Consider the following 57,671-nt stretch of genomic DNA (forward strand, 5'->3'; position numbering starts at 1 on the left):
TTCTGAAAAGAAAACCATTAGGAGATATTATTATTATTGAAAGTCATAATGACTTTGATTCAAACGGTGGAGCATTTTATGACTATTTAATTAAGAATGGGTATAATAAAAAGTATAAAATAGTTTGGCTGGTTAAAAATTGTTTACCAAAGGAACTTCCTGAAAATGTGAAGGCCTATAGTCTGTTTACACCTAGTTTAAAAAAGAATTATTATATTTGTCGTGCAAAATATTTAACTGCAGATTGTGAAGTGACTGGAAAAGTAAGAAATGAACAAGTGTCTCTTTACCTTACACACGGTGCATTTTCGTTGAAAAATTCCCATGGTAGAATTAATATCCCAGAAAGTGTTGATTACATTTTGATTCCATCGGAATACACAAGGGGTTTCCAGGAAAAACAGTATAATCCATTCTCGAGCACGAAGATGGTAGTGTTAGGGTTTCCTGTACATGATATGTTGTTTTCTGAACTGGCTAACGAGATACAAAAAATCACAAGTAAAGAGCATCGGAAGGTTATAATATGGATGCCGACTTTTAGAAAAGGCGGCGGATATAATAGAAATGACAGCAATATAGAATTACCGCTAGGTATACCTGTTTTAGAGAATGAGAAACAATACGATGAATTGAACAAATATTTGAAACAATTAGATATATTGCTCATCATAAAAATGCATCCAATGCAGGAGAAGTCTAGTATAAAAATATCTGACAAATCAAATATATTGGTTCTCAGAGGTGAGGATGTGAAAAGGTTGGGAATCAATACGTATCAACTATTAAAAGAAACAGATGCACTAATAAGTGACTATTCTTCTATTTCCTTTGACTACTTATTATTAAACAAACCAATTGCGTATGTTTTTTCAGATTTAGCTGAATATAAAAATGGATTAATAAGTGATGCCCCAGAAGAACTTATGGCAGGATTTATAATTAATAATTTTATGGAATTGTTAGATTTTATTGATGGAATTTCGAGTTCAACCGATGAATACAATGAAAAGCGTGCTGAATTACGAAATCGTATTTTTGAATTTTGTGATGGTAACAGTGCAAAAAGGCTGGTAGACTTTTTGGACTTATGATAGTGAAAATAAGAAATAGATATAAAACTTTATCAGAACCTGTTAAAGCATCTTTGTGGTTCGCAATAAGTAACATATTGCAAAAAGGAATTGTGCTATTTTCAACTCCAATTTTTACAAGACTGCTTACTACTGAAGAATATGGAAGTTTTTCCGTATTTCAGTCATGGTATGGAGTGCTCACAATTCTAGCTACTTTGAATTTATTTTTAGGTGGTTATGGAAGAGGTTTAATAGAGCATGAAAAGGATAAAAATCGCCTAACTTCATCATTATTGGAACTATCTACTTTATTAACAACGATAGTTTTAGCTATTTATTTATCTGACATTAAGTTATGGACTACTACTCTGAACCTATCTCCAATGTTAATGGTAGCCATGTTTATTCAATTATACACGTTGCCTGCTTACGAATTCTGGGCGACAAGTCAAAGATATGAATTTAGATATCGTAAACTTGTTTGTATTAGCATATTGATGTCCGTTGGAAGTATAGTATTAGGGATAATAGCGGTAATTATTTTTCCACATAAATTAGAGGCAAGGATTTATTCAGATGCGATTTGTAAAGTGTTAGTTGGGTTAAGTTTGTATATCCATATAATAAAAAAAGGAAACTATAAAATAGAAAAAAAATATTGGATATATGGGCTCAGGTTTAATATACCTCTGGTTCCACATTATTTATCATCAATGATTTTAAATCTATCAGATAGAATAATGATAAATAATATGGTTAGTAGTTCCGCTGCAGCAAAATATAGTGTTTCTTATACAATCGGTATGATGATGCAATTAATTACGAATGCAATTAATAATTCTTTTACCCCATATACATTTATTGCAATTCGTGATAAGTCTTATGAAAAGCTACGGAAAAATGCAACAGTATTATATATTTTTGTTGGTATTATTTCAATTCTTTCTATGGCTTTTGCTCCAGAACTTATAATGGTTTTTGCAGGCAAGCAATATTATGAAGCAGTTTGGGTGATCCCACCAATTGCTACTTCGGTTTATTTTATTTTTCTATATTCTTTGTTTAGTAATGTTGAATATTATTTCAAAAAAACAAAGTTTATAGCAATTGCATCAACTTTTTGCGCTATAATAAACTTGGTTTTAAATTATATATTTATACCGTATTATGGATATTTTACGGCTGGATATACAACGTTAGTATGCTATATTCTATATACGGTTATGCATTATATCTTTATGAAGAAAATATGTGTTAAAGAAAACATAAATGTCAACTTGCTATATGATTTTAAAGGAATGATAGTAAGTTCGACAATTGTCTTAGGGATTATGGTTCTAATGATTTTTACATACAGAGTGATTATCGTGAGATATTCTATCATTGTTAGTATATTTGCTTTGGTAGTAATAAGTAGGAAAAAGTTGATTATGATATTTATAACATTTAAAAAGTAGGTTAGTAAAAAACATGGCTTTACTTTAGGTCCTAGGGATTCGTTGTGGATCAGAATATTATTCCGATCACTGTTTAAGCACAATTCGTTATTGAAATAAGACGTTTATGGTGGGATCGTTCTATTAGAAGCGACCACTATCGTTTCTCCAGAACCCCTCTGCTCCTTCGTTTAGGCCCTCTTTGAGTCAGTACTGATTTCGGTGTTGAGCCAAAAAGTATGAAAAACTATAGATACTCGAAGACTGAAATAAAGTTTAAAGCACTAAGATATTTTCAATTTCATTGATCAACTTGGAGGTAGATATGGCAAATATTGCGCTTTTAATAGCTGGCGGGTCTGGCACACGTATGCATCAGGATATTCCAAAACAATTTATTACTGTAAATGAGCGTCCGGTGATAGTGTATACTCTAGAGGCATTTCAAAATCATGGAGATATAGATGCAATTGCAGTGGTCTGCATAGAGGGCTGGGAACAAGTTTTATGGGCGTATGCTAATCAATTTAAGATTACAAAACTTAAGTATGTAATCACTGGTGGGAAAAATGGTCAAGATTCTATTCGTAATGGTGTTTATGAATTAGAAAAACATTATTCACCCGATGATATTGTTTTAATACACGATGCTATTAGGCCATTGGTTTCTACTGAAATTATTTCAGATTGTATCGTTAAATCAATGCAGTACGGTTCTGGTATTGCTACAATACCATGTGCTGAAGCAATGTTGCAGACGGAAGATAGTATTATATCTGCCGGTAGTTACCCACGTGACAACTTAAAACGAACACAGACTCCACAGGGGTTCCGAATTGGGAAAATATGTTACTTACATAGAAAGGCTTTAGAGGCTGGAATTACTAATTCGATTGCTTCTTGTACTTTAATGATTGAAATGGGAGAGCAAGTACATTTTTCGGCTGGATCTGAAAAGAATATTAAATTAACCACGGTTGAGGATATTGATATATTTAAAGCACTCTTGATGGCAAAGCGTTCTGACTGGCTTAAATAGGGAGAAAAGCTATGGATCTATATAATAGTATTACATATATGCAAGATTTGGATAATACGATAGATCAATTGACATTGATAAAGAAGATGGAAGCTAAATCTGTGTTAGTTACAGGGGCTACAGGATTAATTTGTTCGGCTGTAGTTGATTTGTTATTGTACTACATAAAAAGAAACGGTAGTAATATAAAAGTATATGCTGCTGGTAGAAGTGAAGAGAAGTTTAATAAAAGGTTTTCAAAATATATTGGGGAAAAATATTTAGAGTTTGTGCCTTATGATGCAAGTAAGAAGAATAATTTCAATTTTTCCTGTGATTATGTGATTCATGGAGCAAGTAATGCGTATCCATCTGCGATTCAATCAAAGCCAGTAGAAACAATGATAGATAATTTTGTTGGGATGAAAGAACTTTTGGATTATGCAGAACAGGAAAAAGTTATTAATACAGTCTTTATTTCGTCGAGTGAAATATATGGAAAAAAGGAGAATTCTGATCCATTTATAGAAGAGGAATACGGTTATATTGATATATTAAATCCCCGTTCATCATATTCCATTAGCAAACTTGCAGCGGAAACATTATGTACAAGCTATTATTATGAAAAAAAAGTACCAGTTAGCATTATTCGTCCAGGACATATTTATGGTCCTACAGCGTCTAGAAGTGATAATCGTATATCATCTGTTTTTGCATTTGATGTTGTGGATGGTAAAGATTTAGTGATGAAAAGTGATGGTTCTCAAATTCGGTCTTATTGCTATATGATCGACTGTGCAACAGCCATTTTAACTACATTGATATTAGGAAAACCAGGTGAAGCATATAATGTTTCAAATCCGGATTCCATTATGACTATTAAAGAAATTGCTGAGTGTTTTGCAAAGTATGGTGGTACAAAATTACTATTTGAATTACCGAACACAACTGAAAAAGCAGCTTTTAATCCAATGAGTAATTCATCTCTTAACAGTGATAAGCTACAGATGTTAGGATGGAAAGCGATGTTCGATTCGCAATTGGGAACAGAACATACTATAAGAGTACTTATGGAAGCGCAGAAAAAAAAGGTTGTGGAGAATGATCATGTTAGAAGGATAGAAGAATGAAGTTAATGAAGCAAATTTGAATTTGGTAGCAAAGGGTATTGTTATATATACTTGGGGAAATATCTTTTGTAGTTGAACTTGCTAATGTTGTGGAAGGCAAATGGGAACCGTTTTCTGATACGGAAACACATCAGGAGTTGTATAGGAGATATCCAGGGATTGGTGGCATTGTTCATACTCATTCTTAAAATGCCGTGGCATTTGCACAGGCGGGAATGAATATACAAGCATTAGAGGCTACCTATGCTGACAATTTTCAACGGGGATCTTCCATGAACTAGAGAACGAAATAGAAGTCATGGATTTCTACGAAGTGAATATAGGAAAATCATTATAGAAATTATAGAGAAACTTGGATATAATCCGATAGATATTCCAGTATAGGATTTAACAGCGACGGAAGCCGTATGGTTAACAGCGCTTGTAGTTCTTTCGTATTTATAATGACATCGATAGTCCCGTAATCTAACCGAAGGAGATTCACGCCAGCGGGAGACTCGATCAGTTGCTCTGCTGTGACCAAACTTTGCGAGCGAAGCTTGTTAAATCGCCTCATTCCACTTGAAGTCACCTGCAGTGTCACTAAACCCAAAAGATCAAAATAGCATTGTGGTATATTGAGAGGCTGTCGAATCTTGACTAGGCCAAAATTGCTTGGGGATCCCGCTTGTCAGTTGATGCTGGTAGTGGTAGCCGACAGCTGAAGCTGCATATGTCGTGATCTAGTCAACATTTTCTTGCTAGCCTGTTTCTTCCTTGTCGAGCATGCGTGTGAACATGATGATGCCCTCTGCCCATACATGACCGCTTGATCCGATCAACAGCAGGGCCGAGAGCAAGATGAACATCATTTTTTCACAAAATGAAATCTATCAATAAAATTTGTTCTACTTCGCCGCTTCCGTCAAGGCTTTGATTTCGGCGCTGTTGAAGCGGGAGAGGATCTCGGCTTTCATCTTCTGTTTCTCTTCCTTGGTCATGCTGGATTTGTTCTTATAGGCGGACATGTAATGGACGATCTCGCTCGCGCTGAATTTCTTCATGGCATAGTTGGCTGCGTCGTTGCGGCTGTCAAAGGCAAGCCCCTCCGAGGGCTTGTTGTCTTTTGCGGGGGTTTTGTCCGGTTGGGTCGATGGCTTGGGTGTGGAGCTTCCGGGCTTGGTCGTGCTCTTGGAGCTATCAGATGGTGCTGCTGTATTCGAAGAACTCTTGCCGTCAGGGCTGGAAGAAGGAGCGGCCGAACTACCGTTTGCTTCGGCGATGAGCTTGTCTGTATCGATGGTCTTCAGTTCTTCCTGGAGCTTGTCCGTGTCGAGCTCGGCGATTTGCTTTTGGATTTCCGGGTCCTTCAGGGCGACCTCGACCTGGTCGAAGATTTTATCGGTCAGGACCTTCTTGGCGTACCAACCGCCTCCTCCGAGGACGATGATGAGGGCTGCGAGGGTGATGAGAAGCTTCTTTTTCATAGGAACCTCCAGAAAAGAGAGAATAACCGGAAACGGTTGATACCGGAACCGCGTCTTATTATTATAAACAATAAGCTAGAAGAGATAAAGACAATATGGGGATTTATGGATAGGAGTGTCGAAATGGGACGAACTGCTGTGGGAAAGACTTCTCGAATTCGCTGGTTTCGTTGGCTGCTGGTGTTCGCCTGGATGGGCTTAATCTTCTATTTCTCGAGTCAAACCTATCAACAGCAAAATCTGCAGCCGGAGCTTCGAGAGTGGATCCCGGCGCATTTCGTGCAGGAGCATTTCTCGGATGTTCGGTTTACGTATGCAGGCAAAGAGATCAGCGTTCGTTCGCTCGGGGTGTATGCGTTTGTGGAGTTTTTCATCCGCAAGGGAGCGCATTTCGGAATCTATCTCATGTTTGCCCTGCTGCTCAGTTGGGCGCTTACTCCGCTTGTCCGTTCGCGGTTGGCCGCATTGCTGATCCCGGTTATGCTCGGGCTCGCTTATGCGGCGACGGATGAGGTGCATCAGTGGTTTACTGGGGACCGGACGCCTCTCGTCCAGGATGTGCTGCTGGATGGGACGGGGGCGCTCTGCGGGGTGCTGGTATATGCGCTGTTCAGCGGAATATTCGGACTTGCAGCCAAGCGGCGGTCTTCTGCCACGCGGTAGAGGACGCTATCTGGCTGCGCGCCGGTTTAACAGACTCTAAGAGCGGATGGTCACCGGTGTCCCGACGGACACGAGGGTGGCCAGCTCCAAGACATCCGAGTTGTACATGCGGATGCAGCCATGCGAGACCATGTGCCCGATGGAGGAAGGATCGTTCGTGCCATGGATGCCGTAATGCGGTTTGGATAAGCCCATCCAGAAAGCGCCGAACGGACCGCCCGGGTTCGGCTGCTTGTTGATGATATGGAATTCGCCCTGTGGAGTCTCCGTCACCATTCGCCCGATGCCTACCGGGTATCCGCGGATGACGATGTTATTTTCCAGGAGATAGAGATGGCGGTTGGAGAGGTCGATGATGATTCGTCTGAGAGGCAAGGGGATACCGCTCCTTTCATGTGCTCCTCCAAAGATCTGAATAGATTCGAACGGATATGCTTGCAGGAGTAAAAGGGATTTTTTCTGTAGGATTGCAAGAAATCCGGTGATATACTTTATGCATGGGCGAATAATGGAGTGCGATGAAAGTTTTTGAATACTTTTCGCCGATTTTCACGTATATATCGTATGAGATTGATTCGACCGGAGGTGAATTCATGATGGGATGGATCATCTGGTTGGTGATTGCCGCTGTGCTGCTTGTCGCGGAAGTGTTTACCTTGACCTTTTATCTGCTGTGGCTCGGGATTGGCACCTTGGTCGGCGGGTTGGTCGCCTTGGTGCTGCCGGATGCGTATCTCGTACAGGTTGTCCTGGCCGGGGTTACGGCGCTTGCGCTTACGGTGTTTACGAAACCGCTCACAAAGAAGCTGCGGTCTTCGCGGGGATTTCGCGATGCGATTGACGATCTGATCGGCAAGCAGGGCGTGGTGATGGAAGGGACCGGGGAGAACGGTCTCGGGATCGTCCGGATCGGCAACGAGACGTGGAGTGCGCGTTCGGATGCGCCGCTCATTCCGGGGGAACAGGTCATTATCGTTCATCGCGGGAGCACGGTTGTGGAAGTTCAAAAATGGGGAGGCATGTAGCATGGAGAATGGAATGATTATTGCGATTATTGTTGCGGTTCTGGTCGTGGTGCTCGTGGCCATGACGGTCAAGGTCGTTCCGCAGCAGCGGGTTGGGGTCGTCGAACGACTCGGGAAGTTTCATCGTCTTCTGACTCCCGGTCTTAATATTCTCATACCGATCATCGAGCAAGTTCGCGTCTATCACGACCTGCGGATTCAGCAGGCGAATGTGCCGCCGCAGACGGTTATCACGAAGGATAACGTGCAGGTGCAGATCGACAACATCATCTTCTATCAAGTCGTTGGACCGGAACAAGCTACGTACGGTATTCTCGACTATGTGTCCGGGGTGCGGAACATCACGACGGCGACGCTTCGGCAGATCATCGGGAAGATGGAGCTGGACGAAACCCTCTCCGGACGGGAAAAGATCTCCTCCGAGATGCGTGTAGCTTTGGACGAAGCAACGGAAAAATGGGGCGTGCGCATCGAGCGCGTCGAGGTCGTGGACATCAAGCCACCGATGGATATTCAGGAAGCGATGGATAAGCAGATGAAGGCGGAACGGAGCAAGCGGGCGATCGTGCTGGAAGCGGAAGCGGCCAAGCAGGATATGATCCTCCGCGCGGAAGGCGACAAGCAGAGCAAGATCCTGAAGGCCGAGGGCGAGCGGGAAGCGCGCATCCGTCAGGCGGAAGGCTTGCGCCAAGCACAGGAGCTGGAAGCGCTCGGTCAAGCGAAGGCGATCCATTCTGTTGCGGAAGCCGAGAAAGCGCGGATCGAGCTTCTGAAGCAAGCCGGTCTGGACGAGAATGTGCTTGCGTACAAATCGTTCGAGTCGCTGAACGAAATCGCCAAGGGATCCGCCAACAAGGTGTTCATCCCGACCGGGGCGATGGAAGCGCTCGGCAGCTTGGGCGCGATCGGCGAAGTGTTCAAGGCCAAAGGCGGCAAGGACACGGTGAAATAAATCAGCATCGACGGGTGAACCCAAGCAGCATAGAACCACACATCACGCCAGGTCCTCTCTTCATGGATCTGGCGTTTTCTATCTTTAGGTAGAAGGCAAGAACGATATTTATTGGTAGGAGGGATTTAGGATGAGTCCTGGCAGATTTGGTGATAGCGGGGGAGGGTTCGGAGACTTTATGGTCACGGCCATACCTATCCTCATTGGGCTGGGTTTTGCTTTCTTTGTGGGGTTTATTGTGTTCGCTATAGTCAGAGGGGTTAAAGAATGGTCTAGAAATAACCGCATGCCCGTCCTCACGGTGCGCGCCCGCATTGTGAGCAAACGAAGCGATGTTCGCCACAGCAACGACTCTGACGGGAGCGGACCGATGTCTTCTTCGACAAGTACGGATTATTATGTGACCTATCAGTTGGACAGCGGCGAACGGATGGAATTCATGGTCCGCGACGGAGAATTCGGCCTTCTTGCGGAAGGGGATACCGGAGATCTGACGTACCAGGGGACCCGCTATCACGGCTTCAAGCGGTATTTGTAGGGAAGAACGAAAAGCATTCAGCTCAAAACCCATCATTCTCGAATCGATGCCCATCTTAGGTTGGCGCCGAACACACCCACATGATTAGGGGAGAAAGTGTTCGAGAAGGTGTTTGCCAATAACGGGGGGCGGATCTGAAAAAGACAGAAAAAGAGACCAAACAAGGCATCTTTCCCGCAGACTGCGGAGAAAGATGCCTTGTTTGCTTAAAAACTTGGGCAGATCGTGAATAACTTAGAATTCGAAGCTCAGCTGCTTACAAGTCTGAGAGATACCGTTCGATGCGGGCGGTGATAAAGGAGATGCCGATTTCATTCTCCCCGCCCTCGGGAATGATGAGGTCGGCGTATTTCTTCGAGGGCTCGACGAAGGCATCATGCATCGGCTTAACCGAGTGCATGTACTGCTCATGAACGGATTCGAGCGTGCGTGCGCGTTCGTTGATATCCCGCAGAATCCGCCGGAGAACACGCACATCGGATTCGGTGTCCACGAAGATCTTGATGTCGAGCATCTCGCGAAGCGTCTTGTCCACCAGCACATGCATGCCTTCCAGGATAACGACCGGACGGAGCTCGATTCGCTCGGTCTTCGGGGATCGGGTGTGGGTGGTAAAATCATAGGTCGGCATCTCGATCGCAGAGCCTTCCCTCAGCTGCATGAGCTGCCGAACCAAGAGAGCGTTGTCAAATGAATCCGGGTGGTCGTAATTGATATGCGTACGTTCTTCAAAAGAGAGAGCGGAGCCGTCCGCGTAGTAATTATCTTGAGAGATCAGGGCGACATTGCTTTCCCCAAGCTTCTCGATGATCGAACGGGCTACGGTCGTCTTCCCCGACCCCGTCCCGCCGGCAATTCCAATAATAAGCACGTGAATCCTCCTAACATGATCATGCATGTCTCAAATTGTAACATAGCGGAGGGAAGCGGGACAATATAAGGAAGACATTCGCAAACGGCGTTCCCGAGCGGTGTCGAAAAATGGACAAATCAAAAGCCCCCTGCGCTGGCAAGGGGCTTGGTTGTTGGATATCCATTTATGTAGCGGAAGGTCAAACTGATATTTTGACCTTGTTCATCTCCGTCTTCACGAGTTGGGTCAATTCCTCTTCGTATCCCTTGGTAATCCGGTACTTGCGCACGAAGTCGTTGACGAATTGGCGAGCGTCCTTGGGTTGATAAATGCGGGCGAGTTCAATCAGGCTTTCCTTCACTTCATCGGTTTTTTTTGCCACTACGGTTTCCTCCCCATGAGTCGCATTTGTGGTGCCTGTATCTCTAAGATATACAAACTGCCTTGAGCTTAGAAATAATTAAACCGAATCCGGCATTTTCAAACCGTTGCTTCATTGTACCACATTTGATTCGAGGATTGGGGGATTTGTGAGAAAATTAAGAAAATAGCCCTAATGGGTGTTCTCCCCATCGTGACAACCGAAATGGACCATGATCATCGCCTGAAAAGAAGAAAAACCACCCGATCATCGAGAGCATTAAGCCGATGATCGGGCGGTTTGAATTGAGGAAGGATCAGAACGCGGGAACGATCGCTTCGCCGTATTTCTCTTGAATGAACTTCTTGACGTCTTCGGAGTTCAGAGCCTTCGCCAGCTTCTGGATGGCGTCGGAATCCTTGTTGTCTTCACGGGAGACGAGGATGTTCACGTAAGGGGAATCCTTGTCTTCCAGGAAGAGGGCATCCTTCGACGGAGACAGCTTCGCTTCCAGCGCATAGTTGGTGTTGATCACAGCGGCATCGACTTCATCCAGGGTGCGGGGAATCATCGCAGCATCCAGCGGCTTAAAGACGAGCTTCTTGGCGTTCGAGGTGATGTCGGCTTCGGTAGCGGAGTAGCCTACGCCATCCTTCAGCTCGATCAAGCCGGCTTTCGCGACGAGAAGCAGCGCGCGGCTGAAGTTGCTGGGGTCGTTGGGAACCGCGATGGTTGCTCCATCTGCAAGTTCGTCAAGCTTCTTGATCTTGTTCGAGTAGATGCCAATCGGTTCGATGTGCACGCCGGTGACGTTTACGAGGGAAAGGCCGCGTTCTTTATTTTGCTGTTCGAGATACGGGACATGCTGGAAGAAGTTCGCGTCGAGCTGCTTTTCCGCCACTTGGGTGTTCGGAAGCACGTAGTCGTTGAATACCTTCACTTCTAGCTTGATGCCTTCTTTTTCGAGGGCAGGCTTGATGTGCTCGAGAATCTCCGCGTGGGGAACGGCGGTCGCTCCGACCTTGAGCGTCTTATCGGATTTGCCGCAGGCGGCAAGGCTTGTTGCGAGAACCAGGGTAACGCCGAGTGCTAACCATTTTTTCATGTAAAACCCCTCCGTTAATGAATAGATTATAATGAAGCTTTATCTTGAGCGTGTTGGTTAACACGCTGTTGAAACCGGGAGATGCGCTATTTGCGGATGTACCGCCGAACGAAAAAGTCTCCGAGCGTTTGCAAAACCTGAACGAGAATGACCAGTATGACGACGGTGACGAGCAGAATGCCAGGCTGGAAGCCGTAGTAGCCGAAGCGGATCGCCAGGTCGCCGAGCCCCCCTGCGCCGACGGCGCCGGCCATCGCCGTGTAGGAGACCAGGTTGACCGCCGTGATGGTGACGGCGGCGATCAGGCCGGAGCGTGATTCCGGCAGAAGCACGCGCAGGACGATCTGCGTGCGACTCGCTCCCATCGCCTGCGAGGCCTCGATGACGCCGCGATCGACCTCGCGCAGGCTGGTCTCGACGAGCCGTGCGAAGAACGGAGCCGCTGCGAAGACGAGTGGCGGAATCGCGCCTTGGACGTCGATGGTGGTGCCGACGATGAGCTTCGTCAGCGGGAAGGCGACGATCATCAGGATGATGAACGGGACGGAACGCAGGATGTTCACCACGAAGGAGAGCACCGCGTAGAGCGGCCGGTTCTGCAAGAGCTGCCCCGGAGAGCTCAGATAGAGCAGAATCCCGAGCGGCAGCCCGATGATCACGGTGAAGAGCACCGAGATGACGAGCATGAGCAGGGTGGAGATGAGACCTTGGCCGATCTGCGGCCAGCTGATTGCATCGATCCACTCTTGCAGCTTGGAATCCGACGCGAGCGAGGCCAACCGGGTCAAGAGAACCGATCCGGGGCTATTCTTGGAGAACAGGTCCGCCAGACTCGACAAGCCGAGTGATTCCAGCGAGGCAATGAGAGTTCCGCTCATAGAGTCTCCACCTCCACTCCCCGGCTGCGGAGCAGTCGGACGGTTTCGTCCACCTGCTCGGGCGTTCCGTTCAGATTGACGACAAGCTGCCCGTACGGCGTATCTTTCATGCGGGAGATGGTCCCCTGCAGAATGGCGAAGGAGGTGTCCGTCTCGCGCATCGTCTCATAGAGAACGGGCTCATACGTCTTATCGCCGATGAAGGTGATGCGGACGATGTTCCGGTTGCCGGCCGCCTTCTCTCGCTGGACGGCATCGCGCAGCTCTGCCGAGTCCTCGACCTGTTCGATGAATTCCTTGGTCGTCGGATGCTGGGGCCTCAGGAACACATCCAGCACCGGCCCGGATTCGACGATTTGCCCGTCTTGGATGACGGCCAGTCGGTCGCAGACGGAGCGGATGACTTGCATCTCGTGGGTGATGAGCACGATGGTGAGGCCGAAGCGGCGGTTGATGTCCCGGAGCAGAGCCAGGATGGAGGCGGTGGTCTGCGGATCAAGCGCCGATGTGGCTTCGTCGCAGAGCAGAACCTTCGGCTCCGCCGCGAGCGCTCGGGCGATGCCCACCCGCTGCTTTTGTCCTCCGGACAATTGAGCGGGATACTTGCTGCGATGCTCCTCGAGCCCGACCAGCTGGATCAGCTCGCTCACCCTGCGTTCGATCTCAGCCTTCGGCCGCTTCGCGAGGCGCAGCGGGAAGGCGATGTTATCCTGAACGGTGGCGGAGGACAGCAGGTTGAAGTGCTGGAAGATCATTCCGATCTTCCGACGCCACGCCTGCAGCTCCTCCAAAGGGAGAGCGGTGAGATCGGTGCCGCCGACGAGCACTTGGCCCTCGGTCGGCCGCTCGAGGAGATTGATACATCGGAGCAGCGTACTTTTGCCAGCGCCGGAGTGTCCGATGATTCCGAAGATTTCACCGGGCTCGATAGCCAGATTGATGTCAGTCAGCGCCGGTACTTCGCTGCCGCCGACTAGATAGCTTTTGTGAAGATGCTGGAGGCGGATCACGGGTCAGCCGTCCTTTCCTAATTATTTGTATTCCTATTGAAATGCAGGGGATTTAAGCCGGAAGAGAGCCTATCCGATTGTCGATCGGGAGTTTTGCTTGAATGGCTCAGACCGACAAGCCAAGTCTGAATGATTCGAAGCGAGGTTCCTGATCGGAAGAATCGGATGCGACACTCAAATGAAAAAGGCTCTTTTTCAAATGAAAAAGGGCCTTAGAAGGTTAACTCTTAGGGTCCCTTCTCATTTGCCGGAGCTGTTCGCTCCGCAGGAATTGGCACCAATTTTCTTGTCCGCAGGACAAGACGGTTGCCGGGCATCATAGGGCCTTTCCCTCCGCCACTCTTAATAAGAAGAACCAAGCTATTCGGTTGTGATTTGACTATAGATTGGAGTATATAACATTCGGTGAGAATCTGTCAACGGGTGTTATCTTTTTCCTGAATATTGCTGGGATACGGTGGTTATTCGGATCGAAATGTATATCATGCGTTTTATCATGCATGTCCATTTTGACCCCTTATGTTTCAGTGGAAGCTTCTCCGGGTAAGCAATCCTTGTGTTTGTGGCGCTCCGCTCGAGGAGTGATCAGCTTCGCTCGAAGCTGAAGGGTCTCGGTGGCGTCGAGGCGGAAGCCGACCAGTTGGATAAGGAGCTGGACCGAGGCATAATTGTTGTCATGGTCAGTGATTGAATGAGGGGCGGGAACTTCACACCTCACCTCATACTCTCTCTATAGCGTTATGACCTTTTCGGGTAATCGTTATGGCTAGGGCTAGCAGTCAGGCGGTCCGAAGAGATACATATAGGAATAACAAGTAATGGAGGGAATTCAATATGCAGACGGGTACGGTAAAATGGTTCAATGCGGAGAAAGGCTACGGCTTTATCACCTTGGAGGAGGGCGGCGATGTCTTCGTCCACTTCTCGGCGATTCAAGCCGATGGCTACAAATCGCTCGACGAAGGGCAGCGCGTTGAGTTCAATGTGGTACAGGGCGCTCGCGGTCCGCAAGCGGAATCCGTGTATAAGTTGTAAGTTAGCGCTGCGTGGAACTTCCGAAGTGAAGCTCGATTGCGTTATGGCGGCGGTCCGTCGCTTGCGGCTCACGAAAACGGAACTGCCCCGATGGGGCGGTTCTTTTTCCATTATGGGCGAGTGCTCATGTCTCCTGAATTCTCCACCGGATGAACGTGGTGTTTGCCTTTTCTCTCCCGGCAATATGCGGTATGGTAGAAGGGACAAGATGCAGGGAGGGGCTTCAATTGCTGCAAGAGGCAAGACAATTGCTTGAACGATATTATGGCTACACCGAATTCCGTCCGGGGCAGGATCGGTTGATCCGCTCGATTCTGGAGGGGAACGATGTCCTCGGCATCATGCCGACGGGCGGCGGCAAGTCGATCTGCTACCAGATTCCGGCCCTTCTCTTTCCCGGAGTGAGCCTGGTGGTGTCGCCGCTTATTTCCTTAATGAAGGATCAAATTGACGCATTGACCCAGATGGGCATAGCGGCAACGTTTATCAATAGCTCCATCAGCGGCGCGGAGGTGGGCAGGAGGCTGCGCGGTGCGGCACTCGGCCAATACAAGCTGATCTACATCGCTCCGGAGCGCTTGGAGCTGGAAAGCTTCCGCAGCCTGCTGCATTCGCTGCCTATCTCCATGGTGGCGATTGATGAAGCTCACTGTATTTCCCAGTGGGGGCATGATTTCCGGCCCAGCTATCGGCGGATTGCCGAGCTGCTAGCGGAGCTTCCCAAGAGACCTCGCGTGACCGCCTTCACCGCTACCGCTACACCGGAGGTTACGACGGATATCCTGAATCACTTGGGCATCCCGAAGGATCAGGTGTATTTGACCGGTTTTGACCGGACGAACTTGAAATTCTCTGTCGTCAAGGGCGAGAACAAGCAGGACTACCTGTTGAACTTCATCCGGGAACGGAAGGATCAGGCTGGCATCATCTATGCCGCGACGCGCAAGGAGGTGGATTCTCTCTGCGACCTTCTGCTGAAGAAGGGAGTCGCCGCTGGAAAATACCACGCCGGACTAGCGGACGGCGCGCGCAAGGAGGCCCAGGAGCGCTTTCTCTATGACGATATCCGCGTGATGGTGGCGAGCAATGCGTTCGGCATGGGGATCGACAAGTCGAACGTGCGCTATGTCATTCACTACAACATGCCGAAGAACATGGAGGCTTATTACCAGGAGGCGGGACGCGCCGGTCGTGACGGGGAGCCCGGGGAATGCGTGCTCCTGTTCAGTCCGCAGGACACGATCATTCAGAAATTCCTGATCGAGGAAGGCATCGGCGACCCGGAGCGGAGGCTGAATGAATACCGCAAGCTTCAGGGAATGGTTGATTACTGCCACACGACGCGCTGCCTCAGGCAATACATCTTGAACTACTTCGGAGAAGAAGCGCCGGAGGAATGCGGCAACTGCGGCAACTGCAGCGACGAGGTGGAGATCGCGGATTTGACGCGCGAAGCGCAGATGATCTTCTCCTGCATCTATCGGATGAAGGAGCGTTTCGGAGCCGCGCTGGTCAGCCAGGTGCTGAAGGGCTCCCGCAACCAGAAGGTGCGCCAGTTCCACTTTACGGAGCTGCCGACTTATGGGATTATGAGCCGCTATTCCGAAAAAGAGATCACCGATCTCATCCACACCCTCAGCGCGGAAGGCTATTTGACCTTGACCGAAGGCAAGTTCCCCGTGCTGAAGCTGGCGCCGAAGGCGGCCCGCGTGCTGCGGGGAGAGGAACCGGTCATGCAGAGGAAGCGCATTGCGGTGCGCCGGGAGGAAGCGGGCAATGCCGATCTGTTCGAAGTGCTGCGGAGTCTGCGCAAGGAAATCTCTGAGCGCGATCATGTCCCGCCGTATGTCGTCTTTCCCGACAGTACGCTGCGCGAGATGAGCGTGGTTCTGCCGACCGACCGGAGCGCCATGCTGTCCGTCAAAGGAGTCGGCGAAGCCAAATTTCTGCGGTACGGCGTTCTTTTCCTGGAGAAGATTCAGGAATTTGTCGAAGGACAAGGCGAGTAGCTCGAAGCACTCGAACCACTCAAAGCGCTCGAACCACTCGAGTCGAGGTGGTAAGGTACCAGGCTGAAAGTTGAAGGAGCAGAGCCGTATGAGAATAATGATTGTGGACGATAATCCGGTCAATTTGATCATTATCGAGAAGATACTAAAAAGCGAGGGCTACCGCGACTGCTTGACCGCGAGCTCCGCATATGAACTCTATAAACATTTGGGCGTCGATTCGGGAGAGCCTCCCGAATCCGATGTCGACCTCATCCTCATGGACATGATGATGCCCGAGATCGACGGGCTGGAGGCTTGCCGCCGCATCAAGCGGGAGGAACGGCTAAGGGATATCCCGATCATCATCGTGACAGCTCTCGGCGATTCCAACAAGCTGGCCGAGGCGCTGGATGCCGGGGCGATGGATTATGTCATGAAGCCGATCAACAAGGTGGAGCTGATGGCCCGCATCCGGTCCGCGCTGCGGCTGAAAAAAGAGATGGACTGGCATATCGAGCGCGACCGCAAGATTCGCAACGAGCTGGATCTCGCCAAGCAGGTTCAGCGCAGCGTGCTCGGCGAACCGGTGGACAACGAGATCATCCGGGTCAGCGCCAACTACTATCCGTCCTTCGAGCTTGCCGGGGATATGTATTCCTGGTACCGCATCGACGACAGCCGGTATGGCGTGATTTTGCTCGACATGATGGGGCATGGCATCTCTTCCTCGCTGGTCTGCATGTTCATCTCCTCCGTGTTGAAGGACACCATCACCCGCCTCATCGATCCGGAGCTGGTCATCAATGAGCTGAACCGCTATATGACCCAGCTGTACAGCAAGGAGCATTTTATCCACTACTATTTCACCGCGATCTACCTGGTGATCGATACGAACCGCAAAGTCATCGAGTACGTTAACGCCGGGCATCCTCCCGGGCTGCTGTTGACCCAAGGGGGAGAAGCGCTTCAGCTTGACCAGGGCTCTTGCGCCGTCGGGTTCTTTGAACAGATAGAAATCTCCAAGGCCCGCATCGAATACGAGGACGAATCGCGGATCTTCCTGTTTACGGACGGACTGTTGGAAGCGGTTGAGGAAGCCGGCGGAGATTTGCTGGAGGAATTGACCCGAGCCAGAGGCAATGATCTGGACCGCATCCTCGAACGGATTTTGCCCGAGGAAGTGCGCAAGGACCACCATGACGACATGTGCATGGTCATGATCACAGCGAAATCTTGAGGCGGGTGGTGGGCCAATGCGGATGAAGATCAAGACGCGCCTGTTTGTCGGCTTCGGGGTGTTGATCCTTCTGCTGTTCACGATAGCAGGAGTGGGCATCGACCGATTCTCGGCACTGAGGTCGGATGTGAACGAGATCTATCAGAATCGGTACGAAAAGGTATCGCTCGCTACCTCGGCCCGCCTCAGCATGAACGAAATGGCGAAGCATATCGCCAATCTTCTCAATCAGGGTAGCTCCTTTCAGGCTGCCGAGGAGCTCGCTTCCTTGGATGAGCGCAAAGGAAACACGGAACGGTACCTGCGGCAATTGACGGAGCTGGCGAATGCTTCGGATGCAGAGAAGAGCCTGTCCCTTACGGCGGTGGAGGACTGGAACCAATTCACAGGCTATGTAGCCCAATTGGTCGAGTTGATCAAGGAGGGCAAGCTGGAGAATGCGGTGGAGCTTCGAGCCGAGGAGGGCGTCGATTATCAAAATGCTCTGCAGGAGTCTCTGCTCAAGTTGAGCGACTATCATGAGGGCAGGATGCGTACGTCCCTGACCGAGATCAACGACACGAACCGGCGGATGCTGCTGCTCACCGGCGGGCTGTCGGCCGCCGGAATCTTTCTCGGGATCGCGGTGATGCTCTGGCTGATTCGCAGCATATCCGGCGGTCTCAACGGCGTGGCGGACCTGCTCGCTTCGATATCAAACGGGAGCTTCCGAAGAAGATCACCCGCCTCGGCTTCCCAGGCTCCAGATAAGCCGGATGAATTTGACGAGATCTCGATCGCCTTCCACCGGATGGTCGACGATCTAGCGATCCGGACGGAGAACGAGCGTAAGCTGACGCTGAAGCTTGAAGAAGAGAACTGGCATTCCGCCAATCTCGCCCATATGCTGGAGCTTCTTCAGACGGCGGGGGATCTGCCGGAAGCCTCCCAATGGTTCGCAAGCGAGGTCGTTCCCCTGATCGGAGGCGTCTGCGGTGCGGTCTATCTGCTTCAGCCTGCCGGAGGCTCTCCGGTTTTGCGAATGAGCGGTGCTTATGCCTTCGACACAGAGGAAGAGAAGCGGAGCTTCGCCGTCGGCGAGGGCTGGGTCGGCCAATGCGCGCTGGACCGCAAGCCCCTTCGGCTGTCCGACCTGCCTCCCGGCTACATTACGCTGCGTTCCGGAACCGGGATGACGGAGCCGGTCGATCTCCTGCTTGTGCCGATCCTCCATGAGGGGGAGCTTCTCGGCGTCTTTGAAGCGGCAGCGCTCCGAAGCTTCGCTTCCCGCGAATGCGAGCTTGCGGAGAAGCTGACCGAGGCGCTCGCTGGCGCGCTAAGCCGAATCCGCTCTCGCAAGCGGATCGAAGAGCTCCTGAACATGTCGCAGACCCTTACGGAAGAGCTACAATCCCAATCCGAGGAGCTCCAGCATCAATCGGAGGAGCTCGTCACGCAACAGGAGGAGCTCAAGCACTCCAATGAGATGCTGGAGCAGCAGCTCCGGATCATCGAAGAGAAGAACAAGCAGTTGGAAGACAGTCAGGCGATTCTGGAGCGACAGAAACAGGAGTTGTCGCTTTCTTCCCAATACAAGACGGAATTTCTCGCCAACATGTCTCATGAGCTGCGAACTCCGCTGAACAGCATGCTGATTTTGTCGCAGCTGCTTGCGGAGAACAAGGAAGGAAATCTATCGGGGAAGCAGCAGGAATACGCAGGGACCATCCATTCTTCCGGCGGCGACCTGCTGCGGCTGATCGATGACATTCTCGACCTGTCGAAGGTGGAAGCGGGCAAGATGGAGATCCACCCGGATGCCGTCCGGCTGGTTGATCTTGCGGACCATCTCCGCCAGCTTTTTGCCCCCCTTGCCGTGAAGAACGGGGTCGATTTCCGCGTTCACGTAGAGAAGAGCAGCCCTTCCGTCCTGTACACGGATGGTCATCGCGTCCAGCAAATCCTCAAGAATTTGCTGGGAAACGCGTTTAAGTTCACCCGCGAGGGCAGCGTGACGCTCACAGTCAGCGCTGAGAGCGGCGGCGATAGCTCCGTCCCGGACGTTCCGCGAGCGGAAGGAGAAGCCGTCCGCTTTGAGGTGAAGGATACGGGGATCGGGATCAGCGATGAGAAGCTGAGCCTGATCTTCGAAGCCTTTCGCCAGGCAGACGGTTCGACGGGGCGGAGGTTCGGCGGGACCGGTCTCGGCTTGTCGATCAGCCTGGAGCTGGCCCGGCTTCTCGGCGGGACGATCACGGTGGAGAGCGAGCCGGATCGGGGGAGCGCCTTCGCTCTGACCCTTCCCGATCTCCGTTCGCATCCGGCTTTAAGCGGGCATGCGGAAGCGGCCGCTAGCGCCGAGTCTGATGCCACTCCGGATGCGGAAGCGCAAGCCGTCTTCGACTCCGGCTGTCCGATCCTTGCTGCGGGTACCGACACTGCGGCTGAGACGGGCGACGAAATCGAGACGGCCCCCTTCGCCGGCAAGTCCATCCTTCTCGTCGACGACGATATCCGCAATGTTTTCGCGTTATCGAGCTTTCTGGAGAACTACGACATGAGAGTCACATTCGCCGAGAACGGCAGGGAAGCCCTTGATGTCCTGAGACGGAATCCCGATTTCGACCTCGTTCTCATGGACATCATGATGCCGGAGATGGACGGCTACGAGACGATGAGGCGGATTCGGGAGCAGCCCGAGTTCGATGATCTGCCGATCATCGCATTGACCGCCAAGGCGATGCGGGAGGACCGCAGCCGCTGCATGGAGAATGGAGCTTCTGATTATATGGCCAAGCCGATCGATACGAACCGGCTATTGTCCTTGTTAAAGGTATGGCTGTACAAATGAGGGAACCGATATGACGGACATCCAATCGAACCCCTCCTTGCTGACACCGGAGGAGGAACTGGAAAACATCGAGATCGAGCTCTTGCTGGAAGGAATCTTTCGCGTCTACGGATACGATTTTCGCGATTATGCCTTCTCCTCGCTCCGCCGCCGGATCTGGCATCGAATCCACGCGCTGCATCTCGGCAGCGTATCCGGCTTGCAGGAGAAGGTGCTGCATGACCCCGCCCAGATGAAGGCGCTCATCGGCAGCTTGTCTATCAGCGTGACGGAGATGTTTCGGGATCCGCTGCTGTTTCAGCTTTTTCGGCGGGAGGCGGTTCCGTATCTGAAGTCCTTGCCGCAGATTCGCATCTGGCACGCCGGCTGCTCGACCGGAGAAGAAGTGCTGTCGATGGCTATTCTGCTTCACGAGGAAGGGCTGCTCGATCGGGCGAGAATCTATGCGACGGACATGAACGAGGACTCGCTGGACCAAGCCCGCAAAGGCATCATTCCCTTGCGCAAAATGCGGGATTACACCCGCAACTATCTTGCGGCGGGAGGAAGCGGGGAGTTCTCGGAATATTACTCCGTCAAAAGCGAATATGCGGTCTTCCAGCCCGAGCTGCTAAACCATGCCGTATTCGCCCAGCACAACCTGGTGACCGACCAGTCCTTCAACGAATTTCACGTGATTTTTTGCCGCAATGTGTTGATCTATTTCAATAAGGATTTGCAGGATCAGGTTCATCGGCTGATCTACGACAGCCTGAGCCTGAAGGGATTCCTCGCCCTGGGGAACCGGGAATCGATCAATTTCACCCATCACGCCGATAGCTATCAGCCCATGAGCCCAAGCGAAAGGTTATACCGTAAAATCCGATGATTGCGAGGGGAGATACGATGGCGCTCGACTACCCTGTTCCTATCCTGCTGGTGGACGACCACCCGGAAAATCTGCTTGCCATTGAAGCCGTTCTTGCGGAAGAAAGCTATAACCTGGTGCGCGCTTCCTCCGGCGAGGAAGCTCTGCGCTGTCTTCTGAAGAATGAATTTGCGGTGATCGTGCTTGATGTCCAGATGCCGGGGATGGATGGCTTTGAGACCGCTCGCTTCATCAAGGCCCGGGAAAAATCGAAGAACATTCCGATCATCTTCATCACCGCGACGAGCAAGGAAACCGAGCAGGTGTTTACCGGGTATTCGGTCGGGGCGATCGACTACATGGTCAAGCCGTTCATTCCGCAGGCGTTGAAGTCGAAGATCGAAGGCTTTGTGAGCATTTACATCACGAACAAGGTCCTCCAGCAGCAGACCGATCTCCTACATGAGCAGACGATTCAGCTGGAAAAGGCGAACCGCGAGCTGCTCCTCACCACGCATAATCTGACCAAGGCGGAGGCGCAGGCGCGGGTTATCCGGGAAACGTCGATCGATACGATGATTACCTTCGACAATGGAGGGACGATTCTGAAGATCAATCCGGCGGCGGAGACGATGTTCGGGTACAAGGAAGAGGAGCTGCTCGGCCAGCATATCTCGCTCGTCATTCCGTCGATTCATGAGCTGGAGGCGTGCCCGGAGCGAAACGGCGGCGAAACGTTGAAGTATACGACAGGCAAGCTCAGCGAGCTCATCCTGTGGCAAAAGAACGGCTCGGAGTTTCCCGCCGAGATCCAAATCGGGGAAGCGTTCATCGGCGACGACCATCTCTTTGCGATTACCGTGAGCGACATCACCGAGCGGAAAAAGAGCGAGCAGGAGCTAATCAAGGCCAAGGAAGCGGCGGAGATCGCTTCCAAGGTCAAAACGGAATTTCTCGCGATGATGAGCCATGAGATCCGCACGCCCATGAACGGCGTCATCGGGATGACCGATCTGCTGCTCGAAACCGAGCTTACGACCGATCAGCGGGAGCTGGCCGAGGTCATTCGCAAGAGCGGGGACGCGCTGCTGTCTGTCATCAACGATATCCTCGACTTTTCCAAGATCGAATCGGGCAAGATGGAGCTGGAGAACGAACCGTTCGCGCTGGAAGCCTGCGTAGCGGAAACCTTCGATCTGTTTACGGCCAAATCCCGCAAGCGCAACCTCGATATGCAGTTTTTTATGGATCCCCGCTTGCCCGAGTACATCATGGGAGACATCACGCGCCTCAGGCAGATCTTGATCAATCTGGTCGGCAACGCCGTCAAATTCACCTTGAACGGCAGCGTCTATGTGATGGTGAGCCTGGTTGACGAGCAGGAGGACCGGGTCAAGCTCGAGTTTGTTGTGAAGGATACAGGAATCGGGATTGCCCCCGATAAGCTGGATCGGCTGTTCAAGCCATTCTCGCAGCTCGATTCCTCCATGACGAGAAAGTACGGGGGGACCGGTCTTGGGCTTGCCATCTGCAAAACCCTCGTCGACCTGATGGAGGGGGATATCCGAGTGGACCCCGATTCCGAAATCGGGGCGACTTTCCTCTTCACGATTGTGGCGGACAAGGTGGACCCACAGCTGCTCGTCGCTTTGGAACAACCTGTTGCGAATGAGGAGGAACCCGCCCCTTCCTCCGGGCCGGGCCGGTCCTTGCGGATCCTGGTCGCCGAGGACAACCTGGTGAACCAGAAGCTGATGCTGCGCATTTTGGAATGCATGGGGCATGACGTTGAAATCGCAGAGACCGGAAAACAGACGGTCCAGATGGCGCTTAGCCGGGAGTATGACGTTCTCTTCATGGACATCCAAATGCCGGAGATGGACGGCATCGAAGCGACCAAGGAAATCGTCAAGCAGCTTCCAAAGGGGCGTCGGCCGAAGATCATCGCCATGACCGCCAACGTTCTAAAGGAGGAGAAGGAACGCTGTCTGGCGGCAGGGATGGAGGGCTTCATGGGCAAGCCGGTCAAGGGCAATCAGATCCGCCAAATGCTCGATTCTGCCGCCGCCACCGATGAGCGGGACACCTCGACCAGACGCCGCGGGACGAGCGCCTAAAGCGGCATTATCCGTTTGAATGAACCGTCACCGGGGTAGAGCCTGCACCGGATATTGAATGCAGGAGAAGCTTCAGCAGAGACGATCTGTCGTCTACGCTGAGGCTTTTTCCGCATGCATGTGGATCGACCCGTGCGGCATACTCGGCTCGGGCAAACGCCATACTAAGGCAAGGATCGTACAGCCATCCCGGGCTTAAGGCTTGCTCCTTCCCTCGACTCGCAAGCGAGAAGCCGTGCATGAAGCTGTTTCATGGAGAGCCGGGTCGTTTAATTACCTAGTACATTGTCAGCTTAAAAAACCGTGGTCTCCGCACAACTTCCCATACCTATTGACGCCGATTCCTATCCACACGATTAGGGCTGACAGCGTACTAGTACGTTACAACGTACCGGGTACGAACGTTTGGAGAAAGGCTGACTCGCTATTTGGAACAACCGCAAACGGACTTATTCGCTTTTACGAAACGATTCCAAATGGTCATTTGAACCCATCTCATAAACGAAAGGTGATCGTATGAAACAGACAGAATGCGTGGCAATGCTCCTTGCCGGTGGGGAAGGAAAACGACTGGGTGTGCTGACTTCACAACTTGCCAAGCCTGCGGTACCTTTTGGCGGCAAGTACCGCATTATTGATTTTACCCTCAGCAATTGCACCAATTCGGGGATCTCTTCCGTGGGGATTCTTACTCAATATCAGCCGGAGCTGCTTCACGCCCATATCGGCACCGGTTCCGCCTGGAAGCTGGATCAGCCGGGAGGTGACGCAACTCTTCTCTCGTCGGATGAATGCAAGGTCTACAAAGGAACCGCCGACGCGATATACCAGAACTTCGCTTATCTGGAGGAGCGCGATCCGGAATACGTGCTGATCATCTCGGGCGATCATATTTATAACATGGACTACCGCCAAATGCTCGAGTACCACAAAGCCAAAAAAGCGGATGCGACCATCTCCGTGATCCCGGTGAAGTGGGAAGAAGCAAGCCGCTTCGGAATTATGAACACGGACAAGCTGGGCCGCGTCACAGACTTTGTGGAAAAGCCCGCCAAGCCGCAAAGCAACCTGGCTTCCATGGGGATTTACATTTTCAATTGGGAGATCTTGCGTGAATTCTTGCTCAAGGATGCCGCGAATGCGAGCTCCAGCAATGACTTCGGCAAGGACATCATCCCGCTACTGCTGCAGGAGGGGGCTAAGCTTCACGCGTACTCCTTCAAGGGCTATTGGAAGGACGTCGGCACGGTTCAGAGCCTGTGGGATGCCCACATGGACCTGCTGGAGGCGGAGCCGGTCATGATCTTAAACGGTGAGGAGTGGCCTCTCTACACAAATTGCGAGCCGTCCGCCAGCCAGTACATTTCTCCGACTGCGCGAATCGCCAGCTCCAGCATCAACGAGGGATGCCGCATCTATGGTGAAGTGGATCATTCCGTCATCTTCTGCAACGTAGAGGTTGGCGAGGGCAGCCTGATTCGCGACAGCATCATCATGCCCGGTGCGGTAATCGGCAAGAACGTCATCATCCATAAAGCGATCGTCGGCGAAGGCACGGTCATCCGGGATGGAGCCATCGTAGGCGATTTCGAAGAGGATGAAATCATCGTCATCGGAGATCATGAAGTGGTAACGAAGGAAGCCGACCGGCTTCCGAAAATCTTCGCACCGCGCAATTCCATTTTTCTGGAGAGAATCGGTTAATCAGTTAATCGGATAAGCCAGCCCTTATCTTCGTGCATGACAGAAGCTATCCCCGCAGCAGACTCCGGTCTGTTCGACGGGATAGCTTTTTTGCTTGCCATTCTCCTCGTGAAAAAAGCTTCCGCCCAGGCACCTGGCCTGAGTGGAAGCTTGAACATGATTATGAGCTTGAGCAATGCCGCCTCCTAGAAGCGCATGTCAGCCGTGTAGAAGCGACTCGGCGCCGTCGATATAGATCGGTGTGCCGGTGATATGGGACGACTCGTCGGAGGCGAGGAACAGCACCAGATCGGCGACATGCTCCGGCTGACCGGGGCCCTCCTGCAGAGGCTGATCGCCCTCCGGGAATTCGACGGGGATCTTGATCGTATCGAGCTCGGGGCGGTAATCGGTGTTGTCGTCGATGCTCGTCTCGATCGCGCCGGGGCAAATGGCGTTGACGCGGATTTTGAACTTGGCGAGCTCCAGAGCCGCCATCTTCATGAAGGCGACCTGCCCGGCCTTACTCGTGCTGTAGATGCTGAAGCCAAAGTTCGAGAACACGCGATTGCCGTTGATCGAGCTGGTGATGATGATGCTGCCTCCCTTTTGCTTCATATGAGGAATGGCGTATTTGACTGTGAGGAAGGTGCCCCGCAGGTTGATGTCGATGGTCTGATCCCAATCCTCGACGGTCATCTCTTCGATAGGAGCGATCTTGCCGTTGATTCCGGCATTGGCAAAGACGATGTCGAGCTTGCCCCAGAGGTCGACTACATGCCGGATGCCCTTTTCGACCATCTCCGGCCGTGAGATATCGGTTTCAAAGACGCAGGCTTCTCCGCCGAAGGATTCAATCTCTGCCTTCACCTTGTTGGCCTGCTCCGGCGTGCGGTCGAGCAGACAGACCTTGGCCCCATGGCGGGCTAACAGCAGAGCCGCCGCCTTTCCGATCCCGGAGCCTCCGCCGGTAATAAACGCCACTTTTCCTTCGACGCGTTTTTCCATTCTCGTGCCTCCTTCATCCCTCATCGGGTACGTACTACTTGTATATAAACCGAAGGGTCCGAACCTGAAACCGAGGACCGTTCTGAGAAAGGGACGCGAAAAAACGGGCCATTATTCCCAAACCGATGGTTCAGGCTATAGCCGGAAGGTTATTAATATCGTGAGAAACGAATTGAAGCTGACTGTATCGATCCGATTAAAGTTAAAAGCGTTCGAGTCCGATGTCGACGTGCGAGGAGGGACACCGAATGAACCGGAAATGGGCATGCACTCTTCTTGGCGGAAGCCTCTTGCTGATGGGACACGGCGGCGGGTTATCGGTTGAGACCATCCGTCTTCCCGACACTTCGTCCGCATTTACGAATACAGCCGTACACGCCTTGGCTCAGAGTCCACTGGGGCGGGGTTCCGCGGATTCCGCTGCTCCGGATTCCGGACAACAACCCGATGCGGCGATTGCTCTTCGGGATGTAAACGGAATAACCCTATCCGATGATCGCGAAGCGGTTGTCGCCAAGCTGGGGGTTCCGGAGGATATCATTCAGGACCCGTTGAATAAGGATCTGGAGATCTACCGATACGCACAGATGGAAGTCTCCTTTTCAGGGGATCACGTCTACGATGTCTCTGTCTCTGCGGACTCGGGTTCGCTGACCCTCGATGGAGTGAAGCTGCAGATCGCCCCGGCATCCATTCGGGACAAGCTGGGCGATCCCGATTATGTGGCCGAAGACGGCCTCGTGTATCAGCGGGGTTATTATCTGCTCAAGGTTTATCTGAATGTCGAACAAGGACGCATCGATGTGATTCGCTATTACTCCTTGGCGAATACATGACCGCGGCCGAGCCGATCGACGATTGTTGCTTCCATGTGAGCGGCGGCGCTTCCGAGTGCTGCCGTTCCTGCATGACAGGAAAGGAGCTGCGGATTTGCTTTCCCGCAGCTTGAATCGACAGATTGCGACTGCGAGTGTATTTCTTAGCGAGATTTGATAAACTAGCATCAGACAATCCGAATGGGGTGAATCCGGGATGAATCGCAAGAAATTCGATATGACGGTTAAGGAATCATCGGACAATTATACGATCTATGTGAGCGGGGAGCTCGATTTGGCCGTTTCGGCCGAGTTTCGCTCAGAGATTGAACCGCTGCTTACTTCCGATAAAGAAGTTGTTCTAGACATGGCTGATCTCACTTATATCGACAGCACGGGGATGGGCATCATCATATTTTTCTTGAAGGCGCGCAAGGAGGATGGGAAGGCCCTGTCGGTTCAAAATGTACCGCAAAAGATCAAAAAGCTGTTTGATCTGACGGGGATTACGCGGTTCCTTCCCGTTCACGGCAGCTCTCCTGAAACGAAGGCGGATGGTGTATGATGGTTGGACAGAAACGGATCTTTCTCTCCCTGCCGGCTGAAGCGGAGTGTATTGATATCGCAAGGTTGGCCCTTTACGGCATTTCCAACCAGATGGGCTTTTCCTATGAGGATATTGAGGATATGAAGGTAGCCATCGCTGAAGCGTGCAACAATGTTGTCTTGCATGCTTATGCGGGAGCAGAACAAGGGACCATCGATATTGAATTTTTGCGCAGCGAAGCGGAGCTTACCATCACGGTGAGCGATTCCGGAGAGAGCTTCCCCTATGACCGGGCGGCTCACACTGAAATGCCATATGAAGGCAAGTCGCTGGACGACATCTCCGCTGGCGGGCTCGGCATCTATCTGATGCAAGCGCTCATGGACCGCGTGGAGGTGGAACAGGAGGCCGGCACGAAGGTGATGCTGACCAAGTACCTCACTCCTGTCCCAACCTGAGCCGAACCGATTCCTATGCCCTTTCCGGCATCCATCGAAAGAGCCTTATGCCTGCAGCACGAGGCGGCGAATGGAGCGGAAGGGGTTTTTGTGTTCGATGAAAAAGCCGACGCTCACCGAAAGGGAATCGGTGTGCGCCGGCTTAGGATAACAAGGATTAACGAAGGAAAGCGCGAAGCATCCAGGCGTTCTTCTGCAGATCGGTGATCGTCTGAACGCACAGGTCGGCGGTGGAGTCGTCTTCCGCGTCTTCGGCGATTGCGATCGTTTCCTTCAGCTCCGAGATCAACTGTTCGAAGTCGGCCAATACGGCTTGGACCATTTCTTTGGGGGCTTCGCCACCCTTTGCTTCCTTGATCGTAGCGATCGACAGGCTTTCCTTCAGAGTCGCAACCGGATTTCCTTGCAGAGCCAGAATGCGTTCTGCAACTTCGTCCAGCTTTTCGGCGGTGTAATCATAGAACTCTTCCAATTTGGAATGCAGCTCGAAGAAGTTTTCCCCGGTTACATACCAGTGATAATTGTGGAGCTTCGTGAACAGAACCGTCAGGTTCGCGACCTGTTGGTTAAGAGCTCCTACAACATTTTTGGTTTGGTTTGCAGTCGTTGCCATGATACCTTCCTCCTTTATCGTTATCAGTCAAATTTAGGGTTCTGTTTTATTATACCCAAGGAAAGAGGCAATGAATATGAATATTCATTCACAATTGGCGGTAAGATTCATCGAATGGCAATGCGGGTAACAACCCTTACCTAACAAACCCATCATTTGAGGAGGTAAGCCATCATGATCCTGGAAATCAGTGTGGCGGTGATCGCTATCGCTTTCGCCGCTCTCGTCCTCTTTTTGATTCGTACGCTCCATACGCTTCAAGTCACGCTAAAGGATACGAACAAGACCATTGTCGAGGTTCAGCGGGAGCTGAACGAGGTCAGTACGGAAGTGAAGGGGCTCATCCGCAATACCAATCAGATTACGCTGGACGTCCGAACCAAGATGAAGGCACTTGATTCCTTGTTCGGTACGGTAGAGAACGTCGGGGATACGCTGGAGGGAGTGACGTCCACCCTGCGTACCGCGTCCAATCGCTTCATGACGAATGTCCAGCGGAACATCAATCAGGTCGAAACCCCCGAGAACAAAAAGGTAGATAAGGTGCTGAGCGCCGTCAGCTCGGCCATCGACATCTGGAAGCGGATCAGGCTTCATCGGCTGAACAGCAGGCGGGAAGCGGCCCGTTCTTGAATCCGCGAGTCGAGCAGCTCCGTATCGGAAGCACGGCGTGCTTGCGGCAGCGCGTCCTGTTCGCGGGTACATGCAGAATCTGTTATGATTCAGGTTTTGAGGGAGCGGGTAATGACTCATGAGCTAGTATGCAACACGCTCGGGGGATAACCTCTAGGTAAGGCAAGGCGGCCGAGGGGATCTTTCCGATGCGGTCAAATGGAAACGAAGATCGGATTTTCATTGGAATGAGGGAGGAAACGATATGAATAGAGAGAAGTTTTATATGACCAAGCAGCTCACTCCGCAAAGCATCGCCTTTTCGTTGAGCGGGGAGCTTGATCTGTCATCGGCTCCGGAGATGCAAGAGGAGCTGGAGCCTTACGTGAACCAAAGCGGACGCGCCTTGATCCTGAACTTTCAGGATCTTCAATACATCGATAGCACCGGTATCGGGATCTTGATTCAAATTCTGAAGCGCCGCACTGCCATCGGGAGCGGCTTCAAGTTGATCGGGGTCTCGCCGAAGATCAAAAGGCTGTTTGATATTACGGGAATATCTCAGTACCTGGATCTGGAAGTCGCGGGAATTCCCCAAGAAAGGAAAGAAGATATCGTATGAAACAAGAGGAGCAGCATGTTCAGTTAACCGTGCCGGCCGTTGCCCATTATGTTGATATCGTTCGACTTACGCTTTACGGGATTGCTACGAAATGGGGATTTTCCTATGAAGAAATCGAGGATATGAAGGTCGCGGTTGCAGAAGCGTGCAACAATGCGGTTCTTCATGCGTATAAAGATCGTGAGCCTGGAAAGGTGGACGTGACCTTCAGCGGAGCGGAGGGAGAATGGATCCGGATCTCCGTTAAGGATCAAGGCGCCAGCTTTGACTTCAATCGCAGAAGCGGTCAACCCACTGCCCTGCACGATAAGAAATTGGAAGATGTTCATGCCGGAGGGCTGGGAATCTACATGATGCAGGCCTTGATGGACGATGTTCAGGTGATTACCGACTCCGGAACCGAAGTGATCTTGACTAAGTTTCTCCAACGAAATGGGGAGATGGCATGAAGGCGAATGAGCCGACTCATGAACAGACTTTACTCAACAAGATTGCGGAATATCAGGATACCGGGGCCGAAGAGGTCGTGACGGACCTGCTTATGGAATATGAATCGCTCGTCAAAATGGCAGCGGGCAAAATGTCCCGCAATCGGCCGGATCTCTACGAGGATCTCTATCAAGTCGGGCAGATGTCGCTTCTGCGCTTGTTCAAGCAGTATGACCCGAGTCTCGGCATTCAGTTTGAAGCTTATGCTATGAAGAGCTTGATCGGCCACATGAAGAACTATCTGCGGGACAAGTCCTGGTACATCCAGGTTCCCCGGAGAATCAAGGAAAAGGGGCTGTTGATCCAGCAAACCATCGATGACCTGACCATGAAGCTGGAGCGCTCCCCTAATATCAACGAGATCGCAGAGGCTCTGGAGCTCTCTCAGGAAGAAACCATCGAGGTGCTGGCAGGCCGGGAATGCTACAACTACGTGTCGCTCGATACACCGCTCTCCAGCGACGAAGGGAGTGCCACCATCGGCGATCTGATCGGAGGCACCGGGGATGATTATCATACCATCGAGATGAGAATGGACCTGCAGCAGGCCTTTGTATACCTCAAGGAAGAGGAGAGAAGGGTGCTCGTGATGGCCTATAGCGAGGGTCAATCGCAGCGGACCATCGCCCAAGAGCTCGGGATTTCCCAGATGAGCGTATCCCGCATCCAGAAGAGAGCGATCGAGAAGCTGAAGGATCATTTAACCGAAAAGAAATCGGCAGGATGAGGAACACCGGATGACCGGTGTTCCTTTTTTGTCTGTATCGCTCGTGATTCAAAGGAGGCTTATCGGGTAAGTAGTGGTACCTCAGAGACGAGACTGCTGAGGAATGGCGAAACGGCCATGTTCGGGCCGAATCAAATCCAAGAAGAGGCGGTGTGGTTCTGATGATTAAGCATCGGATCAAATGCTTCGACAGTGAGCTTCTGGTGCGCGAAAGCGGCGAAGCCTCGTACGAGTTAACCATCCAATCGTCCTCCAACCCGCTTGGCTTCGGCAACGCTCTACACACCTTCAAGAGCTGCGATGAGGCGGTCCGGGCCGCCGAGCATTTCTGCGGGCTGTATACGGCCGCTAGAGAGAAGGGATACTATTTGAGGGAGAAGAGTTTTATCAAACCGGACCGGGAAAAGATCGAGGTCTCCAGCCTGCTGCTTACGGGAATGGCGGTGGAGGAGTTTGCCGCCACCTTGTCGTAATCGGTGGTCAACCTGCTGCATGATTCGTGACTAGTAGCTCTTCAATTCTTAAACCGTGGATAAAGTCGTTTTAGCTTGATGCGAGCGTCCTCGGTAGTAAACTGCCAATCGACTCCCTTTTGGGAAAGGTTGCGCGCCTGTTCCCAAGCAGACATTTCAATGGTCAAGTCGGCAATGGAGGGAATGCGACGTCCCAAACATTGACTCGTCAGAACACTGAGCTCGATCTCTGCCATATTGAGCCAACTGCCATGCTTGGGCGTGTAGTGAACCTCGATTCGCTTAGCTAAACGACGAGCGGTCTGCGGATCAAACGCTTGATAGAGTGAAGCGATCGCATGCGTATTGAGATTATCCATCACCAGCCGAATCTTCGGTGCGTCTTTGTAATGAACGTCCAGGAGTTCCCGGATTTGTTCCGCCCACTCGATTCGCGTGCGTTGCTCCCGAACGCTCACATGACGCCAACTGCCCAAGGGTTCCGTGAAAAGAAAGATACTGCAGGTGCCAACTCGGACATATTCACTATCCTGACGTTCAGGTTGGGCGGGCTTCATAGGGATGGGCTGTCTGGCTTCATCCAACAGTTGGTAGGGTTTCTCGTCCATGCAGATCACGGGGCAATCCGCATCATAGGGCAACCGATAGACATCCAACACATCCTCCATCGCAGCGACAAATGTGGCATTCTGCTCGGGGGGAATACACCAGCATTTATGAAGATGGGGTTTGAGCTCGTTTTTTTAACACTTGCCGGACAGTTTCGTAGGAGAGCCCCTCCACATACTGAAGTTCGACCGCTCGATTCGCCAGCAAGTGCAGGGTCCAGCGGCTTCGTCCCTCCGGGGGTGCACTGCAGCTTAGGGCGATGATCCTTGCCTCCACTTCTCCGGTTATTTTGGGAGCAACAGGGGGAGTCACCCGCTTTTTTCGCTTCACTGCTCCATCCAACCCTTGCTCGGTATACGCTTTACGAATGGCATAGACCGTATTGGGATGCACGCCTAACCGCTCGGCAATCTCCCGTTCTTTTAAGGCCCCGCCTTCACGATTCTTATCGGCCGCCAGCAGAATGTGTGCCCGGCGGATGGCACGAGCGCTTGCCTTTCCTTTCGATACCACCACGGTTAACTGGTTTCGCTCTTCTTCGGACAGTGATATCGGATAGCTTATCGGTCGCATCGTATTACCTCTTTTTGCCACTACTTTACCACAGATTGCATTTTCATACTATTAGAATTGAAGAGCTACTAGTACGCTGTCAGCCCTAATCGTGTGGATATGAATCGGCGTCAATGGGTATGAGAAGTTGTGCGAAGACCACGGTTTTTAAGCTGACAGCGTACTAGTTGGATTGCGGGCTTCCGGCAGCGGGAGCCCTTCTCTTGCTCCTTCACATACAAAAGAGCCGGTTCCCGCAGGAACCGGCTGTGTCTTCATCCTCTCAATAGCTGGAATCTGACTTATTCATGGATTTGGCTTCATCGACGACCGTCTCTTTGGCCGAGTCGAGGCCATCTTTGGCCTCATCCAGGACGTCCTCGCCGGCGCTCTTCGCCGTGTGTAAGGTGTCCTTGGCGGAAGAGAGGACGGTGCTCGCTTTGTCGGATGCTGTACGGACCAGATCGGAAGCCGTCTGAGTGACATTTCCCGCCACGCGCGAGGTAGACTCACAGAGACCGTTATAGCGGTTCGTCAAGTCTGCTCTCATTTCCTTGCCCGGCTTTGGGGCGAGCAGAAGAGCGGATACCGCGCCGATGGCGCCGCCAATCAACAGTCCGGGTAGGGTTCCTTTCTTTGCCATGATTCACACGCTCCTTATCCATTGTGAATTGCTATTGTCCTAGCCAGTGACGAGGGATTAACGGGTTTTGGCCATGCTGCGAGACATCAGGCCGATTAGGAAGACGACAAGGGCTGCGCCGATAATCGCCGGTATGATCGCAAAGCCGGCGATGACGGGCCCGAAGTGGCCGAACAGAAAATGACCGAGCCACGCACCGACGAATCCGGCAACCATCGAGCCGATAACGCCGCCCGGCATATCGGAACGAACCAACGCATCCCCGATAAAGCCGATGATAATCGCCATGATGATGCTGACCAGCACTCCAAGCAGACTCATGGACGCTCATCCTTTCTATGCGGTTTGTTGTGCCTACCATAATGTAAACGCCTGGGTTTGGCTTGAAACAAAGGCGGGACGGGCTTTGTTTTTCCACAGCGGCGCCGGGGTAATAAGGTTTGCAAGCTCAACAGGCTGGTGAGATCAACGCAAGATGCCGCAGATCACGGAGGGATTATATGCTGGTTTGGCTGGTGATCGCACTCCTCTTGTTTGTCATTCAGGTAGGACTTGTCCTGCTGCTCGAATTCAAGAATCCTTCCAAGACAACGGCCTGGCTGGTGATTATCTTCCTGCTTCCCGTCCTCGGCTTTATTCTGTACTATTTCGTGGCGAGGGAATACCGGAAGCGGCGATTTGTCAGACGGCATGGAAGAAAGACCCACTACCTGCTTCCCGAAGGGGTTCTGCATAACATTGATATCGCCATGAAGGCAAAGGAGCTGCGCAATCCCGACGCGGCGAAGCAGAAGAGGCTGTTCGGTCTGCTGAAAAGCCTTCCGGAATCCCCCATCACGCTCTGCAACGAAACGGAGATCTACTCGGAAGGCAGCACGGCGTTCGAAGCGATTCGCCGTGCGCTTGAAGGCGCAAAGCATCACATTCATTTGGAGTACTACATCATTCATTCGGATACCATTGGGATGGAGATTCAGGAGATTCTGATTCGGAAGGCGAAGGAAGGCGTGGAGGTGCGGCTCGCGTATGACGGACTCGGCAGCTACAAGCTGAAATCGTCGTACATCCGCGAGCTGCAGGAGGCGGAGGTGAAGGTGGGATGCTTTTTCCCGCTCAGGGCCGCCTTCTTCACAAGGAATCTGAACTACCGCAATCACCGCAAGATTCTCGTCGTGGACGGAATCGTCGGCTTTCTCGGGGGAATCAACATCGGCGACGAGTATTTGGGGCGCAATCCCCGCTTCGGCTATTGGCGGGATACGCATATGCGGCTGTTTGGCGATTCCGTGCACTTTCTGCAGCAAACCTTCCTTAATGATTGGGAGTTCGTTACGGGAGAGAAGCTTGTTGATCCCGTCTATTTTCCGGAGCATGGCTGTCTCGGCCAGGAGCGAATTCAGATCATTGCAAGCGGTCCGGACGGGGAGTGGGACACCATTCAGGAGATGTTCTTTGGCGCTATGAGCACGGCTGTCGACCGCATCGATATCGTGTCGCCGTATTTCATTCCCGATCCGAGCATCCTGATGGCGATCAAAACCGCGGCTTTGTCCGGAGTCCATGTGCGGGTCATCCTTCCCGGCATCTCGGATCATCCGTTGGTGAAATGGGCCGCCTTCGCTTATATTGAGGAGCTCATGAAAGCAGGCGTCCGCTTCTTTTTGTACCGGAAGGGCTTTATCCACGCGAAGATTCTCATCGTCGATGAGACGATGGCTACGGTGGGGACGGCCAATATGGACATGCGGAGCTTCTTCGATAATTTCGAAATGAACGCGGTGATGTTCGACAAGGAGACGATCCGCAAGCTGGATGAGGATTTCCGTGAGGATTTGGTCGATAGCGAGGAGATGAGTCTGGAACGGTTCGCGCGACGCTCCCGAAAGCAGCGAGCGAAAGAAGTGTTCGCCAGAATGCTTTCTCCTCTATTATAATGGCAAGAGACTAGGCAGAATCGCGTTCTAGCATGAAGGCAGAAAGAGGGATACCGATGGGAGTCAAGTTTGCCCGCGAATACGAAGAGATCGTCGAAGAGCTGACGGATGCGCTGCTCGAGGTGCAGGGAAGCTATGAATTTCTGGACATGACGGATGAGGACTGGGAAGCGCTTGCTGAGAGCGAGCGAAGGGAGTGCATCCGAACGCTGGCCGATGACGTCTTCTATGGCCTCGGGACGGAGCCGGATCTGGAGCTCGGAAACGGGAAAGTCGCCTATGATGCCCGCAAACACTGGATTCAGGTTGCAGATGGGGACAAGGTCACCCGGATCATCAGGCTGATTTGAGGGGTACAGGGAAACAGGATAAAAGCCGCTGGCAACAGGAGCGTGTATTCAAACCGATTCATTCCGTTTGAATACACGTTTGAATCCGGAGCCGGCGGCTTTTTCGTTTAATCTACGCTTTGGATGATGAGGAGGAGTCCGGCTGCAGTTCGAACCGTTCCTTCGTCTCCGTTCAAGACATTGCTAATGCCAAGCGACTGTCCCATGGTCAGGGTCGCTTCCTCCAGCGGGTAGAGAAAACCGCTGAGGGTAATCCCTGTCACCTGCGGAGTTAAAGGCAAGAGAGAGACGTTCGCGAATCGGTTCTTGGTCACCGTCAGCGGACGGCCCGGCTGCACGAGCGTCACTTCGTTATGCGCATCGACGATGCGGCAGGAGACGCCACGCTCTGCGCATTTCACGAGCAGGTGGACATTTGCCAGCGAATGGTCGAAGCGGGTTCCGAGGACGCCGAGCAGGGTAATCGAGGAGGGCGAGTCCGCGAGCGCACGCTCGACGGCCATTTCCGTGTCCGTATAGTCCTTGTCGATCGGATCGCAGGCTTCCATGCTGCGGCTCGCTTCTTCGATGAGGCGGAGCTCCGTACCGCTGACCGAATCGAAATCGCCGATGGAGAGATCGGGCGTTTGTCCGTTCTCGACAAGAAACCAAGCGCCGTGATCGGCTCCAATCAAGCGGTCGCCAGGCTGGATCTCCGCGAGCGCCCAAGCTCCCAGCTCCCCTCCACTGAAGATGACGGCCCTCCGAGCAGCTCCGGAAGGTGGGTGTTTGGTGAAGTCTGTTGTCATGCGCGGCTCAGCTCCTTCATCCGGGAGTTGTAAAGCTCGGCCAGCTGGAACAGCTCGGTCCCGCTATGCGTATTAGCTCCTCTGCTAGTTGATCCGGAGCCGGGCGCGGATACGGGAGATGATACGAGAGCGGGTGTGGGCTTATCCAGGGCGGAGGCTAACATCGCCTTCGCGAGATCCTCCGCTTGGATCGCTCGATAGAGGGCGAGCGGACCGCGGAACAGGAGGGACAGACCGCGCATGACATAAGACCCGACTCGTTCCCCAAGCCGGAATTCTTGGCGGTCGCCTAAGAGGAGCGAGGGACGGTAGATGTGGAGCTCGCGAAGCGGGAGCTTCGCCGTCTCCTCCTCCATCCGGCCCTTGATCCGAGAGTAGAAGATACGCGAGCGCGAATCGGCCTGGGCGGCTGAGATGACATGATAGGAGCGGGCACCCGCATCGCCCGACAAGCGCGCCGCCGCCAGGGGGTAATCCAAGTCCACCCGGGCGAAAGCTTCTTGGCTGCCCGCCTTGCGAATGGTCGTGCCGAGGCAGCAGAAGACCCAGTCCACGGCGAATTCGCTGGAGTGTTCGTCCAGCCGGTCGAAGTCTGCAACCACATAGCGAAGCTTGTCGTGGACAATGGGAAGGGGACGGCGGACGAGCGCCGTGACCCGCCCGCAGGCAGGGTCTTCAAGCAGCAAGCGCAGGAGGGAGCTGCCCACCAGGCCGGAGGCTCCGAGCAGAAGAGCCGAGTTCCCGGATGAAGCGGGAGATGAGACCGTCATGGATAGAAGTCAATCCTTTCTGGAAAAGCCGCTCGATCCGCAGGAACCGGATGAGCGGCTTTTGATTTTCACAGGGATGAGGCCGCATCAGGCGGCGTATCGGCTTTCCAGTTCTTTCGAGGAAATGGCGATAATCTTCGGCACAAGGAGGTCGGTCTTGGTCTTCAAGCGATCCTTGCCGTCGGGATGAATGACGTACATGAGCAGACGCAAATAAAATTTGGTGAAGAAGGCAAAGGGACCGGAAGGTAAGTCGAATACGGTAAAGCCCAGCTGTTCCGGACCTCGGTTGATCAGGGTGATGCCGTAGAGACCCTTGACATCGCGGTAAGCCGGATCGGTTTCGATCAGATGGGTGATCTGCGGCAGAAGCGCGCGTGTCTTACGAATCATTTGAATCGCGAGATGGGTAGAGTTCCGGCTCGTTCTTCCAAGCTCGAAGAGGGTATCATTGTTTAGGTGCAGCTCGAGAATCCGATCCCCCTTCACGAACACTTCCCCGTCCTCCAGAGTCAAGGGCTTGCTGTCGGTGTATTCCCGTACCCTCACCTGCAGGAAGGTGTTGTCCGGATCGACCGGCACGATGTGGAACAGCTTGATGAAGAAGCGTTCCCATGTCATCCACAGCTTGATCAGAACCCGCTTCGCCATGCCGATGGTGGACGGCTGCCCCGTTAATTGATCGATTCGCGCGAAGGTGTAGCCGAGCGCTTTGAACTCGACGACCGCTTCGGCAAGCGCCTCCAACATAAAGCCGGGAGCGTCTTCGTCCGCGCCTAAGGTGTCTCCGCTGTCATGAAGGAGGATGATAGCACCGTCGCTCACGCCTTCGGACAATCTCTGCTTTAAGCCGGCGCTGCCGATGGAGCTGTTCCAGTCGTGGGTCATGAGCGACCAGAGCACGATCTTGTAGTTTTTCTTCAGGATGAAATCGAAGATGTTGATGATTCCCCAGGGCGGACGATAATAGGTGGGGCGTACCCCGATGATCCCTTCCACGATGGACGCGGAACGGTCAACATGCCGATGCTTGACCCTCCAGGGCGACATCAGCCAGTTTGAGAAATGCGTGTAGTTATGAATTCCGATTTGATGGCCTTCTTCGTGAATTCGCCGGATCAGCTCGGGATGCCTTTCCGCCTTTGATCCCAGAACGAAGAATGTCGCTTGTATGCCGTGCTCCCTGAGTAGATCGAGCAGCTTCGGCGTGTAGTTCGGGTCAGGTCCATCATCGAAGGTGAGGGCGAGCTGCCTCTTGCCTCCCCGGCGAATGACTCCGACACTGAGCATTCTCGTCAGGATCCAGGGGAGAAGCATGTAGACGGCAAGGAAGATCAAGATCCCCCAAATCAACTTTTCTTTCATGGTCTAACCGGTCCTCCTTGATGAAATAACAGTATGATCAGGCCCTGGCGTATAGAGCGTCACTGAGCTTGCGGGGGCGGTTCGCGGCGTCGGTCTCCAGGATAGACAAGAGCGCCTCATAGGCGGCATGCTCCCTCCGGCAGCCGGCCGCTTGTCTCCGAAGGCCGGCGAGACGCTCCGGATTTCGAAGCAGCGAGTTGAGTAGAGCCGCCAGCTCCTTCTCATGCCCAGCTTCGATGGCGACACCCGCTTCGACGAGGAAGGCCGAGTTGTCCGTTTCCTGCCCGGGCAAGGGCTTATACAGCAGCATGGGAAGCCCGGTGGCGATCGCCTCGGAGGTGGTGAGCCCGCCCGGCTTCGTAATCAGCAGATCGGCTGCGGCCATCCATTCGTGGACATTGTCCACATACCCTGTGATGGTGATGGAATGGCGACAATCAGCCAACTCCTTGGCCAGACTTTCCTGGAGCTTGCGGTTGCGCCCGCAGATCAGAACGAACTGGGCGTCTACGGCAATGTCGCCGGTGAGCAGCAGAGAGGAGCTTTCCTTGGCGATCATTCCGAGCCCTCCGCCCATCAGAAGCACGACGGGCCTTTCCCGATCTAAGCCGAGCTTGTCCCGAAGCTTCATTCGATCCTGAGCCATCGTGAACTCGGGACGGACGGGAATACCGGTCACCGAAATTTGGGATTCCCGGATTCCATGGCTGACGAGAGCATCCCGCACGCGTTCAGACGCGACGATATACCGATCGGTATAAGGATGCAGCCAATAGCTGTGATCGGTGTGGTCGGTAATCACCGTGATGGCGGGAAGTCCGGATAACCCGCTTTCCTTCAGCATGGAGATCCCGGCGGCGGCTGGCGGGAAGGTGGTGACGATCACCGTCGGCCGCACCTCTTGAATCAGTCTCTCCAGCCGGCTCAAGGTATAAAATTTCATTTTGCGGAAGAGCTGGGACATGAGGTTTTCACCCCGGGTCTTCTGAAAAAGATAGCCGTAGACAAGCGGGAACCGGGTCACCCACTTGGTATAAAAGTATCGGCCCACCGGATGCAGCTTCGGATGGGTGACGGAGGGAAAGTTGACCAGTACGGTCTGTGCCTCTGGGCCGTACAGCCGCGCCGCCTCCGCTATCGCCCCGGCAGCTTGGATATGCCCGTCCCCCAGGTCGCCGGTCAGGATCAAAATTTTGTGCATTTGTCCAGAACCCATCGTAGGACACCTCGTTCAGGGCGCCAATCATGGCGGAATCGCCTCGTTCGCGCCTTTCTTCATAATAAACCAATTAAACCGGATAATGAATGGATATTTCCTTCGAATTGCAAATTATTATCAATGGTTAGTCATTTGGCATTTTGATTCACGTTTTTGAGAGGAGGTTAAGAAATCATGCAAAGCCTACATAAGGGTACCACAAGGCGAGCCCAGTAGGAAAGGCGGGATAGGAGCATGGGCCCAAAGTTAACATCGTTTTTACAAAATTTATACTGCCGCTACCAGGAGGATGAGGTGCCTGCTATGGGCGCCCAGCTCACCTATTACTTGATTCTAGCGATCTTTCCCTTTCTGATCTTCCTTGTGGCGATGATCAGCTTCACTCCGTTGTCGCCGGATGAGATTCTCCGCAGCCTGCAGCGATTTCTTCCGCAAAGCTCACACGATACCATCCGCAGCACGCTGATCGAAATTCAGCAGGCGAGGAGTCAGACTCTCCTTTCCTTCGGGATGATGGGGACCATCTGGTCGGCGTCCAAGGGAGTGGACGCGATCATGAAGGCGCTCAACAAAGCCTACGATGAAGAGGAGACGCGGCGCTATTACCAGGTCAAGGGAATTTCGGTCCTGTTTACGCTGGCTCTCGCCGTTTCCATCGCCCTGACGTTCTTTCTGCTCATCTTGGGCGAATGGGTCGGTAATCAGATGTTCGCCTTCTTCTCGATTCCCGATTCCTTCGACGCGCTTTGGGGAGCCGGCAAATACGCAATTCCGCTCGCGGTTCTGGCCCTCGTCTTCGTATCCTTGTACAAGTATATTCCGAACTGCCGTCTGACATTCAAGGAGGTCCTTCCGGGAGCAGCCTTCTCGACCTGCGGCTGGATTGTCACCTCGCTCTTCTTCTCGTTCTACGTGAACAACTTTGGCAGCTACACCAAAACCTACGGGAGCCTCGGAGGAGTGATCGTGCTGCTTATCTGGCTGTATCTGAGCAGCGTGATCATCGTACTGGCAGGAGAAATCAACGCGACGCTGCACTTTGATCGCAACGGAAAGACTCGCTCCGTCTGCAAGCGGTTCTCGCTGCAGATTCCCATTCTGACGAAGAAGAAGCTGCCCAACCCGAACCGGCCTCCGGAGGAGATCAAACCGCTCTATCCGAAGGACGAGGTGCACGAGGGGAAGAATCGTGTTCCGTTCAAATGAAACTTCCGCATTAGCGCGCTGGAGCTTTAGCCGCGGGAAAGCGGTGACTGCTCCAGCGCTTTCTTCTTATAGGACGCGGTTCGCTGCGCCATCCCCTGCACCGGAAGCGCCTGTTTTTATTTGATAATCCCCGTTCCTCGCATGGTGCAGTCCACCTGAACAGAAAAGTCCATGGCGGGATATAAGGCCCGCCACTGTGTCCAGTCGCGGTCTGCATCATGGTGGGTTGCCCGGTAACGCAACCCAAAGCCGAGCGGATCGGTGCCGGAGTCGCGGATCTTCTCCATAAGCTTCAGGTAATCAGCCGCCATGTGGTCCTGAGTCAGCTTTTCAAGCCGGCCCCATTCTTGGGTACGATAGGAATTGGTGTGCTGGAGCATGACAGAGGCCTTTATTTTCGCGACATGTCTGAGCTTTCCTTGGGGGGTGCGGAGCAGTTTGTAGTTGTAGCGCATCCTTTTAATTTCCAGGCTGTACGATTCGTCTCCATGATGAAAGGAATATTCGCGGACCATTCGCTGCCGAGTCAGCTGATTCAGGAACCGGGTCTCCTCAGGGGTAAGTATCAACTCGATCTTGGACGTTGCGAGCAGCGCGACCTGATCGACTAGATAAGTTCCCTGAGAAGGACGGACTATGGGCATATAGGGAGTGAGTCCTTTCTCGGTGGAACGCCGATAATATTCAGAAACCGTAATCGGCATGATGTACGAGGAATTATTCCCCTCGCGGCCGAAGATCAAGATGAGCGAATTGGAGGGAAGGCGTTCGGAAGGCGGGCTCGTCTTTAAGACCGATTCGGCGGTTGGATCACCGACGCTGAGATAGGCGATGCCTTGGATATCATGTCTGCGCACGAGCCAATCCAAGGAGTTTTGAATGTTCCGGCTCATCAGCTTCAAGCCGAGGATGAAGGCTTTGGTTTGACTGAAATCCAGATGCTTGTCAACCCGGGAGCCAATCAATCCGATCGCCTCCGAGATCGTAGCCGCCTCCTCGGACACGAGCTGGAATTTATGAGGCAGCCCCGGCTCGATATGAGAGGCGGGAATTGCCAGCTTTAGTGTAACTTTATACGGTTTTTGCGGATTACCCGATTCATCGAACCCGACCGCCACAACAAAAAAACGTTTGTCGATGTCCCGAAACGTGCACCCGGGTAGAAACAGCAGGAGGGATGCAACGAGCAGAGAGTAAATGACTTTCTTCCAATAAAAGGGGATCATGAGCTTCTCACCTTTCTGGCTGCCATGACCATGAACAAGACAAGCAGTATTTCCGCACCCAGACGAACGAGGAACCAGATGCGAAGGATGGACAGGGAATCGCGAAAAGTTAAGAAGTAAGCGAACAAGACGGTAACAACGATAAACAAGCCAACGATGATCCAGGAAGCGCCGATAGCGGTATTCCTTCTCGGATCGGGTTTCGCCTTAAGCAGGCCGGATTTAATTAACTCGCAGCCGATATGCCAGACGAAGGCGATAAACATGAGCGACAGATTAAAGTTAAGAAAGAGAAACAGGAACAAGACCCGCTCGATTACACCGTAAGGCATCCGCAGCATATCGGAAGTGCTGATCCAGACAAAGGCGTAGTTGTTGACACCTATCGTCCCATGTAACCCGATCGGGACCAGGAAAGTGATCAGAAGGACGCTCATTCCAACCAATGCGATGAAGCCGTAGCGCACCCGTTTGCCCTTCATGCTCGGTTGGAGCCGATTGGTAATCCCGATGCTAGTATATCCCGAGAAAACGTAGGTGGCCGCTCCAAGAGAAAACCATGCCGGCTTTGTCATGAGATAGTCGGACATCGTGCGGATCGCATCGAGTTTCAAGTCGGCGCTGCCCATTGCTTTAGTGAGAATGATGATGATGAGTGGAATGTTCAGCAACAGCATGATCTCCGAGAAGGCAATGACGGAGCTGGTTGAGCGTGTCGCTCCGAGAGCTGTGACGAGGCAAAACGCGAAGACGACCAGCAGGTAGGACATATCCGGGAATATGAAGCGGGTTACGATGGTCGAGTATGCAATGATGACAAACGTACCTGCGTTAAAGATCATGATCCCATAGAGAACAAGGTAAGGTTTCAAAAACCAGGGGGGGAGATAACCGGCGAGAATCTCCGGCGCTCCTTGCTCCGGAAATAGCTTCAGGGTACGGGTAAAGCCATATAGCAGCAGCATCGACAGAGGGAGACTCAAGAGCATGGAGGGGATGGCTCCTGTAAACCGCTGCTCGATCAGGATATGCGGCACGAATAAGATGATGTTCATACTCATGGTCTTGATCAACGCGATGTAATAATAGCGGTTCATACGGCTCCTCCCTTTCGACGAGGATACCTCTTCATGAAGCGAAACTGATCCGGCAGCTTCAGGTAAGGTTTACCGAAGCTAGTCATGCTGCACAAGGCTACGATCAGCAGAAACATCCCGAAGGTGATACCGAGAATGCCGAAGAAACTGGCTAGTAGCACAATCGGATACTTCACGAAGCGCATGGCGAAGCCCATCGTGTTGATTGGGATAACAAAATTGGCGATTGCGACTGTCGAGATGATGATGATCATGATGCTGCTGACAAGCCCCGCCTGTTGGGCCGCTTGTCCCAGAATAAGCCCTCCGACCGTGGTGGCGGTAGCCCCGATATAGCGGGGCAGACGGATGCTGGATTCGATTAACGCTTCAATAATAAAGAGCATGATGAGCACTTCGACAAAGGACGGATAAGGTACGGCGGCCCGGCTTCCGGCAATCGACAAGGCGAGCTGCATGCGGAAGATCTCCGGATTATAAGAGACGATGCTGACGTAGAGGCCGGGCAGGAACAAGGTCAAGGCCAGGGAAATATAGCGAAGCAGAATCAGAGCGTATGAAAGCCAGAACTGGTTGTTGATGTCATCAAGCGAGGTCATAAAATCATGGAAAGCAGCGGGTGCTATCAAGGCTGAGGGAGAACCTTTCAGCAAAAGCACAATCTTTCCCTCCGATAGAGCGAGCGCGACTCGGTCCGATCGCTCCGTCACGAGCATGTTCGGAAATAGGGAAAATCTCATCTCGTTCATCAAAACCATGAGCTCGCCGGTGGAGCTGACGGTGTCCACATGCAGCCGCTTTAAGCGCTTGCGGACTTCCTCAAGCGCTCCTTGCTCAGCCATTCGGCTGTCGTAGAGGACGAGGCCGTCCAGCTTGGACAGCCTGCCCGCCTTATAAGATTCCGCAATGAGCTCTGGATTCGGGTAGCGGGAGCGGATCTGATTCAGGCTCTCATCGAGAACCTCGCTCAGCGCATACCTGGAGCCCAGGATGTTACTCTCGATGTTGGTCTCCACCGGGGCTTTGTTGGTGGGATTGGTCAGCGACAGCGTGAAGATTCGCCCCTGAACGAAGACCGCCACATACCCTTGGGTCAGCTTGCTCGTGAGCTCGCCCGCTTCTGTCGGCTTCGCTCCGCTGGTGCGCAGGGAATAGACAAAGTCCTCCATTTCAGAATTCTCCAGAAAGGGAGTGATCACATGTTCACCTATACGACTATCGCTGCATAGAGAGGAGTAATAGACCAGATGAGCGTGACGGCCTTCTTGGATGAGTTCTCTTGTTTTGACATCGGCAGAATGTCCGAGTGCTTCAATGAGGTCGTTCAGCGGATTATTCATACGGGGAGTATTTGCAGGTCGGTGGGAAAATATCCCGTTCGAACGTCCGGATTCTTCACGACTGCGGCTGGAAAATACAAAGCCTCCCGCATGCCTTGCGAGCATGGGGAGGCGAGTCGGTTTAGGCTTGCTGTTCGAGAAGGCTGAGGATGACCTCGGAGCAGACATCTGGGTTAGTGGCGTTCTTGCGGTTGTCCCGGAGAGCTTGGCGCTTGGCGACAAAGCGGTCATGCTCCCGGACCAGCTTGCCGAACCAGCTTTCGATGTCGGCCGGCGATCCGATGAGGACGCCGTACCCGTTATCGATGAAATACTGGGCGTTCTCTTCCTCTTGACCGGGGATCGGATTGTAGAACAGCATCGGAATACCCTTCGCGAGCCCTTCCGAGCAGGTCATCCCTCCGGGCTTGGTCACAAGCAGATCGGCCACATCCATCAACTTGCCGATCTCCTTGGTGTACCCCATCAATTTGATGTTGGGATGCATGAGCCGGGGGTCTTCCGACAGCTGCTCCCGCAGCTTCTCGTTATTGCCGAGGCAGAAGATCATCTGCACCCGGTCGCTGAACCTGCTGGCGCGATAGATCAGCTCGTCTTCCTTGATGAGGCCCCATCCGCCGCCCATGAAGAGCACGGTTGGCATATCCTTAAGCCCGAATTCGCTGCGGATCTCGTCCCGATCCATCGGCTTCCAGAAATCCGGATGCACCGGCATCCCGGTAACCGATATAATATCGGAAGAAACTCCCTTCTTGATCAGCTTCTCCTTCACTTCGGGAGCAGACACCAGATAATGGTCGACTTCGGAGCCGACCCAAGTGCCGTGAGCGTCATAATCGGTGATGACGGTAACGAGCGGAGTCGTCAGTCCGGCGCGCTTCAGCCGCGATACCACGATGCTCGGGAACATATGCGTGCAGACGATCATATCCGGCTGCAGCTGTTCAATGATCTCCTCCGTGGCATTGTAAAAGATGCGATGAAGGGCCATCGAGGTGAACCGGTTCAGCTCTTTTTTGTATTTGCTTTTATAAAGCTTTCCGAACAGCTTCGGCTGCGAAGTGATCGTCTTGCGGTACGCGGAGAAGATCCATGGGGCAATGGTCGGATGCTGAAACGCCCCGAGCTCGAGCACGCGGGTGCGGACCGAGGGGGAATGCCTGCGGAGGCCGACGGAAATCGCGTGCGCCGCTTGAGTATGTCCCGAGCCGAATCCCTCGGATAGAAGAAGGATTCTTTTTTTTCTCACGAAAGATTCACCTTGCCTTATTCCATCCAAATTCCCACAGACCGGCTCCTAGAGCCGAAACACAGGGTTCTATAAGTCCCGTCTATCATCATATCATGTTAGCGGTCCCGGAACAAAAAAAGAATTTTGGCGCTTTCATTGGAGCTTTACGCCTGGAAATGTCAACCGGAGTGAAAAGCCGAAGGTTCCATGTATATAACTCTTTTTTATTCGTCTTTTGCGGATTATAAATTGTAATCTGACATGGCCGATGGTAATATGAAATAAATATTTTGTTGGCTTTTGGATTTAACAGTTTTCCCTACTAAATTACGAAAGGTTGCGCGGGAATGAAACTGAATGGATTGCCCCCTAAGCAGGGACTGTATGACCCTCGGTTTGAACACGATGCTTGCGGAATAGGCTTCGTGGCAAGCATTGAGGGAAAACCGTCCCATACCATCGTCCGACAGGCCCTTCAGGTGCTCTGCAATCTGGATCACCGCGGCGGCCAAGGCAGTGAAACGAACACCGGTGACGGCGCCGGCATTCTGATACAGATTCCGCACGCCTATCTGTCTCAAGCTATGGCGGAGCAAGGAATCACCCTTCCGGAGCCGAGCCAATACGGAGTCGGCATGATCTTTCTGCCGCAGGATGAATCCATTCGTGCGGCTTGCAAGGCTACGGTCGAGCGCATCGTGAAGGAGGAAGGGCAGACACTGCTCGGATGGAGAGAGGTGCCGACCGATAACTCCATGCTGGGCGACTCGGCGAAGGACAGAGAACCCCATGTCGTCCAAGTGATCATCGGGGCGAATTCTGTCGATTCTGCCGACGAGCTCGCCTTTGAACGCAAGTTGTACGTCATCCGCAAGCTGTCCGAGCATGCGGTTCACAAGCTGGACGGAGCGGATAGCTTCTATTATGCCAGCCTGTCCAGCCGGACGATCGTTTATAAAGGAATGCTCACCCCGGAACAAGTTTACCTCTATTATACCGAGCTTGGCGATCCGCAGCTAACGTCCGCACTCGCCCTCGTTCACTCCCGCTTCAGCACCAATACCTTCCCGAGCTGGGAACGGGCGCATCCGTACCGGTACATGATCCACAACGGAGAGATCAATACCCTTCGCGGCAATGTGAACTGGATGCGGGCACGTCAGGCGCTTTGCGACACGGACCTGTTCGGCGAAGATTTCAAGAAGCTGCTTCCTTTAATGGAGGAAGACGGCAGCGATTCGCAGATCTTCGATAATGTGCTGGAGTTCCTGTCCCTGACGGGTCGAAGCTTGCCGCATGCCGCCATGATGATGATTCCCGAGCCTTGGTCGAAGCATGAGACGATGAACCCGGCCAAGCGGGCTTTCTATCAATATCACAGCTGTCTGATGGAGCCGTGGGACGGTCCGGCCGCCATCTCCTTCACCGACGGCCGCGTGATCGGCGCCGTGCTCGACCGCAACGGTCTCCGTCCGGCTCGCTATTACGTGACGACGGACGGCATGATCGTTCTAGCCTCCGAGGTCGGCGTCATCGATCTTCCGCCGGATCAGATCCTGAGCAAGGAACGTCTGCAGCCGGGAAGAATGCTGCTGGTCGATACCAAGGAAGGACGAATCGTGTCGGACGAGGAAATCAAGGGAAGAATCGTGTCAGAGAAGCCGTATCAGGAATGGCTGGACCGTTACCTGATCTCGCTCGATGACCTCCCCGAATCGGCCGAGAAGCCGGTTGAAGCGGAGCCGCTGCTGAAGCGTCAGCTGACGTTCGGCTACACCTTCGAGTCGCTGCGCAAATTCCTGGAGCCCATGGCGAAGAACGGAGTCGATCCCATCGGTTCGATGGGCAACGATGCCCCGCTTGCAGTTCTGTCCGATAAGCCGCAGCTTCTGTACCATTACTTCAAGCAGTTGTTCGCACAGGTGACCAACCCTCCGATCGATGCGAACTTTGAAGAGATCATAACGGCGCAAGAGACGACGCTTGGAGCGGAAGGCAACCTCATCGATCCCGCCCCCGAAAGCTGTCGACAAATCCGCATCAAATCGCCGATTTTGACGAATAAGGAAATGGCGAAATTGCGCTCTGCTGGCTCCCAAGGCTTTAAGGCGGTAACGCTTCGCATGACTTATAACCCGCAAGAAGGTGAAGCGGGAATGGAAGCGAAGCTGGATGCCCTCTTCGCGGATGCCGACCAAGCCATTGCGGAAGGCGCGTCTCTTCTCATTCTATCTGACAGGGGAGTGGATGGCGACCATGCCCCGATCCCGGCGCTGCTCGCAACGTCCGGCCTGCATCACCATCTGATTCGCCAAGGCACGCGCACCAAGGTTGGCCTGGTCGTGGAGTCCGGCGAGCCGCGCGAGGTGCATCACTTTGCGCTTCTGATCGGATATGGCGCCGGCGCCATCCACCCCTATCTCGTCTACGAGACGCTGGACGAGATGATTGCGGACGGCTTCCTCACCGGAGTCGATAGCGCGAAGGCTCACTATAACTACAGCAAAGCCGTTACCAAAGGCGTGGTCAAGGTCCTCGCCCGGATGGGCATCTCGACGATCCAGAGCTACCGCGGCGCTCAAATCTTCGAGGCGGTCGGCCTGAAGCGTTCCTTCATTGATAAGTATTTCACCTGGACGCCCTCTCGGGTCGAAGGGATCGGGCTCGATATCGTTGCCCGCGAAGTGGAGCTGCGCCATCAGCGCGCTTACTCCGAGCTGGAAGGCAAAGATACGGTTCTCGACGCTGGCGGCGATCTGCAGTACCGAGCGAGCGGGGAAGAGCATCTGTACTCTCCGGAAGCCATTCATGCGCTGCAGACAGCGGTGCGCAGCAACAATTACGCCCAGTACAAAACCTTTGTAAAGCATATCAACCGCGATTCGGAGAAGCAATTCCACCTCCGCGGCCTGCTGGAGTTCAAGCAGGGGCGCCGCTCGATTCCGCTCGATGAGGTGGAACCGATCGAGTCGATCTTCAAGCGTTTCAAGACGGGCGCCATGTCCTTCGGCTCCATCAGCAAGGAAGCGCATGAAGCGCTGGCGATCGCCATGAACCGCATCGGCGGCAGAAGCAACACCGGGGAAGGCGGCGAGCATCCCGAGCGGTTTACGCCGGATGCGAACGGCGATTCCCGGCGCAGCGCGATCAAGCAGGTGGCGTCCGGTCGCTTCGGCGTCACGAGCCACTACCTGGTGAACGCCGACGAGATTCAAATCAAGATGGCGCAGGGAGCGAAACCAGGTGAAGGCGGGCAGTTGCCGGGCCGCAAGGTATACCCGTGGGTCGCCGAAGTGCGCGGCGTTACGCCGGGCGTAGGCTTGATCTCACCGCCTCCGCATCACGATATCTACTCGATTGAGGATTTGGCTGAGCTGATCCACGATCTGAAGAATGCCAACCCGAACGCGCGCATCAGCGTCAAGCTGGTGTCGGAGGTCGGCGTCGGCACCATCGCCGCAGGGGTTGCCAAAGGCAAGGCCGATGTTGTTCTGATCAGTGGTTATGAGGGCGGCACCGGCGCTTCCCCGCAAACGAGCATCCGCCATGCGGGTCTGCCGTGGGAGCTGGGGTTAGCTGAGGCGCATCAGACGCTGATCCTGAATAACCTGCGCAGCCGCATCACCGTCGAGACGGACGGCAAGCTGTTGACCGGCCGCGACGTCGTCGTCGCCGCCCTGCTTGGCGCGGAGGAATTCGGCTTTGCCACTACCCCGCTGATCAGCCTTGGTTGCGTCATGATGCGCGTCTGTCACCTGGACACCTGTCCGGTCGGCGTGGCGACGCAGAATCCGGAGCTGCGCAAGCGGTTTGCCGGAGATCCGCAGCATGTCGTCAACCTGATGGTCTTCATCGCTCAAGAGGTCCGCGAGATCATGGCGGAGCTCGGCTTCCGCACCATCGCCGAGATGGTCGGCCGCACCGATGTGTTGGAGCCGAAGAAGGCTATCACACACTGGAAGGCGAAGGGCATCGACTTGTCGGCCCTCCTCTACCAGCCGGAAGTGCCCGACACCGTCGGACGCTCCTGTACGGAGGAGCAGGATCACGGTCTGGACCGCTCTCTCGACGTTACCAAGCTGCTTGCGGTGTGCAAGCCAGCTCTTGATAACGGGGACCATGTGCATGCGATCATGCCGATCAAGAACGTCAACCGCGTCGTGGGTACGGTTCTGGGCAGCGAAGTCACCCGCCGCTATGGAGCAGAAGGGCTGCCGAACGATACGATCCGGCTTCACTTCAACGGTTCGGCCGGGCAGAGCTTCGGAGCCTTCGTTCCGAAGGGAATCACCCTGTCGCTCGAAGGAGACGCCAACGACTATGTCGGCAAAGGGCTCTCCGGAGGGAAGGTCATCATCTTCCCGTCGAAGCTTTCGGCATTCGTGCCCGAGGACAACATCATTCTCGGCAACGTCGCCTTGTACGGTGCTACTGATGGGGAAGCCTACTTCCGCGGCCGGGCCGGCGAACGGTTCTGCGTCCGCAACAGCGGCGTGCGCGCGGTTGTTGAAGGAGTCGGCGACCACGGATGTGAATACATGACCGGAGGTCGGGTCGCCGTCTTGGGCAAGACCGGGCGTAACTTTGCCGCCGGGATGTCCGGCGGGGTCGCATACGTCTACAACAAGGCCGGCGATTTCGATACCAAGGTCAACAAAGAGATGGTCCTGCTGGAGCAGGTAACCGAGCATTATGAGGTCAACGAGCTCAGAACAATGATCCGTAATCACCATAAATTCACCGGCAGCACGGTTGCTCAGCGCATTCTGGAGAACTGGGAAGAGGAGATCTTCCACTTCGTGAAGGTCATTCCCAAGGACTACAAGCGGATGTTCGAAGCCATTGAAAACGGCAAAAACTCCGGGTTGTCTAACGAGCAGGCGGTCATGGCTGCCTTCGAGGAAAACATGCGTGACGCAAGCCGTGTGAGCGGAAACTGACGGAGGAGGAGAGCAAACGATGGGAAAGCCAACCGGTTTTTTGGAATATACGCGCGAAGTCCCCAAGGATGACGACCCTCTGTCCCGGATTCTTCACTACAAGGAATTTCATGAAGAGCTGCCCGTCGAGCGCCTGCAGGTACAAGGCTCCCGATGTATGGACTGCGGCATTCCCTTCTGTCATTCGGGCAAGCTGATCAGCGGTATGGCCTCCGGCTGTCCTGTCAACAACCTGATTCCGGAATGGAATGATCTCGTCTACCGGAACCGCTGGGAAGAGGCGCTGGAGCGGCTGCACAAGACCAACAATTTCCCCGAGTTCACGGGCCGGGTATGTCCGGCCCCTTGCGAGGGCTCCTGTACCGTTGGGTTGAATGGCGATCCCGTCACGATCAAATCGATCGAGCGGGCCATCGTGGATCGTGGCTTCGCGGAGGGCTGGATCAAACCGGAGCCGCCGAAGACGCGCACCGGTAAGAAGGTGGCGGTCGTCGGCTCCGGTCCGTCGGGCCTCGCCGCTGCGGCTCAGCTCAACAAGGCCGGGCACAGCGTGACGGTGTACGAACGGGCGGACCGTGCGGGTGGTCTGCTCATGTACGGCATTCCGAACATGAAGCTGGAGAAGGAAGTCGTTCAGCGCCGCGTCGATCTGCTCGCCGCGGAAGGCGTACAGTTCATCACCGGCACGGAGATCGGCAAGGACATTCCGGCAGATCAATTGAAGGCGGAGTATGACGCCGTCGTTCTATGCGGCGGGGCGACCCAAGGCCGCGACCTCAGGATTGAAGGGCGCGAGCTGGAAGGGATTCATCTTGCCATGGAATTCCTCGGCAAGAACACGAAGAGCCTGCTCGATTCCGAACTTGCCGACGGCGAGTTTCTCTCCGCCGAAGGCAAGGATGTCATCGTCATTGGCGGCGGGGACACCGGGACTGACTGCGTAGGCACCTCGCTTCGCCACGGCTGCAACAGTGTGACTCAACTGGAGATCATGCCGAAGCCGCCGGTATCACGGGCGGGCAACAACCCTTGGCCGGAGTGGCCGAAGGTGTACAAGATGGACTACGGCCAAGAGGAAGCCGCCGCCAAGTACGGCAGCGATCCCCGGGAGTATCTCGTCTCGTCCAAGAAATTCGTCGGCGATGCGGACGGCCATGTGGCCGAAGTGCATACCGTGCAGATTGAATGGAAGAAGGACGCGAACGGTCGGTTGATCCCGGTTGAAGTTCCAGGAAGCGAGCGGGTTCTCCCGGCTCAGCTCGTCCTTCTGGCTATGGGCTTTACCGGGCCGGAGAATCCGGTTTTGGAGCAGCTAGGCGTCGAGCGGGACGAACGGACGAACGCCAAGGCCGAGTATGGCAAATTCTCGACGAACGTGCCCGGCGTATTCGCTGCCGGCGACATGCGCCGCGGACAAAGCCTCGTCGTCTGGGCGATCAACGAAGGCCGCGCAGCCGCGCGGGAAGTGGACCGCTACCTGATGGGCGCATCCAATCTGCCCTAATCGCCTGATTTGAACAGGCTGTATCAACTAAGAGAGCCGATCCCTTTACTCGATTGAAGGGATCGGCTCTTTCTTCATTCTGTCAACCGCAGCAATGTCCTTCGGTTGACCATTTCACCTGACTAGGCTTGCAGGAGAGGCGTTCGCTTAAGCAATTCGAAATAAATGTGCTATTTGAAAAAGGAAAAATAAAAACCGATTGCAACCATGAGGATAAACACGGTCATGACGAAGTAACCAAAGTAGCGCAGCGGCTTCGGCATAGTGGCCAAATCAGTTTTTTTCATCGGACCGCCGCCCGTTATTCTTGCGAGTTCCTCAAGCTGGGGATCCACGTAAGCGACACTTTCTTCGGATATGTTTTTTTCACCGCTTTGAGATTCATGCGGCTTACGTTCCGATGGGGAAGAGGACGAAATCATCACAATCTCCTCACTTCTTATGGTTTTTTATACACAATATAGCAATATCTCCCTTCGCTTACCACTCCAATATCAAGGGAGCAGCATCAGCAGCGGACTAAGTACGTTTTCAACTCCAAGCCCATGGTTCCAGCACCCCCTCCCATACCTATTGACGCCGAATCTTATCCGCACGATTAGGTTGAAAGCGGACTAAGTACGTTTTCAACTCCAAGCCCATGGTTCCAGCACCCCCTCCCATACCTATTGACGCCGAATCTTATCCGCACGATTAGGTTGAAAGCGGACTAGGCATAAAGATCTCCGCCGATAGGCGCAAAATTCGTCAAACGTTGCGAAATCTTTCTTTTTTCAGTGAAGGAAATAGGGGATGAAAAGGGAAGTAGGAGAAGAGGGTAATTTTTTTGAGCGTGTGTGCGGATTCTTTTGACCGACATGTACTGTTCGTTCTCCATGCTCGTATATTTAGATTGAAGGTGATGCCTCATGATCATGCATATCGGACTTGACGTCGGCTCAACGACCGCCAAGATGGTTGCGGTTGACCAATTGGGCACCATAGTCTACCATTCCTACCGTCGTCACTTGTCAGATGTCAAAAATACCGTCACGGCTCTCTTGTCTGAGCTGCGCCGAGAGTTCCCGGGAGCACGGGCGACCTTGAACATCAGTGGGTCGGCCGGTCTTTCCCTGTCTAAACATATGGAGGTTCCTTTCATCCAGGAGGTCATCGCTTGTACGCAGGCGGTGGAGCGCTTCATCCCTGAAACCGATGTCGTGATCGAACTGGGCGGAGAGGACGCCAAAATCATCTACTTCCGCGGTGGCATTGAGCAGCGGATGAATTCGGCATGCGCCGGGGGCACGGGTGCCTTCATCGATCAGATCGCCTCGCTGTTACAGACGGATGCCGAAGGCCTCAATCAGTTGGCGCGCCAGTATGAAACGATCTATCCGATCGCTTCTCGCTGCGGCGTGTTCGCCAAGACGGATGTTCAACCGTTGCTGAATGAAGGAGCACGGCGCGAGGATATCGCCGCGTCCATCTTTCAGAGCGTGGTTAATCAGACCATTGGCGGACTCGCTTGCGGAAGGCCGATTCGCGGCAAGGTTGCGTTTCTCGGCGGTCCGTTGACGTTCCTCTCCGAGCTCCGAGCCCGTTTTATCGAAACGCTCTCTCTTCGCGAGGAAGAGGCGATATTCCCGGACAACGCCCAGTATTTCGTAGCGCTTGGCGCAGCATTCAATAGCGGCGCGGCTTTCTTCAGCGAGCGGGAACAGGCTCTTCCCGTCGACGAGTGGTCGCGGAGGCTCAGCCGTCTCACTTGGCAGCCCGAGGAGCGGGAATCTGAGCCGCTGCCTCCTCTATTCGCGGATGAAGGCGAGCTCTTCGCTTTCCGTTCCCGCCATGCGGAGGCAACCGCTCCGAGAGGCGACCTCGCTGGTTATGTTGGGCCGTGCTTCCTCGGCATCGATGCCGGTTCAACGACGACCAAGGTCGTGCTCATCGGCAGAGACGATGAGATTCTGTTTACGTATTACGGCAGCAACCAGGGCAATCCGCTCCATTCCGTAACCGAAGCCTTGAAGCAGCTCTATGAGGCTCTTCCGCCTACGGCTTATCTCGCCAAGTCAGCTGTGACCGGATACGGCGAAGGCCTCGTCAAGGCAGCGCTGCGCATCGATATCGGAGAGATTGAGACGGTCGCCCATTACAAGGCTGCCGTCAAATTCCGCCCGGATGCCGACTTCATCCTCGACATCGGCGGGCAGGACATGAAGTGCATGAAGATCAAGAACGGGACCATCGACAGCCTGCTGTTGAACGAAGCATGCTCGGCCGGCTGCGGTTCGTTCCTCGAGAGCTTTGCAAGCGCGCTCGGCCTGCCGATTCAGGATTTTGCCGCGCAGGCGCTCACCGCCAGCCATCCTGTCGATCTCGGCTCGCGCTGCACAGTCTTCATGAATTCCAAGGTCAAGCAGGTGCAGAAGGAAGGCGCAACCGTCGCCGACCTGTCGGCGGGCTTGTCTTATTCCGTCGTCAAAAATGCGCTGCAGAAGGTCATCAAGCTGCGTAATCCCGAAGATCTAGGCGAGCGAGTCGTCGTTCAAGGCGGCACCTTCTTGAACGAAGCCGTGCTGCGCGCGTTTGAAATCCTGACCGGACGGGAAGCGGTGCGTCCAGACACGGCGGGAATCATGGGTGCTTACGGCGCGGCTCTGATCGCCAAAGAGCGCCATCAGGAAGCGGCACAGCCGGAAGCAGCAGCCGCAACCGGATTGGCCGAGGCGATCTGCGACCTCGAGCTTGCTGACGCACCCGCCGCTGCTTCCGTCAGCGCGGTTCTTCCCCGCGAAGCCCTCGACGGCTTCACCTACGAGGTGAGCCGCAGGCGCTGCAAGCTGTGCGGCAATCACTGTCTCTTGACCGTGAATCGCTTCCCTGACCGCAGCTTTCACATCACCGGCAACCGCTGCGAGCGCGGAGCAGGGATCAAGCGAACGGAGCAGGCGCTTCCCAATCTTTACGACTACAAGTACAAGCGGATTTTTGCTTACGAACCGCTTCCGCCCGAGCAGGCGGAACGGGGAACGGTCGGCATTCCGCGGGTTTTGAACCTGTACGAGAACTATCCGTTCTGGCATACCTTTTTCACGGCGCTGCGCTTTCGGGTTGAGCTCTCCGGCCGCTCCTCCAAGGAGCTGTTCGAAAAAGGGATGGAGACCATCCCTTCCGAATCGGTCTGCTATCCGGCCAAGCTCGTCCACGGCCATATCGCATCCCTCGCCGAAGAAGGATGCCGCCTGATCTTCTATCCCTCGGTCATGTATGAAGAGCAGGAGGCTCCGGAAGCGACCAATCATTTCAACTGTCCGGTCGTGACGTCCTATCCCGAGGTGATCCGCACCAACATGGACCTGTTCCGCGAGGAAGGGATGAAGCTTCTCAGTCCCTTTTTGACGCTGGATGACAAGCAGGCCTTGAGCAAGGAGCTTGCTCGGACGTTCCCGTCCATTCCCTCGAAGGAAATCCGGGAGGCCGTGGAGCGGGCATGGGAAGAAAATGAACGCGTGCGTGCGGATATCCGCCAGAAGGGTGAAGAAACGCTGGAGTTCTTGAGGCAAACGGGCAAAAAAGGCATCGTGCTGAGCGGGCGGCCGTATCATGTCGATCCGGAGATTCACCATGGCATTCCCGATCTGATCGCGAGTCTCGATATGGCGGTGCTCACCGAGGATTCCGTCGCTCACCTGGGCGAAATTACGGAGCCTCTGCGGGTCGTGAACCAATGGAAATACCATTCCCGTCTCTACCGTGCAGCGAGCTTTGTTAGCCATCACGATAACCTGGAATTGGTTCAGCTCACTTCCTTCGGCTGCGGACTGGATGCCGTCACGGCCGATATGGTCCAGGAGATTCTGGAAAATCGCAACAAGATGTACACCCTGCTCAAGATCGACGAGATCAACAACCTCGGAGCGGCGCGCATTCGCCTCCGTTCTCTGAAGGCGGCGATGGAGGAGCGGGAGCGCAAGGGGGTCAGCGCCCGCAAGGTGCGTGAAGCAGCAGCACCCGTCATGTTCACGAAGGAGATGCGCGAGGAGTATACCATCATCGGCCCGCAGATGTCGCCTACCCATTTTGAGCTGATCGGGGTGGCGGCGGCAAGCGAAGGCTACCGACTTAAAGTGCTTGTGAGCGCCGACCGGAAGGACATCGATGAAGGGCTGACCTACGTCAACAACGACGCCTGCTACCCGGCGATCGTGACCATCGGTCAGATTATGGCGGCTCTCAAGAGCGGCGAATATGACCTGAACCGCACGGCGGTGATGATGACCCAGACCGGAGGAGGCTGCCGGGCAACCAACTATGTTGCTCTTCTCCGCAAGGCTTTGCAAGATGCCGGTATGGGGCACGTCCCTGTTGTTGCGGTGAGCGCGGCGGGGATCGAAAAGCATCCCGGCTTTAAACCTACTCCAGGATTAGTCCGTAAGATCGTCGCAGCCGCGTGCTACGGAGACTTACTGAATCGCGTTCTGTACCGCGTCCGGCCTTATGAGTCCGTGCAGGGAAGCGCCGATGAGCTCTACAGACGTTGGCTTGAGGCTTGTAAGGAGTCTCTTCCGAGCTTCCGTCAAAGAGAGTACAGCTGGATTCTGAAGCAGATCGTAGAGGAGTTCGACCGGCTTCCGGTTACCGGGCTCCGCAAGCCCCGGGTCGGAGTGGTCGGCGAAATTCTCGTCAAATTTCACCCCGACGCGAACAACAAGCTGGTCGAACAGATTGAGGCCGAGGGCGGAGAAGCGGTCGTTCCCGACCTTCTCGATTTCTTCCTGTACTGCTCGTACAATCCGATCTACAAGGGAAAGTACATGGGCAAGAGCCGGGTTGCGGGGATGGCGGGACACGCTGTGATTGCTTACCTGGAGCATATGCGCAAGCCCATGAAGGCCGCCCTCAAGGCGAGCGGGAGGTTTGGAGTTCCACACAGCATCTATGAGCTGGCTGAAAAGGCAGGAAAGCTTATGTCGGTCGGCCATCAGACGGGAGAAGGCTGGTTCCTCACGGCTGAGATGATGGAGCTTCTGGATGACGGAGTGCCCAATATCGTCTGCGCTCAACCCTTTGCTTGCCTGCCCAATCATGTGGTTGGGAGAGGGATGATCAAGGGGTTGAAGGAACTGTATCCGGAAGCGAATATTGCGGCGATGGATTATGACGCGGGATCAAGCTCTGTGAATCAGGTCAACCGACTCAAGCTGATGATGTCCGTGGCGATGAAACGGCTTGAGGAGGATTGCGGAGGAGAATCGATTCCGGCGGCATCTTCATTCCCTCTGCCAGCCGTTCTTACG

The 57,671-nt window shown here is 53.5% G+C and carries 51 protein-coding genes, 1 pseudogene and 1 riboswitch (2 of these 53 only partly in view); of the genes and pseudogenes, 31 read left to right on the forward strand and 21 right to left on the reverse strand.

Annotated elements, in window-relative coordinates; genetic code table 11:
• The 5 genes from BN2684_RS06585 to BN2684_RS25340 all read left to right on the forward strand — a co-directional run.
• Positions 1-1,094: the 3' portion of a CDP-glycerol glycerophosphotransferase family protein gene (locus tag BN2684_RS06585; protein ID WP_199825302.1), read on the forward strand. 70 nt of this gene lie to the left of the window's left edge; only the last 1,094 of its 1,164 coding nucleotides appear in the window; its start codon lies beyond the left edge, outside the window; the stop codon is at positions 1,092-1,094.
• A gap of 2 nt (positions 1,095-1,096) precedes the next feature.
• The gene (locus BN2684_RS06590; RefSeq protein ID WP_159065770.1) at positions 1,097-2,533 is read left to right on the forward strand and encodes a lipopolysaccharide biosynthesis protein; all 1,437 of its coding nucleotides are present in this window, start codon (positions 1,097-1,099) and stop codon (positions 2,531-2,533) included.
• A gap of 304 nt (positions 2,534-2,837) precedes the next feature.
• On the forward strand, positions 2,838-3,551 hold the full coding sequence (locus BN2684_RS06595; protein WP_058301365.1) for an IspD/TarI family cytidylyltransferase: 714 nt from the start codon (positions 2,838-2,840) through the stop codon (positions 3,549-3,551).
• 11 nt (positions 3,552-3,562) lie between these two features.
• Positions 3,563-4,660 carry an NAD-dependent epimerase/dehydratase family protein gene (locus tag BN2684_RS06600; protein WP_058301366.1) on the forward strand — a complete coding sequence of 366 codons (1,098 nt, stop codon included), beginning with the start codon at positions 3,563-3,565 and terminating at the stop codon, positions 4,658-4,660.
• Between the two features lie 89 nt (positions 4,661-4,749).
• Complete coding sequence (locus tag BN2684_RS25340) at positions 4,750-4,848, forward strand: class II aldolase/adducin family protein (RefSeq protein ID WP_392388999.1); 99 nt, start codon at positions 4,750-4,752, stop codon at positions 4,846-4,848.
• Between the two features lie 699 nt (positions 4,849-5,547).
• On the opposite strand, the gene BN2684_RS24455 is transcribed toward BN2684_RS25340, so the two are convergent.
• Positions 5,548-6,126: a hypothetical protein gene (locus tag BN2684_RS24455; RefSeq protein ID WP_058301368.1), complete on the reverse strand. Its 579-nt coding sequence runs from the start codon at positions 6,124-6,126 to the stop codon at positions 5,548-5,550.
• A 123-nt stretch (positions 6,127-6,249) separates the two neighbouring features.
• Between BN2684_RS24455 and BN2684_RS24460 the strand changes: the two genes are divergently transcribed.
• Positions 6,250-6,789: a VanZ family protein gene (locus BN2684_RS24460; protein ID WP_058301369.1), complete on the forward strand. Its 540-nt coding sequence runs from the start codon at positions 6,250-6,252 to the stop codon at positions 6,787-6,789.
• Between the two features lie 36 nt (positions 6,790-6,825).
• On the opposite strand, the gene BN2684_RS06620 is transcribed toward BN2684_RS24460, so the two are convergent.
• Positions 6,826-7,164 (reverse strand): L,D-transpeptidase, encoded by a 339-nt coding sequence (locus BN2684_RS06620; protein WP_058301370.1) that lies wholly within the window; start codon positions 7,162-7,164, stop codon positions 6,826-6,828.
• Positions 7,165-7,382: 218 nt separating this feature from the next.
• Between BN2684_RS06620 and BN2684_RS06625 the strand changes: the two genes are divergently transcribed.
• From BN2684_RS06625 to BN2684_RS06635, 3 genes are all read left to right on the forward strand, one after another.
• A complete protein-coding gene (locus BN2684_RS06625) occupies positions 7,383-7,814 on the forward strand; it encodes an NfeD family protein (RefSeq protein WP_058301600.1) in 432 nt (143 codons plus the stop codon).
• Between the two features lies 1 nt (position 7,815).
• On the forward strand, positions 7,816-8,766 hold the full coding sequence (locus BN2684_RS06630) for an SPFH domain-containing protein (RefSeq protein WP_058301371.1): 951 nt from the start codon (positions 7,816-7,818) through the stop codon (positions 8,764-8,766).
• 130 nt (positions 8,767-8,896) lie between these two features.
• On the forward strand, positions 8,897-9,304 hold the full coding sequence (locus tag BN2684_RS06635; RefSeq protein WP_058301372.1) for a DUF2500 domain-containing protein: 408 nt from the start codon (positions 8,897-8,899) through the stop codon (positions 9,302-9,304).
• 256 nt (positions 9,305-9,560) lie between these two features.
• On the opposite strand, the gene udk is transcribed toward BN2684_RS06635, so the two are convergent.
• The 5 genes from udk to BN2684_RS06660 all read right to left on the reverse strand — a co-directional run bounded on the left by udk (position 9,561) and on the right by BN2684_RS06660 (position 13,511).
• Positions 9,561-10,175: a uridine kinase gene (udk, locus tag BN2684_RS06640; protein ID WP_058301373.1), complete on the reverse strand. Its 615-nt coding sequence runs from the start codon at positions 10,173-10,175 to the stop codon at positions 9,561-9,563.
• 181 nt (positions 10,176-10,356) lie between these two features.
• Positions 10,357-10,539 carry a hypothetical protein gene (locus BN2684_RS06645; protein WP_058301374.1) on the reverse strand — a complete coding sequence of 61 codons (183 nt, stop codon included), beginning with the start codon at positions 10,537-10,539 and terminating at the stop codon, positions 10,357-10,359.
• A gap of 295 nt (positions 10,540-10,834) precedes the next feature.
• Complete coding sequence (locus BN2684_RS06650) at positions 10,835-11,623, reverse strand: MetQ/NlpA family ABC transporter substrate-binding protein (RefSeq protein ID WP_058301375.1); 789 nt, start codon at positions 11,621-11,623, stop codon at positions 10,835-10,837.
• Between the two features lie 86 nt (positions 11,624-11,709).
• Entirely contained in the window at positions 11,710-12,501 is a 792-nt protein-coding gene (locus BN2684_RS06655) for a methionine ABC transporter permease (protein ID WP_082651801.1), read from the reverse strand.
• Entirely contained in the window at positions 12,498-13,511 is a 1,014-nt protein-coding gene (locus BN2684_RS06660; protein WP_058301376.1) for a methionine ABC transporter ATP-binding protein, read from the reverse strand. Before BN2684_RS06660 ends, BN2684_RS06655 begins: the two co-directional genes overlap by 4 nt.
• A gap of 237 nt (positions 13,512-13,748) precedes the next feature.
• A riboswitch (SAM riboswitch) is annotated at positions 13,749-13,863 on the reverse strand.
• Between the two features lie 482 nt (positions 13,864-14,345).
• Here BN2684_RS06660 and BN2684_RS06665 point away from each other — a divergent pair.
• The 8 genes and pseudogenes from BN2684_RS06665 to BN2684_RS06695 all read left to right on the forward strand — a co-directional run bounded on the left by BN2684_RS06665 (position 14,346) and on the right by BN2684_RS06695 (position 25,272).
• Entirely contained in the window at positions 14,346-14,546 is a 201-nt protein-coding gene (locus BN2684_RS06665) for a cold-shock protein (RefSeq protein ID WP_058301377.1), read from the forward strand.
• 227 nt (positions 14,547-14,773) lie between these two features.
• Complete coding sequence (gene recQ, locus BN2684_RS06670) at positions 14,774-16,555, forward strand: DNA helicase RecQ (protein WP_058301378.1); 1,782 nt, start codon at positions 14,774-14,776, stop codon at positions 16,553-16,555.
• A gap of 88 nt (positions 16,556-16,643) precedes the next feature.
• Positions 16,644-17,774 carry a SpoIIE family protein phosphatase gene (locus BN2684_RS06675; RefSeq protein ID WP_058301379.1) on the forward strand — a complete coding sequence of 377 codons (1,131 nt, stop codon included), beginning with the start codon at positions 16,644-16,646 and terminating at the stop codon, positions 17,772-17,774.
• A gap of 22 nt (positions 17,775-17,796) precedes the next feature.
• A pseudogene (locus tag BN2684_RS25475) lies at positions 17,797-19,539 on the forward strand (histidine kinase dimerization/phospho-acceptor domain-containing protein); the annotation flags it as partial.
• Positions 19,540-19,554: 15 nt separating this feature from the next.
• Positions 19,555-20,604: a response regulator gene (locus BN2684_RS25480; protein WP_449404108.1), complete on the forward strand. Its 1,050-nt coding sequence runs from the start codon at positions 19,555-19,557 to the stop codon at positions 20,602-20,604.
• A gap of 10 nt (positions 20,605-20,614) precedes the next feature.
• A complete protein-coding gene (locus BN2684_RS06685; protein ID WP_058301381.1) occupies positions 20,615-21,472 on the forward strand; it encodes a CheR family methyltransferase in 858 nt (285 codons plus the stop codon).
• A 17-nt stretch (positions 21,473-21,489) separates the two neighbouring features.
• Entirely contained in the window at positions 21,490-23,568 is a 2,079-nt protein-coding gene (locus tag BN2684_RS06690; protein ID WP_058301382.1) for a response regulator, read from the forward strand.
• Positions 23,569-24,084: 516 nt separating this feature from the next.
• On the forward strand, positions 24,085-25,272 hold the full coding sequence (locus BN2684_RS06695; RefSeq protein WP_058301383.1) for a glucose-1-phosphate adenylyltransferase: 1,188 nt from the start codon (positions 24,085-24,087) through the stop codon (positions 25,270-25,272).
• Between the two features lie 198 nt (positions 25,273-25,470).
• Here the strand turns inward: BN2684_RS06695 and BN2684_RS06705 are convergent, their stop codons facing one another.
• Positions 25,471-26,259, reverse strand: a complete 789-nt coding sequence (locus BN2684_RS06705) for an SDR family oxidoreductase (protein ID WP_058301385.1) — start codon at positions 26,257-26,259, stop codon at positions 25,471-25,473.
• Between the two features lie 248 nt (positions 26,260-26,507).
• Here BN2684_RS06705 and BN2684_RS06710 point away from each other — a divergent pair, with 248 nt between their 5' ends.
• From BN2684_RS06710 to rsbW (BN2684_RS06720), 3 genes are all read left to right on the forward strand, one after another.
• Positions 26,508-27,095, forward strand: a complete 588-nt coding sequence (locus BN2684_RS06710) for a hypothetical protein (protein WP_058301386.1) — start codon at positions 26,508-26,510, stop codon at positions 27,093-27,095.
• 196 nt (positions 27,096-27,291) lie between these two features.
• A complete protein-coding gene (locus tag BN2684_RS06715) occupies positions 27,292-27,639 on the forward strand; it encodes an STAS domain-containing protein (RefSeq protein ID WP_058301387.1) in 348 nt (115 codons plus the stop codon).
• Positions 27,636-28,079 (forward strand): anti-sigma B factor RsbW, encoded by a 444-nt coding sequence (rsbW, locus tag BN2684_RS06720; protein WP_058301388.1) that lies wholly within the window; start codon positions 27,636-27,638, stop codon positions 28,077-28,079. The genes BN2684_RS06715 and rsbW (BN2684_RS06720) overlap by 4 nt, the downstream gene beginning before the upstream one ends.
• A gap of 157 nt (positions 28,080-28,236) precedes the next feature.
• On the opposite strand, the gene BN2684_RS06725 is transcribed toward rsbW (BN2684_RS06720), so the two are convergent.
• On the reverse strand, positions 28,237-28,692 hold the full coding sequence (locus BN2684_RS06725) for a Dps family protein (protein WP_058301389.1): 456 nt from the start codon (positions 28,690-28,692) through the stop codon (positions 28,237-28,239).
• Positions 28,693-28,866: 174 nt separating this feature from the next.
• On the opposite strand from BN2684_RS06725, the gene BN2684_RS06730 reads away from it, so the two are divergent.
• The 5 genes from BN2684_RS06730 (at position 28,867) to BN2684_RS06750 (ending at position 31,615) form a co-directional block, all read left to right on the forward strand.
• Positions 28,867-29,325 (forward strand): DUF948 domain-containing protein, encoded by a 459-nt coding sequence (locus BN2684_RS06730; protein WP_058301390.1) that lies wholly within the window; start codon positions 28,867-28,869, stop codon positions 29,323-29,325.
• Between the two features lie 244 nt (positions 29,326-29,569).
• On the forward strand, positions 29,570-29,926 hold the full coding sequence (locus BN2684_RS06735; RefSeq protein WP_058301391.1) for an STAS domain-containing protein: 357 nt from the start codon (positions 29,570-29,572) through the stop codon (positions 29,924-29,926).
• Positions 29,923-30,375 carry an anti-sigma B factor RsbW gene (rsbW, locus tag BN2684_RS06740; protein WP_058301392.1) on the forward strand — a complete coding sequence of 151 codons (453 nt, stop codon included), beginning with the start codon at positions 29,923-29,925 and terminating at the stop codon, positions 30,373-30,375. Before BN2684_RS06735 ends, rsbW (BN2684_RS06740) begins: the two co-directional genes overlap by 4 nt.
• Positions 30,372-31,142 (forward strand): sigma-70 family RNA polymerase sigma factor, encoded by a 771-nt coding sequence (locus BN2684_RS06745; protein ID WP_058301393.1) that lies wholly within the window; start codon positions 30,372-30,374, stop codon positions 31,140-31,142. Before rsbW (BN2684_RS06740) ends, BN2684_RS06745 begins: the two co-directional genes overlap by 4 nt.
• 161 nt (positions 31,143-31,303) lie before the next feature.
• The gene (locus tag BN2684_RS06750; protein ID WP_234340179.1) at positions 31,304-31,615 is read left to right on the forward strand and encodes a hypothetical protein; all 312 of its coding nucleotides are present in this window, start codon (positions 31,304-31,306) and stop codon (positions 31,613-31,615) included.
• Positions 31,616-31,656: 41 nt separating this feature from the next.
• Here the strand turns inward: BN2684_RS06750 and BN2684_RS24220 are convergent.
• From BN2684_RS24220 to BN2684_RS06770, 3 genes are all read right to left on the reverse strand, one after another.
• Positions 31,657-32,797, reverse strand: a protein-coding gene (locus BN2684_RS24220) for an IS630 family transposase (RefSeq protein WP_234340146.1) whose coding sequence is annotated in 2 segments (ribosomal slippage) — positions 31,657-32,359 and positions 32,358-32,797 — 1,143 coding nt in all. Because the reading frame shifts where the segments join, the coding sequence is not laid out codon by codon here.
• Between the two features lie 262 nt (positions 32,798-33,059).
• Positions 33,060-33,419, reverse strand: coding sequence for a YtxH domain-containing protein (locus tag BN2684_RS06765; protein WP_058301394.1), 360 nt, complete (start codon positions 33,417-33,419; stop codon positions 33,060-33,062).
• Positions 33,420-33,476: 57 nt separating this feature from the next.
• Positions 33,477-33,740, reverse strand: a complete 264-nt coding sequence (locus BN2684_RS06770; protein WP_392388995.1) for a GlsB/YeaQ/YmgE family stress response membrane protein — start codon at positions 33,738-33,740, stop codon at positions 33,477-33,479.
• Positions 33,741-33,922: 182 nt separating this feature from the next.
• On the opposite strand from BN2684_RS06770, the gene cls reads away from it, so the two are divergent.
• On the forward strand, positions 33,923-35,353 hold the full coding sequence (cls, locus tag BN2684_RS06775) for a cardiolipin synthase (protein ID WP_058301604.1): 1,431 nt from the start codon (positions 33,923-33,925) through the stop codon (positions 35,351-35,353).
• Positions 35,354-35,409: 56 nt separating this feature from the next.
• Positions 35,410-35,703, forward strand: coding sequence for a hypothetical protein (locus BN2684_RS06780; protein WP_058301395.1), 294 nt, complete (start codon positions 35,410-35,412; stop codon positions 35,701-35,703).
• Between the two features lie 107 nt (positions 35,704-35,810).
• On the opposite strand, the gene BN2684_RS06785 is transcribed toward BN2684_RS06780, so the two are convergent.
• The 4 genes from BN2684_RS06785 to BN2684_RS06800 form a co-directional block, all read right to left on the reverse strand.
• Entirely contained in the window at positions 35,811-36,491 is a 681-nt protein-coding gene (locus BN2684_RS06785; RefSeq protein ID WP_058301396.1) for a thiamine diphosphokinase, read from the reverse strand.
• Positions 36,488-37,261, reverse strand: coding sequence for an oxidoreductase (locus BN2684_RS06790; protein ID WP_108722167.1), 774 nt, complete (start codon positions 37,259-37,261; stop codon positions 36,488-36,490). The genes BN2684_RS06785 and BN2684_RS06790 overlap by 4 nt, the downstream gene beginning before the upstream one ends.
• 87 nt (positions 37,262-37,348) lie before the next feature.
• Positions 37,349-38,626 carry a polysaccharide deacetylase family protein gene (locus BN2684_RS06795; RefSeq protein ID WP_058301397.1) on the reverse strand — a complete coding sequence of 426 codons (1,278 nt, stop codon included), beginning with the start codon at positions 38,624-38,626 and terminating at the stop codon, positions 37,349-37,351.
• A gap of 37 nt (positions 38,627-38,663) precedes the next feature.
• Positions 38,664-39,842, reverse strand: a complete 1,179-nt coding sequence (locus tag BN2684_RS06800) for an MGDG synthase family glycosyltransferase (protein WP_058301398.1) — start codon at positions 39,840-39,842, stop codon at positions 38,664-38,666.
• Between the two features lie 237 nt (positions 39,843-40,079).
• Between BN2684_RS06800 and BN2684_RS06805 the strand changes: the two genes are divergently transcribed.
• The gene (locus BN2684_RS06805) at positions 40,080-41,051 is read left to right on the forward strand and encodes a YihY/virulence factor BrkB family protein (RefSeq protein ID WP_082651802.1); all 972 of its coding nucleotides are present in this window, start codon (positions 40,080-40,082) and stop codon (positions 41,049-41,051) included.
• A 116-nt stretch (positions 41,052-41,167) separates the two neighbouring features.
• On the opposite strand, the gene BN2684_RS06810 is transcribed toward BN2684_RS06805, so the two are convergent.
• Genes BN2684_RS06810 through BN2684_RS06830 form a run of 4 tightly spaced genes read right to left on the reverse strand, consistent with a single transcriptional unit; the run spans position 41,168 to position 45,963 of the window.
• The gene (locus BN2684_RS06810; RefSeq protein ID WP_058301399.1) at positions 41,168-42,277 is read right to left on the reverse strand and encodes a Ger(x)C family spore germination protein; all 1,110 of its coding nucleotides are present in this window, start codon (positions 42,275-42,277) and stop codon (positions 41,168-41,170) included.
• On the reverse strand, positions 42,274-43,374 hold the full coding sequence (locus BN2684_RS06815) for a hypothetical protein (RefSeq protein ID WP_058301400.1): 1,101 nt from the start codon (positions 43,372-43,374) through the stop codon (positions 42,274-42,276). The genes BN2684_RS06810 and BN2684_RS06815 overlap by 4 nt, the downstream gene beginning before the upstream one ends.
• The gene (locus tag BN2684_RS06820) at positions 43,371-44,945 is read right to left on the reverse strand and encodes a spore germination protein (RefSeq protein WP_082651803.1); all 1,575 of its coding nucleotides are present in this window, start codon (positions 44,943-44,945) and stop codon (positions 43,371-43,373) included. Before BN2684_RS06820 ends, BN2684_RS06815 begins: the two co-directional genes overlap by 4 nt.
• Positions 44,836-45,963, reverse strand: a complete 1,128-nt coding sequence (locus BN2684_RS06830; protein ID WP_058301403.1) for an MGDG synthase family glycosyltransferase — start codon at positions 45,961-45,963, stop codon at positions 44,836-44,838. Before BN2684_RS06830 ends, BN2684_RS06820 begins: the two co-directional genes overlap by 110 nt.
• Before the next feature lie 329 nt (positions 45,964-46,292).
• Between BN2684_RS06830 and gltB the strand changes: the two genes are divergently transcribed.
• Both gltB and BN2684_RS06840 read left to right on the forward strand, forming a co-directional pair.
• Positions 46,293-50,885, forward strand: a complete 4,593-nt coding sequence (gene gltB / locus BN2684_RS06835; protein ID WP_058301404.1) for a glutamate synthase large subunit — start codon at positions 46,293-46,295, stop codon at positions 50,883-50,885.
• Between the two features lie 19 nt (positions 50,886-50,904).
• Entirely contained in the window at positions 50,905-52,389 is a 1,485-nt protein-coding gene (locus tag BN2684_RS06840; RefSeq protein WP_058301405.1) for a glutamate synthase subunit beta, read from the forward strand.
• A gap of 170 nt (positions 52,390-52,559) precedes the next feature.
• Here the strand turns inward: BN2684_RS06840 and BN2684_RS06845 are convergent, their stop codons facing one another.
• A complete protein-coding gene (locus tag BN2684_RS06845; RefSeq protein ID WP_058301406.1) occupies positions 52,560-52,811 on the reverse strand; it encodes a hypothetical protein in 252 nt (83 codons plus the stop codon).
• Positions 52,812-53,300: 489 nt separating this feature from the next.
• Here BN2684_RS06845 and BN2684_RS06850 point away from each other — a divergent pair, with 489 nt between their 5' ends.
• On the forward strand, positions 53,301-57,671 hold the 5' portion of the coding sequence (locus BN2684_RS06850) for a 2-hydroxyacyl-CoA dehydratase (RefSeq protein WP_199825307.1). Its footprint extends 33 nt past the window's final position; 4,371 of the gene's 4,404 nt are visible here — the first part of the coding sequence; its start codon is at positions 53,301-53,303; the stop codon falls past the right edge of the window.

The sequence above is a fragment of the Gorillibacterium timonense genome, from assembly GCF_001457415.1.
Classification (GTDB): domain Bacteria; phylum Bacillota; class Bacilli; order Paenibacillales; family NBRC-103111; genus Gorillibacterium; species Gorillibacterium timonense.

What these genes read in the sequence shown, in the direction of transcription:
- BN2684_RS06785 (WP_058301396.1), bottom strand. Translation starts at nt 36,491, where the DNA reads ATGACAACAGACTTCACCAAACACCCACCTTCCGGAGCTGCTCGGAGG.
- BN2684_RS06685 (WP_058301381.1), top strand. Translation starts at nt 20,615, where the DNA reads ATGACGGACATCCAATCGAACCCCTCCTTGCTGACACCGGAGGAGGAA.
- gltB (WP_058301404.1), top strand. Translation starts at nt 46,293, where the DNA reads ATGAAACTGAATGGATTGCCCCCTAAGCAGGGACTGTATGACCCTCGG.
- rsbW (WP_058301388.1), top strand. Translation starts at nt 27,636, where the DNA reads ATGATGGTTGGACAGAAACGGATCTTTCTCTCCCTGCCGGCTGAAGCG.
- BN2684_RS06630 (WP_058301371.1), top strand. Translation starts at nt 7,816, where the DNA reads ATGGAGAATGGAATGATTATTGCGATTATTGTTGCGGTTCTGGTCGTG.
- BN2684_RS06780 (WP_058301395.1), top strand. Translation starts at nt 35,410, where the DNA reads ATGGGAGTCAAGTTTGCCCGCGAATACGAAGAGATCGTCGAAGAGCTG.
- BN2684_RS06845 (WP_058301406.1), bottom strand. Translation starts at nt 52,811, where the DNA reads ATGATTTCGTCCTCTTCCCCATCGGAACGTAAGCCGCATGAATCTCAA.
- BN2684_RS06765 (WP_058301394.1), bottom strand. Translation starts at nt 33,419, where the DNA reads ATGGCAAAGAAAGGAACCCTACCCGGACTGTTGATTGGCGGCGCCATC.
- BN2684_RS06790 (WP_108722167.1), bottom strand. Translation starts at nt 37,261, where the DNA reads ATGACGGTCTCATCTCCCGCTTCATCCGGGAACTCGGCTCTTCTGCTC.
- BN2684_RS06735 (WP_058301391.1), top strand. Translation starts at nt 29,570, where the DNA reads ATGAATAGAGAGAAGTTTTATATGACCAAGCAGCTCACTCCGCAAAGC.
- BN2684_RS24460 (WP_058301369.1), top strand. Translation starts at nt 6,250, where the DNA reads ATGGGACGAACTGCTGTGGGAAAGACTTCTCGAATTCGCTGGTTTCGT.
- BN2684_RS06715 (WP_058301387.1), top strand. Translation starts at nt 27,292, where the DNA reads ATGAATCGCAAGAAATTCGATATGACGGTTAAGGAATCATCGGACAAT.
- BN2684_RS06725 (WP_058301389.1), bottom strand. Translation starts at nt 28,692, where the DNA reads ATGGCAACGACTGCAAACCAAACCAAAAATGTTGTAGGAGCTCTTAAC.
- rsbW (WP_058301392.1), top strand. Translation starts at nt 29,923, where the DNA reads ATGAAACAAGAGGAGCAGCATGTTCAGTTAACCGTGCCGGCCGTTGCC.
- BN2684_RS06665 (WP_058301377.1), top strand. Translation starts at nt 14,346, where the DNA reads ATGCAGACGGGTACGGTAAAATGGTTCAATGCGGAGAAAGGCTACGGC.
- BN2684_RS06675 (WP_058301379.1), top strand. Translation starts at nt 16,644, where the DNA reads ATGAGAATAATGATTGTGGACGATAATCCGGTCAATTTGATCATTATC.
- BN2684_RS06600 (WP_058301366.1), top strand. Translation starts at nt 3,563, where the DNA reads ATGGATCTATATAATAGTATTACATATATGCAAGATTTGGATAATACG.
- BN2684_RS06820 (WP_082651803.1), bottom strand. Translation starts at nt 44,945, where the DNA reads ATGACCGCTTTGTCGCCAAGCGCCAAGCTCTCCGGGACAACCGCAAGA.
- BN2684_RS06810 (WP_058301399.1), bottom strand. Translation starts at nt 42,277, where the DNA reads ATGATCCCCTTTTATTGGAAGAAAGTCATTTACTCTCTGCTCGTTGCA.
- BN2684_RS06770 (WP_392388995.1), bottom strand. Translation starts at nt 33,740, where the DNA reads ATGAGTCTGCTTGGAGTGCTGGTCAGCATCATCATGGCGATTATCATC.
- BN2684_RS06745 (WP_058301393.1), top strand. Translation starts at nt 30,372, where the DNA reads ATGAAGGCGAATGAGCCGACTCATGAACAGACTTTACTCAACAAGATT.
- BN2684_RS06705 (WP_058301385.1), bottom strand. Translation starts at nt 26,259, where the DNA reads ATGGAAAAACGCGTCGAAGGAAAAGTGGCGTTTATTACCGGCGGAGGC.
- BN2684_RS06625 (WP_058301600.1), top strand. Translation starts at nt 7,383, where the DNA reads ATGATGGGATGGATCATCTGGTTGGTGATTGCCGCTGTGCTGCTTGTC.
- BN2684_RS06595 (WP_058301365.1), top strand. Translation starts at nt 2,838, where the DNA reads ATGGCAAATATTGCGCTTTTAATAGCTGGCGGGTCTGGCACACGTATG.
- BN2684_RS06795 (WP_058301397.1), bottom strand. Translation starts at nt 38,626, where the DNA reads ATGAAAGAAAAGTTGATTTGGGGGATCTTGATCTTCCTTGCCGTCTAC.
- BN2684_RS06690 (WP_058301382.1), top strand. Translation starts at nt 21,490, where the DNA reads ATGGCGCTCGACTACCCTGTTCCTATCCTGCTGGTGGACGACCACCCG.
- BN2684_RS06635 (WP_058301372.1), top strand. Translation starts at nt 8,897, where the DNA reads ATGAGTCCTGGCAGATTTGGTGATAGCGGGGGAGGGTTCGGAGACTTT.
- BN2684_RS06800 (WP_058301398.1), bottom strand. Translation starts at nt 39,842, where the DNA reads ATGGGTTCTGGACAAATGCACAAAATTTTGATCCTGACCGGCGACCTG.
- BN2684_RS25480 (WP_449404108.1), top strand. Translation starts at nt 19,555, where the DNA reads ATGGAGATCCACCCGGATGCCGTCCGGCTGGTTGATCTTGCGGACCAT.
- BN2684_RS06805 (WP_082651802.1), top strand. Translation starts at nt 40,080, where the DNA reads ATGGGCCCAAAGTTAACATCGTTTTTACAAAATTTATACTGCCGCTAC.
- BN2684_RS06840 (WP_058301405.1), top strand. Translation starts at nt 50,905, where the DNA reads ATGGGAAAGCCAACCGGTTTTTTGGAATATACGCGCGAAGTCCCCAAG.
- BN2684_RS24455 (WP_058301368.1), bottom strand. Translation starts at nt 6,126, where the DNA reads ATGAAAAAGAAGCTTCTCATCACCCTCGCAGCCCTCATCATCGTCCTC.
- BN2684_RS06750 (WP_234340179.1), top strand. Translation starts at nt 31,304, where the DNA reads ATGATTAAGCATCGGATCAAATGCTTCGACAGTGAGCTTCTGGTGCGC.
- BN2684_RS06695 (WP_058301383.1), top strand. Translation starts at nt 24,085, where the DNA reads ATGAAACAGACAGAATGCGTGGCAATGCTCCTTGCCGGTGGGGAAGGA.
- BN2684_RS06815 (WP_058301400.1), bottom strand. Translation starts at nt 43,374, where the DNA reads ATGAACCGCTATTATTACATCGCGTTGATCAAGACCATGAGTATGAAC.
- BN2684_RS06710 (WP_058301386.1), top strand. Translation starts at nt 26,508, where the DNA reads ATGAACCGGAAATGGGCATGCACTCTTCTTGGCGGAAGCCTCTTGCTG.
- BN2684_RS06650 (WP_058301375.1), bottom strand. Translation starts at nt 11,623, where the DNA reads ATGAAAAAATGGTTAGCACTCGGCGTTACCCTGGTTCTCGCAACAAGC.
- BN2684_RS06730 (WP_058301390.1), top strand. Translation starts at nt 28,867, where the DNA reads ATGATCCTGGAAATCAGTGTGGCGGTGATCGCTATCGCTTTCGCCGCT.
- BN2684_RS06655 (WP_082651801.1), bottom strand. Translation starts at nt 12,501, where the DNA reads ATGAGCGGAACTCTCATTGCCTCGCTGGAATCACTCGGCTTGTCGAGT.